Below are 55,788 nucleotides of genomic sequence, written 5' to 3'. Positions count from 1 at the left end.
GGTCCACAGTTGGGCCAGGCGCATGATCGGCTGCGACACGCGACCGGCGAGCATATTGAAGGCGATCAGCTGGCCGACACTGAGGTCGCCGTCGATCACCAGACGCGCACCCAGCCAGAGGGTGGCGACCGTGACCAGCTTGCCGATCAGGCCGACGCTCTCGTTGGCCAGGGTCGAGAGGGTCTGGGTCTTGAAGCTGGCGGCGACGTAGCCGGCCAGCTGGTTGTCCCATTTGCGGGTGACCTGCGGCTCCACCGCCATGGCTTTCAGGGTATCGATGCCGTTGACCGTCTCGACCAGGAAGGCCTGGTTCTCCGCACCGCGGCTGAAGCTCTCATTCAGGCGCGCGCGCAGCACCGGGGTGACCAGGAAGGAGATCAGGAAATACAACGGCAGCGACAGCAGGACCACCAGGGTCAGCCAGCCGCTGTAGACGAACATCACGGCGATGAACACCACCGAGAACAGCACATCCAGCACCAGGGTGATGGCGTTGCCGGTGAGGAAGCTGCGGATGTTTTCCAGCTCGCGCACCCGCGCCACCGAGTCGCCGACCCGTCGCGCCTGGAAGTAGGCCAGCGGCAGGGTCACCAGGTGGCGAAACAAGCGTGAGCCCAGCTCCACATCGATGCGGCTGGCGGTATGGGCGAACACATAGCTGCGCAGGCCGCTCAAGGCGCTCTCGAACAACATAATGCCGAGCAGGCCGATGGCGATCACATCCAGGGTGGACAGGCCGCGATGGACCAGCACCTTGTCCATCACCACCTGGAAGAACAGCGGCGTGAGCAGGGCGAAAATCTGCAGGACAAACGACACCAGCAGCACTTCGCCCAGCAGCTTGCGGTATTTGACTATGGCCGGGATAAACCAGGTGAAATCGAACTTCGACAGCTCGCCGGCCAGCGACGCCTCGGAGCGGATCAGGATCAGCTCGCCGGTCCAGCGCGCTTCCAGCTCCGAGAAGCTGAGCACTTCCGGGCGCTGTACCTGCGGGTCGTGGATCAGTGCCTTGCCGTCATCCAGGCGGGCGATGATGAAGAAACGCCCGTCTTGGCTGACGGCAATTGCTGGAAGTGGGGTGTGGGCCAGACGCTCGACTTTGCTGCGCACGAACTTGGCTTTTAAGCCGAGCTGTTTCGATGCCAGCAACAACTCGGGTTTGGCAAACGGCCGACCGTCTTCGACATAGTCGTGCGCGAGTTGCTCGGGGGAAGCGGCCACATTGTGAAAGCGCGCGAGCATGACCAAACAGGCCAAGCCGGTATCAACAGCAGGTGAAACACCCACTCCTTGGTGTTCGTCGTGCATCAGAGTCCCTTCTTACCAGCATCCATAGCCGCTAACCGATGATCGCTGAATAGAATTAACCAGCGAGCATGACGGCAGAATTAAGCAAAGGGTGCATCAGTGTGCAGGCCATCCCTTGCCTAATCACGAATTTCGATCAATTACGTGGCCGCGCAAACTAAACGCCTTTCTTCCTCGCGGTCAAGGTGCCAGCTCTAAAAGGTGACGCAGCTCATAGTCTTGCGAAATATGGGTAATTCCCCTAAAAACCGTGCTCATCGGAAGTAGGGGGCAGGCAGCGGGGGACAACTGGATTGTTTGTGCGAGCGGTCTCGAATGTCTGCTATGGGTCGCTTCCAGCCATTGAGCAAGGTATCGAAGACGCTTCTGTCGGAAGGGAACCCTTGCCGGCAGGGCCGGCAAGGGGAGGGGGGCTTAGCCGCCGAGGTAGGCGTCGCGCACCTTCGGGTCGCTGAGTAGGGCCTCACCGCTGCCCTGCATGACGATCCGACCGTTCTCCAGCACATAGGCGCGGTCGGCGAGTTTCAGCGCCTGGTTGGCGTTCTGCTCGACCAGGAACACCGTCACGCCATCGTTGCGCAGCTGTTCGATGATCTCGAAAATCTGCTGGATGATGAGCGGTGCCAGGCCCAGGGAGGGCTCGTCGAGCAGCAACAGCTGCGGTTTGCTCATCAACGCACGAGCGATGGCGAGCATCTGCTGTTCGCCGCCGGACATGGTGCCGCCGCGCTGGTTGAAGCGTTCTTTCAGGCGCGGGAACAGCTGCAGTACCTTGTCCAACTGCTGCTGATAGTCGGCCTTGTCGGTGAAGAAGCCGCCCATCACCAGGTTCTCTTCCACCGTCAGGCGCGCGAAGATGCGCCGGCCCTCCGGCACCACGGCGATGCTTTTACGCATGATGTCGCAGGAATCCAGGCCGATCAGCTCCTCACCCTGGTAGCGAATGCTGCCGCTGGCCGCCCGCGGCGAGCCGCAGAGGGTCATCAGCAGGGTCGACTTGCCGGCACCGTTGGCGCCGATCAGGGTGACGATTTCGCCTTTCTGTACTTCCACGCTGACGCCATGCAGCGCCTGGATCTTGCCGTAGAAGGTGGAAACGTTATCGAAATACAACATAGGTTACGCCTCCCCCAGATAGGCTTTGATCACGTCCGGATTGCCGCGAATCTGCTCCGGTGTGCCGTCGGCCAGGGGCGTGCCCTGGTTGATCACCACGATGTGGTCGGAAATGCTCATGACCAACTTCATGTCGTGCTCGATCAGCAGCACGGTGACGTTGTGCTGATCGCGCAACATCGCGATCAACGCCTTGAGGTTTTCCGTCTCGTGGGGGTTGAGGCCGGCAGCCGGTTCGTCGAGCATCAGCAGGCGCGGGCGGGTCATCATGCAGCGGGCGATTTCCAGGCGGCGCTGCTGACCATAAGCCAGGGTGCCGGCCGGGCGGTTGGCGACCTCGGTCAGGTTGACCTGCTCCAGCCAATGGGCGGCGAACTCCATCGCCGCGTGCTCGCTCTTGCGGAACCCCGGGGTCTTGAATAGGCCGGCGAGGAAGTTGGTGTTGAGGTGCCGATGCTGGGCGATCAGCAGGTTCTCCACCGCGGTCATTTCCTTGAACAAACGTACGTTCTGGAAGGTCCGCACCACGCCCTTGCGGGCGATCTGGTGGCCCGGCAGGCCCTGGATCGCCTCGCCATCGAGCAGGATGCTGCCGGCGGTGGGCGGGTAGAAACCGGTCAGGCAGTTGAACACGGTGGTCTTGCCGGCGCCGTTCGGGCCGATCATCGAGACCACCTGCTTTTCTTTTACCGTCAGGCCCACCCCGTTGACGGCCAGCAGGCCGCCGAAGCGCATGGTGAGGCCGCTTACCTCGAGAATCGGGCGGCTCATTGGCGCAGCTCCAGGTGGGGGCGTTGCATGGGCAGCAGGCCCTGCGGACGCCAGATCATCATCAGTACCATCAAGACGCCGAACATCAACATGCGGTACTCGCTGAACTCGCGCATCAGTTCGGGCAACAGGATCATCACGATCGCCGCCAGAATCACCCCCAGCTGCGAGCCGAGCCCACCCAAAACGACTATGGCGAGGATGGTCGCCGATTCGAGGAAGGTGAAGGATTCCGGAGTCACCAGGCCCTGGCGCGCGGCGAAGAAGCTGCCGGCGAAACCGGCGAAGCAGGCACCCAGGGTGAAGGCCGAAAGCTTGATCACGGTGGGGTTCATGCCCAGCGCGCGGCAGGCGATCTCGTCTTCGCGCAGGGCTTCCCAGGCGCGGCCGATCGGCATGCGCAGCAGGCGGTTGATCACGAACAGGGCGAACAGCGACAGCAGCAGGGCCACCAGGTAGAGGAAGATCACCTTGTTGATCGAGTTGTAGGCAATGCCGAAATACTCGTGGAAGGTTTGCAGGCCTTCGGCGGCTTTACGCTCAAAGCTCAGGCCGAACAGGGTCGGCTTGTCGATGTTGCTGATGCCGTTGGGGCCACCGGTCAGTTCGGTCATGTTGCGCAAGAGGATGCGGATGATCTCGCCGAAGCCGAGGGTGACGATGGCCAGATAGTCCCCGCGCAGGCGCAGTACTGGGAAGCCGAGCAGGAAGCCGAACAGCGCTGACATCATCCCGGCGATCGGCAGGCAGATCCAGAAGCCCAGGCCGTAGTAGTGCGAGAGCAACGCGTAGCTGTAGGCGCCGACGGCGTAGAAGCCGACGTAACCCAGGTCCAGCAGCCCGGCCAGACCGACGACGATGTTCAGGCCGAGGCCGAGCAGCACGTAGATCAGGATCAGCGTGGCGATATCCACCGCGCCGCGTGAGCCAAAGAATGGCCAGATCAGCGCGACCACGATCAAGCCCAGAACGCCCCAGCGCTGGGTCGAGGGCAGGGTCAAGAAGTTACTGGCCGTGGACGGCACGCTTGGCAGTTTGGGTATGCTGCCCCAGGCCGCGTCAACCTGCGCACGGAACAGCTGCCAGCAGAACATCGCCACCGCGCAGGCGGCAATGGCCCACAGGATCGGGGTACTGGCGCCATGCACCTCCAGGCCGATGCCGACTATGGTCAGCTTCAGGCCGAGTATCGGGTAGGCGACGGCGAGCACCAGCAGGGCGCTGAAAAACGCGGTTTTGAGCCGTTTGTTAATAGGAGCGCTAGTCATACCTTCTCAACCTCCGGACGGCCAAGAATGCCCGTCGGCCGGAACAACAGGACCAACACCAATAGGCCGAAGGCCACCACGTCTTTGTACTGGTCGCCGAACAGGTCGGCGCCAAAGGCTTCGGCCACACCCAGCACCAGCCCGCCGAGCATCGCGCCGGGGATGCTGCCAATGCCGCCGAGCACCGCGGCGGTGAAGGCCTTGATCCCGGCGAGGAAGCCCAGGTTCGGGTTGATCACACCGTATTGCATGCCCAGCAGCACCGCCGCGACGGCGGCCAGGGTGGCACCAATGACGAAGGTCAGGGCGATGATGTTGTTGGTGTTGATGCCGAGCAGGTTGGCCATCTTGATGTCTTCCGCGCAGGCGCGGCAGGCGCGACCCAGACGGGAGCGGGAGATGAACAGGGTCAGGCCGAGCATCACCAGGAAGGTCACGATGAAGATCAGCACCTGCATGTAGGAGATCACCACACCGTTCATGGTGCTCTCGCCAAAGACAAAGTTGCCGGGGATCAGGTTGGGAATCGCTTTGTCTTTGGAGTTCTGCGCGAGCAGGACTTCGTTCTGCAGAAAGATCGACATGCCGATGGCCGAGATCAACGGGATCAGCCGGTTGCTGCCGCGCAGCGGCCGGTAGGCGACCCGTTCGATGCTGTAGCCGTAGGCGCTGCAGACTATGATGGTGGCGGCAAAGGCGGCGATCAGGATCAGCGGCAGGCTGTCCAGACCGAGCATGGTCAGTCCGGCTATGGCGATGAAGGCTATGTACGAGCCCAGCATATAAACCTCGCCGTGGGCGAAGTTAATCATGCCGATGATGCCGTAGACCATGGTGTAGCCAATGGCGATCAGGGCATAGGTGCTGCCAATGGTTAGACCATTAACCAGCTGTTGCAAATAATGGTAGATATCAGGCATCACAACTCTCCTGAAAAACCTACAAAACCTGTTGCGCGACTCGGTAGCGGCGTCAGGTCCTCGTTCCAACCGCGCGGTACATTCTGTACTGCGACCCACGGGATGGTGGGAAATGTCGTTTGCGTGGTAACGCAGGCGAGCTTCGGTTGTTACTCGGCTCCTTCACGAAGCACATCCTATGCTTCGCCCCTCCCGGGGCCGGCTTGCGCCGTTCAAATTCGCTTGGGCAAATCTGCCTTGCTATCTAGCTTACGTGTGGGGTTTTGAGGGCTTTCGCGTGGGCTTTGGCTCATTGCTTGTGGCTGAGCTTGCGCCCGGTTACCTCTTAAAACAAAGCCCACCGCAGGTGCAGTGGGCTTTGGGTTCAGGCGGGACGCCCTCTTGTTACTTAAGAGGGGCTTCGGTCTTGGTGCCGTCGGCGTGCCAGTCATAGACCACGAAGCTGAAGTCCTTCAGGTCACCCTTGGCGTCGAAGCTGAGGTCGCCGGTTGGGGTGGCGAAGGTGTTGGCGCGCAATGCGGCGGCTACCTTGGCGGTGTCGGTGTCGCCGGCTTTCTTGATGCCATCGGCGATCACTTGTACCGCGGCGTAAGCTGGGAACACGAACGGGCCGGTGGGGTCTTCGTTCTTCGCTTTGAAGGCGGCGACCAGCGCCTGGTTTTTCGGGTCCTGGTCGAAGGACTTCGGCAAGGTCACCAGCAGCCCTTCGGAAGCCGGGCCGGCAATCGCGGAAAGCTCTTTGTTACCCACGCCTTCTGGGCCCATGAAGCGGACTTTCAGGCCTTTCTCAGTCGACTGACGCAGCAGCAGGCCGAGTTCCGGGTGATAGCCGCCGTAGTAGACGAAGTCCACGCCAGCTTGTTTCAGCTTGGCGACCATCGCGGAGAAGTCCTTGTCGCCGGCGTTGATGCCTTCGAACAGAGCCACCTTGACGCCTTTGCTTTCCAGCGTCTGTTTCACCGAAGTGGCAATACCCTCGCCGTACTGCTGCTTGTCGTGGATAACTGCGACTTTCTTCGGCTTGACGTGATCGGCGATGAAGTTGCCGGCGGTTGGGCCTTGCAGGCTGTCCAGACCAATGGTGCGGAACACCAGTTGGTAGCCACGGGCGGTGATGTCCGGGCTGGTGGACGCCGCGGTAATCATCAGAATGCCTTCGTCTTCGTAAATGTCGGACGCCGGCTGAGTGGAGCTGGAGCAGAGGTGGCCCACCACGAATTTGACTTCGTCGTTGACAATTTTGTTGGCTACGGCAACGGCTTGTTTCGGATCGCAAGCGTCGTCGTAAACCACGCCTTCGAGCTGCTGGCCGTTAACCCCGCCGGCCTTGTTGATTTGCTCGATGGCCATTTTGGCGCCGACGAATTGCATCTCGCCGTATTGGGCAACAGCACCGGTAACCGGGCCTGCCAAACCAATCTTGATGGTGTCAGCTGCTAGTGAATAGCTGGCGACGCCGGCCATAGCCATGGCAGCAAACAGTTTGGAAATCTGCTTAGTAGCCTTGTTCATAGTGCTCCACTCTTATGTTTGTCGTTGTTGTTAGTCCTGGCGGCCTAAGCTGCAGAACCGGGTAGAAAGCCCGGTCATACCCCCGGCAACTGTACCGGCGCAGTGTAGAGCGCCGATTTGTGCCTTGAAAAGCCGCTACTGGAGGGATGCAAGGGCTGATGTCGCTTAAATGCAATAAACGTATAGAAAAACGGCGTGCCTTGCGGCTGACTATCGGCGTCAGGCCGGCTTGCTTGCAATATGACCGAGGCTATCATTGCGCCCGTTTGCAATTCAGCCATTTACAACCTCAGCCATTCACAACAGAGCACGCCATGACAGAACCCGCCATACCAGAACAAGCTAGCACCCTCTACGCCAAGCTGCTTGGAGAAACGGCGCCGATCAGTTGGCAAGAACTGCAACCGTTCTTCGCCCGCGGTGCCTTGCTGTGGGTCAGTGCGACTATGGATCTGGTCGAAGTCGCACTGGCGGTGGCGCAGAACGAGCAGGGGAAAGTCGCGACTTGGCTGGCGGCAGAGCAGGTCAGTAAGGTCGAAGAGCGGCGTGCCGAAGACTTGTTGGCACGCGACCCCAAGCTGTGGGCGGTGGTGGTGGCGCCCTGGGTGTTGATCCAGGAGCGAGCCGAAGGGCCGTCGCCGCGCTGACCCAGTGCAACCCCAGTTGCACAGGGGCAGGCTAGACTGAGCGGGCCTACCGATACCTTCAAGCTGCCAGCGGCGCATCCCGGTGCCGCGAACAGCTCGGATCTGCCCAGAGCCGAGAGTCCTCCATTCTTAGGAGCACCGTCATGTTTGAACCTGGTCATCTGCACCGCGCTGGTTTGCCTGGCTTGACCGGGCAGCCGGAGTTTTCCATCGACCTCTACTACGAGGTGCGTAACGATCCGAAAGAGGGGGCGCTGCTGCACTTCCGGATGCTTGGTGAAGTCGCGGGGAAGACCTTCGAGGAAGAGTTCGAGTTGCGCCGTGACATGGCCTTCAACTTCGCCAGCGTCGCGACGCGCATCGCGGCCAAGCACGGCCTTCACCCGAGTTTTGGGCCGATCCTGCGCAACCATAAAGAGTTCGATGAGATGTTCGAGGATATCCGCGTGAAGCTGCATGCCCACTCCGGCGAACCGGTGGACCTTGATCGTCTGCTGAAGGGCGACGTCTAAGTTCTAAGGTTTGTGTTGAGTTGGACTACTGCTCTTCGTAGGAGCGGGCCATGCCCGCGAAGGCTCCTCAAGCAAAAGCATCGCGGGCATGGCCCGCTCCTACTGGAAAGTTAAGATGACAGCTTTGCCACCGCTATTGGAGCCTTGCATGAGCGCCGTTTTACCCTCTCTCGCCTTCGCTGGCATTGGTCTGATGGGCCTGCCGATGTGCCAACGCCTGCTCGCCGCCGGTTATCCGCTGGCAGTCTGGAACCGTTCGCCAGACAAATGCGCGGCGCTGGTGGCCGCCGGTGCGCGGCAAGTGTTCAGCCCGGCTGAGCTGTGTCAGGCGGCTGATGTGGTGATGCTCTGCCTGGCCGACACGCGCGTGGTAAGGAAGGTCGTGTTCGGTGCCGGCGGGGTGGTCGAGGGGGCCAAGCCAGGGCAACTGCTGGTGGATTTTTCCAGTCTGGAGCCGGCGGCCACGCGGGAGATGGCGGCCGAGCTGGAGAGCCGCACCGGCATGCACTGGCTGGACGCGCCGGTGTCGGGCGGCACCCCGGGCGCCGAGGCCGGTACGCTGACGATCATGGCCGGCGGCCGCGTGCAGGACGTGGAGCGGGTACGGCCGATGCTGTTGAACCTGGGCCAGCGCCTGACGCGCATGGGGGCGGTCGGTGCGGGCCAGGTCACCAAGGTCTGCAATCAGATGATAGTCGCCTGCAATGCGCTGGTCATCGCCGAAGTGCTGGCCCTGGCGGAGAAGTCAGGGGTCGACGCCAGCTTGCTTGCGCCTGCCTTGGCCGGCGGTTTTGCCGACTCCAAGCCGCTGCAAATTCTCGCCCCGCAGATGGCGGAAAGTCGCTTCGAACCGATCAAGTGGCATGTTCGCACGCTGCTCAAGGATCTCGATACCGCGGTAAAGCTTGCCCGCGAGCATGATTCGGCCACACCGCTGAGCGCCCTGGCGGCGCAGTTGATGCGCCTGCACGGCAGCAGCCAAGGCAACCTCGAGCGCGATCCGGCGACGCTGGTGGAGCTGTATCGGGAGAAAAAGGTGTGAAGATTGCCGCCAATCTGTCCCTGCTGTTTACCGAGCTGCCGTTGCTGCAGCGGGTCGCCGCAGCGGCCGAGGCGGGCTTCGATGGGGTGGAAATCCAGTTTCCCTACGAGGTGCAGGCTGCCGAGCTGAACGCGGTCTTGGCGGCAACGGGCATGCCGCTGGTGCTGATCAACCTGCCGGCGGGGGACTTGCTCGGCGGCGGCGCTGGGTTGGCCGCCGTGCCTGCGCGTCAGGCCGAGTTCAAGGCCGCGCTGGAACAGGCGTTGGCCTATGCCACAGTGGTGCGTCCGGCATGCGTCAACGTACTGCCCGGGCGACTGGCTGAGGGCTGCGGGCGCGAACAGGCGCTAGCTACCCTGGTCGGCAATCTACGCTGCGCCGCCGAGGCGTTTCAGCCGTTGGGTATCCGTGTGCTCTGTGAGGCGATCAATCCGCTGGATCTGCCGGGGTTTTTGATCAATACGCCGGAACAGCTGGATGAGTTATTGCGTGCGGTCGATCACCCCAATTGTGCGGCGCAGTTCGATCTCTACCATATGGCCCGGCAAGGGCTGAATCTGGTGGCGGGTATTCAGCTGTTGGCGGGGCGGATAGGCCATGTGCAGTTCGCCGATTGCCCGGGTCGTGCCGAGCCGGGTACTGGACAGCTTGATTTCAGGGCTGTGCGCAAGGTGCTGGCGGCGATAGGTTATAGCGGTTGGTTGGCGGCGGAGTATCGGCCGAGCAGTGCCAGTCAGGACTCGCTTGGCTGGCTGGCGGTCTGGCGGGAGAAGCGGCAAGGTCAGTTGCTCACGGGGGCAGGCTCGGCGCTCAGGGGCGCCGTGCTGAAGCTATGCAGCAGGTCTCGCAGCACCGGCAGCGGCAGCGGCCGGCTAAGCAGATAGCCCTGGATGAAGTCGCAGTCGTACTCACGTAAAAACTCCAGCTGTTGTGGTGTTTCCACGCCTTCGGCGACCACCTTGAGTTTCAGGGTGTGGGCCATGCCGATAATGGCCTGAACGATGTCCATGCCCTGCTGGGATTCCGGGATGTCTTGGACGAAGGAGCGATCGATTTTCAGGGTGTCCAGCGGCAGACGCCGCAAGTAGGCCAGCGATGAGTAGCCGGTGCCGAAGTCGTCGATCGAGAGGGCTACGCCAAGCTTGCGGATCTGCTGCAGCAGCTCTGCGGCGCGGTTGATATTGCCCATCAGGGCGTTCTCGGTGACCTCCAGTTCCAGTCGCTGGGGCTGCACCCCGGTGCTCAGCAGGGCGTCCCGCACCTCCTGCACGAGTTCATTGCGGCCGAGGTTGAGCGCCGAGCAGTTCACCGCGATTTTCAGCTCGACAAAGCCTGCGTCACCCAGCAGCTTAAGGTCGTGGCAGGCGCGGCGTAGTACCCAGGCATCCAGCTCGGCGATAAAACCGTTGGCTTCGGCGATGCCAATAAAGCGATCCGGCGTCAGCAGGCCATGCTGCGGATGCTGCCAGCGCACCAGGGCTTCCAGCTTGCTGAGCTGGCCGCTGTGCAGGTCGAGAATCGGCTGGTAGTAAAGTTGCAGGCCATTGTCTGTCTGCAGTGCGTCATGCAACTCCTCTTCCAGTTGCAGCTCGAGGGAAACCTTGGCTTTCAGGTGCGAGCTGAAGAAGTGCAGGCTGTTGCGCCCGCTGCCTTTGGACTGATAGAGCGCCAGATCCGCGTGTTTGAGCAGCTCCTCGCAGGTTTGGCCATCCGCCGGGAACAGGCTGATGCCGATGCTGGTGGTCATCACCAGGCTGCGTCCAGACAGGGCAATCGGGTCTTTCATCTTCGCCATCACCCGCTGCGCCAGTTGCCGTGCCTCATCGCCACTGCGCAGGCTGACCAGGATGCAGAATTCATCGCCACCGAGACGGGCGATCACATCGTGCCCGCGCACGGTACTGCGCAGGCGTTCGGCGACCACCTGGAGCATCTCGTCGCCGGCATCGTGACCGAGGCTGTCGTTGATCCGTTTGAAGTGATCGATATCGAGAAACATCACCGCCAAGGCCTGGTTACGCTGGATATGCTCTTGCAGCTTTTCCGCGAAAAGCTGGTTGAGACCGTGACGGTTGAGGAGGTTGGTCAGCACATCATAGTGGGCGGCTTGCTGCAGCGAGGCGCGGGCGTGCTCGAGCTGGCTGAGCAGGGCGCTAACCCGCAGCAAGTCGCGCTCCTTGCTCTCCAGTTTCCTGTCCGCCCAGGCGGCGCTGAGGCCGCTACCGATGATCAGCAGCGCTATCAGGCCGATGGTCAGCGCCAGTTGTAGGCTGTTGTCGGCGGTTTGCAGTTGTAAGGGGGTGCCAAGTGGAACCACCAGGTTCATTGACCACATGCCGGTGAAGTGCATGGAGACGATGGCTGCGCCCATCACTAGGCTGGCCAGGTACTTCAAGATCTGGTGGGAAAAACCATCGCCATTGCGGAAATACCGGGCCAGTAGCAGGGCGATAAGGCTGGTGGTGATGGCAATCAGGATCGACAAGGCGAACAGCCAGGGCTGGTAATACTGGGTGGCGGGGGAGCGTACTGCGGCCATGCCGCTGTAGTGCATGGCGGCAATGCCGAGGCCAATGCAGAGGGCCGCGAGCCAGTACTGAGGCGGGCGCAAGTGCTCGTGGCCCAGTGTGTGCATGGCCAGCAACGCGGCAATGAAGACGATCAACAGCGAGGCTACGGTAGTCGGGATGTCGTAGTGGATCGAGACCGGAGCCTGGAAGGCCAGCATGCCGATAAAGTGCATGGACCAGATGCCGCCGGCCAGGCAGAAGGCGCCGACCCAGCGCCACATCAGCCGTGCACCGTGGCGTTCGGCATGGCCCACGCGTTCCGCTAAGTTAAGGGCAGAAAAGCTGGCGGCCGAGGCGACCACATAAGCCAGAAACACCAGTAAGGGACTGTAGCTACAGTGGAGAATGAGCTGCCCGCCTGCTGGCAGTTCAGAGATAAAATGCAAGCCCAGCCAGTCCATAGCGCACATGCTCCTGAGGTTTTGCAGCCAGCACCATCTGGCGGCAGGGCTCGTGGCAACTTGGCATCAGTATAGAAGGTGCGCGGGTTCTGCAAGGTTTGACGGGTTGGCTATGCCAAACATCTGGCAATCATGGTTATATCCAGTCGATCTAAAGCATTCGCAGCAGGCATGTGGCATCGGTAAGGCGCTGGCGCATTAGGTTGGCTGTCGAGCGCTGGCGGGGCTTGCCTGCGCTGTTGCATGCTCTTGCATCTATGTCGCGAATGATCGCAGACAGGCTGCGGCGCAGGCTCTAGATTGCAGGCTCAATGGTTCGCTCAGAGGGTGTATTTAGTTCTGCGCTGTAGCGAGCCAGTTAAGAACAACAAGAGAGCCCGATCCATGCCGCAAGCTCCGCAAGCCAGCAATGCCTGGCGCATTCTGTTCCTGCTGTTTCTCGCCAATCTGTTCAACTTCTTCGATCGCACCATTCCGGCCATCATCATCGAACCGATCCGTCTGGAGTGGAGCCTCAGCGATTTCCAGATCGGCCTGATCGGTACCGCCTTCACCCTGGTGTATGCCATGGCCGGCGTGCCGCTGGGGCGGCTGTCCGATACCGGCGCGCGGCGCAAGATCATGGGCTGGGGGTTGCTGGCATGGAGCGGGCTGACCGCGCTGAACGGTCTGGCCTGGAACTTCTGGAGTTTCCTGCTGGTGCGCATGGGCGTGGGCATTGGTGAAGCCAGCTACGCGCCGGCGGCCAACTCGTTGATTGGCGATCTGTTCCCGGCGCACAAGCGGGCGCGGGCGATGGGCATGTTCATGCTGGGTTTACCGCTCGGGCTGCTGCTGGCCTTCTTCAGCATTGGCGCGATGGTTGAAGCCTTTGGTAGCTGGCGGGCGCCGTTCTTTATCGCCGCGCTGCCCGGCGTGACCCTCGCGCTGTTTATGTTCTTGATCCGCGAGCCGCAACGGGGTGCGGCGGAGACGGTAAAGGTGGCGGTCGCAGCGGTCGATCGGCCACTGCGGCGGGTGCTGACAATCCGCACCTTCTGGTGGTTGGTGGTTGCCGGGTTGACCTTTAACTTTGCCACCTACGCCTGTAATTCGTTCATGGTGCCGATGCTGCAGCGCTACTTCCTGCTGCCGTTGGGGCAGGCGGCGGTGGCGACCGGGGTGATTGTCGGCCTGACCGGCCTGGTTGGCCTGACCTTGGGTGGCTGGATCGCCGATCGTTTGCACCTGAGGTCCGAGCGTGGCCGGCTGTTGTTCGGCGCCGGGTCGATGCTAGTCGCGGCGTTGGCCACGGCTTACGCCTTGCTGCTGGGGCAGACCAGCATCGGTGTGTTCGTGGCCCTGTTCAGCAGCGGCTGGTTGTTCGCCTACAACTTCTACACCTGCGTCTATACCGCGATCCAGGATGTGGTCGAGCCGCGTTTGCGCGCGACTGCCATGGCGCTGTTCTTTGCCGGTTTGTACCTGCTCGGTGGTGGTCTGGGGCCGGTGGTGGTGGGGCTGCTCTCCGACCATTTTGCCCATTCGGCGATGGTTGCCGCCGGCGCCACCGAGATGAGCGAAGCGTTCAAGGCGGTGGGTTTGCACGGTGCCCTGTACCTGATCCCGATCGCGTTGTTTCTCACCATGCTCGCGCTGTTCCAGGCCTCCCGCTGTTTCGGTCGCGATGCGGCGAGCATGCGCCAGGCGCTGGCCGACGCCGCAGCGGCCTGAGCCAGAAACGACCAGGCCCGCAGATGCGGGCCTGGTCGTTTTAGGTCGGGCGAATAGCGCGGGGGTATCCGCAGCAGCAGGTTACCCCGCGACCAGCACGCGAATGGCCTCCAGGCGCAGCGCGGCCTTGTCGAGCATGGCCAGGCCTTGCTCGCGCTGCTGGCGCAGGGTCTCCAGCTCGCTGTCACGCACGCTTGGGTTGACGGCTTGCAGCGCGGTCAAGCGTGCCAGCTCTTCTTCGGTATCCGCAGCCAGCCGGCGCTTGGCTTCGGCGACCCGTTCGGCATGCCGTGGGGCGATCTTCGCTTCGGCGGCATTGATCTGCGGGTTAAGCGCGTCACGCTGGGCCTGCACGAACTTGTTGGCGCTGGCGCGGGGCACGGTCTCCAGTTGGTCGTTGAGCTTTTCAAACGAGACCTTGCTCGCCAGGTCGTTGCCGCTGCTGTCCAGCAGGCAGCGCAGCGCCGCCGGCGGCAGGTAGCGGCCCAGTTGCAGGGCGCGTGGGGCGACCACTTCGCTGACGTAGAGCAGTTCGAGCAGCACGGTGCCGGGTTTCAGCGCCTTGTTCTTGATCAGCGCCACCGCGGTGTTGCCCATCGAACCGGAGCGCACCAGATCCATGCCGCCTTGCACCATCGGGTGTTCCCAGGTGAGGAACTGCATGTCCTCGCGCGATAGCGCCTGATTGCGGTCGTAGGTGATGGTCACGCCTTCGTCGTCGCCGAGCGGGAAGCTGGCGTCGAGCATTTTCTCGCTGGGGCGCAGTATCAGGGCGTTTTCCGAGTGGTCTTCGCTGTCGATGCCGAAGGCCTCGAACAACTCTTCCATATAGATCGGCAGGGCAAATTCGTCGTCTTGCTCGTGAATCGCTTCGGCCAGCGCCTCGCCTTCACCGGCGCCGCCGGAGTTGAGCTCCAGCAGACGGTCACGCCCAGCGTGCAGCTCGCCTTCGAGGCGTTCGCGCTCGGCTTTGGCCTCCTCGACCAGGGCTTGCCACTCGTCGTCATCGCCACTTTCCAGCAGCGGCAGCAGGCGCGGGCCGAACTGGTGCTGCAGGGCGTTGCCGGTCGGGCAGGTCGCCTGGAAGGCGTTCAGTGCCTGGTGATACCACTGGAACAGACGCTCTTGCGGGCTGCTTTCCAGATAGGGCACGTGCAACTGAATGCGGTGTTTCTGGCCGATCCGGTCGAGACGGCCGATGCGCTGTTCGAGCAGGTCCGGGTGCGAGGGCAGATCGAACAGCACCAGATGGTGGGAGAACTGGAAGTTGCGGCCTTCACTGCCGATCTCGGAGCAGATCAGCACCTGGGCGCCGAACTCCTCGTCGGCGAAGTAGGCGGCGGCGCGGTCGCGTTCGAGGATGTTCATGCCTTCATGGAACACCGTGGCGGGGATGCCGGAGCGCACGCGCAGGGCGTCTTCCAGATCCATGGCGGTCTCCGCGTGGGCGCAGATCACCAGCACCTTGACCCGTTTGAGCATCTTCAGGGTGTCGATCAGCCAGTCGACGCGCGGGTCGAAGCGCCACCAGCGCTCTTCCTCGCCGGTCTCCGGCTGCGCCTGGTAGCTGACTTCCGGATAGAGGTCGGCGTGCTCGCCGAGCGGCAGTTCCAGGTACTGATCCGGGTTTTCCAGCGGATAGGGGTGCAGCTCGCGCTCGGGGAAACCCTGCACCGCGGCACGGGTGTTGCGGAACAGCAGGCGGCCGGTGCCGTGGCGGTCGAGCAGTTCGCGGATCAGACGGGGCGAAGCCTCGCTGTCGCCGGCGTTGACGGCGGCGAGCAAGGTCTCGCCTTCGGCGCCGAGGAAGTCATGGATGGTCTGGTGCGCCACGGGGGAGAGGCGGCCCTGATCGAGCAATTCCTGCACCGCCTCGGCGACTGGCCGGTAGTTGGCGCTTTCGGCACGGAAGGCCTCGAGGTCATGGAAGCGGTTCGGGTCGAGCAGCCGCAGGCGCGCGAAGTGGCTGTCCTGGCCGAGTTGTTCGGGGGTGGCGGTGAGCAGCAGGACGCCGGGGATGACTTCCGCCAGTTGCTCGACCAGTGCGTATTGCGGGCTGGCCTGCTCCGGGTGCCAGACCAGGTGGTGCGCTTCGTCGACCACCAGCAGGTCCCAGCCGGCGGCGAACAGTGCATCTTGGGCGCGCTCGTCTTCGCACAGCCATTCCAGGGCCACCAGGGCCAACTGGCAATCCTCGAAGGGGTTGTCGGCATCGCTTTCGATGAAGCGTTCGGTGTCGAACAGCGCGACGTCCAGGTTGAAACGCCGGCGCATCTCCACCAGCCACTGGTGCTGGAGGTTTTCCGGCACCAGGATCAACACCCGGCTGGCGCGCCCGGAGAGCAGTTGGCGGTGGATGACCAAACCGGCTTCGATGGTTTTGCCCAGGCCGACTTCGTCCGCCAGCAAGACCCGCGGGGCGATGCGGTCGGCCACTTCGCGAGCGATATGCAGCTGATGCGGGATCGGTTGGGCACGCACGCCACCCAGGCCCCAGAGCGAGGACTGCAGCAGGCGGCTGGTGTGTTCGAGGGTGTGGTAGCGCAGGGCGAACCAGGGCAGCGGGTCGATCTGCCCGGCGAACAGGCGGTCGCTGGCCAGACGGAATTGGATGAAGTTGGACAGCTGGGTTTCCGGTAGGCTGACGCTTGTGTGCTGTCCGTTGAGGCCGTGGTAGACCAACAGGCCGTCGACGTCGTCGACTTCCTGAACGGTCAGCTTCCAGCCTTCGAAGTGAGTGATCTCATCGCCGGGGGAGAAGCGTACCCGCGTCAGCGGAGCATTGCGCGTCGCATACTGGCGGGTCTCGCCAGTGGCCGGGTAGAGCACGGTGAGCATGCGGCCGTCCTGTACCAGGATGGTTCCCAAGCCCAACTCCGCTTCGCTGTCACTGATCCAGCGTTGCCCCGGTTCATACTGCTGCGCCATGCCTGTCTCCCGCGATGAAAAAGCCGACTATGGTAACGGAACGCTGCGCCCAGGCCAAAGGCGCTAGTGCACTTGCCGGCGAGACTTAAGTCAAAAGTGTAGCGAGCGCAGTCTCGAGTCGGCGTCCGAACGGCCGACAGTCTGACCAAAGGCGGGCTGCGAAGAGGTGCTGAATATGTTGCCTGGCGAATGGCCGTTCAGGGGTCGTAAATACAGGTTGAAGCAGAGAAGTGATTTTTTGCGACAGAATCGGCTGCGCGTGCCTCTCCAGCAGCAAAAATCTGCAGTCAGACAGAGGTTTTACGACACCAAAGCGCATTCAACTGGGTGCATTCTGGATTGCGCCTGAACTCGAGTTGGATTGCCTTTATCTGATTCGATTGAACTGGGGTATCCCGGTGTGATGTTCGGGTGTAACACGAGGCACAACAAAAGCGCCGCTTCGGCGGTTCGTGCTTCAGAGGTTTTTCTGCTCCTGTCGAAAAGTGTGGATCAACGCATCATTGACTCACGATAAATCTAATCAAACCTGGGACCCTACTCATGAAAAAAATAAAATGGTTGGCCTTGTCTGCAATTGCTCTGGTGTTTTCCTCCGGCGCCACTCTTGCTAAAGAGTGGAAGGAAATACGCTTTGGCGTAAATCCGGCCTATCCACCGTTCGAATCAACAGCCGCGGATGGTTCGTTGCAAGGGTTCGATATCGATCTGGGCAATGCCATCTGCGCGGAGCTCAAGGTCAAGTGTGTGTGGGTTACGAATGACTTCGACGGTCTGATTCCTGCCTTGAAGGCGCGCAAGATCGATGCGGTGCTGTCTTCGATGACGGTAACTGAAGCACGCAAGAAACAAATCGACTTCTCTGACCGTCTGTTCTCTGGCCCGACTTCGATCGTCACTCGCAAGGGTTCCGGGCTCGAGCCAACCGCTGAGTCACTGCAGGGCAAGGCTATCGGTTTCCAGCAAGGCACCATCCAGGAGGCCTACGCAAAGGCAAAACTGGCCCCGGGTGGTGTTCGACTGAAGGCCTATCAGAATCAAGATCAGGTTTATGCGGACTTGGTTTCCGGCCGCCTGGACGCATCCATTCAAGACATGCTCGAGGCTGAGTTGAGCTTCCTCAAGTCGCCGCAGGGTGCGGACTTCCAAAGCAGCAAGGGTATCAGTGACCCCCTGGTGCCCTCGGACATCGCCATCGGTCTCCGCAAGGGTGACGATGAGCTGAAATCCATGCTCAACACGGCCATTCAGGCCATGCACGAAAACGGCACCTACAAGCAGATCCAGAAGAAAAATTTCGGCGATCTCGATCTCTACAGCAACTGATAGTCGCAAGCCATCTACTTGGGAGTGATCCGGAGTCCTCCCAAGTAGAACGGAGCGTCGTAATGTATCGAGTTAGGTAGCCCCCATGAACAACCTCATCCAATACCTGGGCCTGGACGCACTGGGCTTGCAGGGCTTCGGCCCACTGCTGCTGCACGGCACCTGGGTGACCGTAAAACTATCCGTACTGTCATTGGCGCTGAGCATCCTTATCGGACTGCTCGGCGCCGCAGCCAAACTTTCGCCACTGGCCATCCTGCGCATCCCGGCAACCCTGTATACGACCCTGATCCGTGGAATACCCGACCTGGTGCTGATGCTGTTGATTTTCTACAGCTTGCAGGGCTGGCTGAGCAGCCTCACGGAGGCCATGGGTTGGGCCTATATCGAGATCGATCCCTTCGGTGCCGGCATCGTGACCCTTGGATTCATCTATGGTGCCTACTTCACCGAGACCTTTCGTGGCGCCATTGTTTCCGTGCCGCGGGGTCAGCTGGAGGCGGCCACCGCATTTGGTCTTAGCCGTATCCAGCGGTTCGTCCATGTGCTCTTTCCCCAAATGATGCGCTATGCCTTGCCCAGTCTGGGCAATAACTGGCTGGTGCTGCTCAAGGCCACCGCTCTGGTCTCGATCATCGGGCTTTCCGATGTGGTCAAGGCGGCCCAGGACGCCGGTAAGAGCACCTTCAACATGCTCTATTTCCTGATTCTTGCGGCACTGCTTTACCTGCTTATCACCAGTGCTTCCAACCTTGTGCTGCGTTGGCTCGAGCGGCGCTACAACCTGGGTGTCAGAGGGCATAGTCATGATTGAGTTGCTTCAGGAATACTGGAAACCCTTTCTCTACAGTGACGGTTACGACATCACCGGTCTGGCGATGACGCTGTGGTTGCTGTGTTTCTCGATCGGCGTTGGCTTCCTGCTGTCGTTGCCATTCTCGATCGCGCGCACCTCGGAAAGTCGAGTTCTGCGTTGGCCGGTGCAGTTTTTCACCTATCTGTTCCGGGGCACGCCGCTCTACGTCCAACTGCTCATCATCTACACCGGTATCTACGGAATCGCCGAGGTGCGTTCGCAGCCTCTGCTCGATGCTTTCTTCCGCGATGCGATGAACTGCACGCTGCTCGCCTTCACCTTGAATACCTGCGCTTACACCACGGAAATCTTTGCCGGTGCGATTCGCAGCATTCCCCATGGCGAAGTCGAGGCGGCGCGTGCCTATGGGTTGAGCGGTTGGCGGCTGTACGTCCGCATCATCATGCCTTCGGCTTTGCGTCGCTCCCTGCCGTATTACAGCAATGAGGTGATCCTCATGCTGCATGCGACGTCCGTAGCCTTCACCGCTACCGTGCCGGACATCCTCAAGGTTGCCCGAGATGCTAACGCTGCGACCTTTCTGACCTTTCAGTCGTTCGGCATCGCCGCACTTCTCTACCTGGGGCTTACCTTCGCTCTGGTCGGGTTGTTCCGTGTCGCCGAGACGCGTTGGATGGCCTTCCTCGGACCGGTCCGCTGAGTCGAAATCTCCTCCGGTGGGGCCCAAGCGGCACCCACCCAAACCTACAATTACAGTGCTGTGCCCATAGGGGCACAGCAGCAGGAGTGCGTTATGTACAAGCTGGCCGTTGAGTCTCTGCACAAGCGTTATGGCGACAACGAAGTGCTCAAGGGGGTCTCGCTCAAGGCAAAGTCCGGTGATGTGGTGAGCATGATCGGCGCGAGTGGATCTGGAAAAAGCACCATGCTGCGCTGCATCAATTTTCTCGAACAACCCGATGAAGGCGCCATCACCCTGGACGGTGAAACCATTCGTATGCGTGGGCCAGCGGGAGCCATGCGTCCTGCTTGCGACACTCAGCTGCAGAAACTGCGCACCCGGCTGGCGATGGTCTTCCAGCATTTCAATTTGTGGAGCCACCTGAGCGTGTTGGACAACATCACGTTGGCGCCCTGTCGTGTCCTAGGCTTAAGCAGGGGTGAAGCTGAAGAGCGTGCGCGTGCCTACCTGGATAAAGTGGGCCTGCCGCAACGCGTTGCCGGACAGTACCCGGCGTTCCTCTCGGGTGGCCAGCAACAACGGGTGGCCATCGCGCGCGCGTTGGCAATGGAGCCGGATGTCATGCTGTTCGATGAGCCGACCTCGGCGCTCGATCCTGAACTGGTTGGCGAGGTGCTCAAGGTGATTCAAGCGTTGGCCGAGGAAGGCCGCACCATGCTCATGGTGACCCACGAGATGGAGTTCGCGCGGCGGGTTTCCAGTCAGGTTCTATTCTTGCATCAAGGCCGAGTCGAGGAGGAGGGCGCTGCCGACATGCTCGATAACCCGCAAAGCGAACGGTTGCAGCAGTTCCTCTCCGGCCGTTTGAAGTGAGGTAAGCCGTAATGATGGAACCAGGGGACTCGTCGATCGCTCTTGACCGCATAGATCAGGCGATCATCGAGGTGTTGCGCCACGAGGGGCGAATTACCTACCAGAAACTCTCGGAACGAGTCCACCTGACTCCGCGGCCCTGTCTGGAGCGTGTCCGCAAGTTGGAGCGGCTGGGTGTAATCCGCGGTTACTCCGCCATCATCGATCAGAAAAAACTGACGCCTGGATTGTCCCTGCTCGTGTTGGTGGCGCTGTCGAACCAGAGTGGCAGGGCTGCGCAGAAGGCATTCGAGGCCTGTGTGCGCAGCTGTCCGCAGGTGCTCGAGTGTCGCTTGATTAGCGGGGCGTTCGACTACGGCCTGCGCATGCGCTGCCGTGACATGGAACACTATCGTGTGCTCACCGAGGTCTGGTTCAACGACCCCGAGTTGCATATCGACAAGCTGGTCAGCCACCCGGAACTGGCCGTAGTCAAGACGGCAGTGGAGTAGCCCGGCATTAGTGCGTCGCCCAGGATCGGGCGCAGCGTGTGGCTGCGGCGGTTGCTTAAGCTGAAACTCCGGTGCAAGGGCTAAGAAGGAAGCGCATCGGCGCTTCCTTTTCACTGCAGGAATCCCCGACCGCTATTCGGCCTTGAGCACTTTCGGGTTGGAGTTCCCCCAGATGGTGTAGAGGTCGGCCAGCAGGGCGCCGTTGATCTCTTCCAGTTCCGTCTGGGTTATTTCGTTAGTGCCCTGCTTGCCGTACAGCACCACCTCGTCGCCTGGCTGTACGCCCTTGATGGCGCTGACATCCACCATCAGGGTGTTCATGGTGACCTTGCCGATCACCGGCGCGCGCTGGCCGCGAATCAGCACTGAGGCCTTGTTGGAGAAGGCGCGGCGATAGCCGTCGGAGTAGCCGGCGGGGATATTGGCGATCAACGCGTCCTTGCTCAGGGTGAAGGTGCGGTCATAGCTGATGCTGCTGCCCGCCGGGTAGGCGTTGACGGCGGCGACCTGCGACTTGAACTGCATGACGCGCTGGAACTCATGATGACCGCCGACCGGGTAGCCATAAAGGGCTGCGCCCGGACGCACCATGTCCAACCAGCCTTCGGGGACTTCGAGGGTGGTGAAGGTGTTGGCGCAATGCAGGAGGATCTTGCTGCGATCGAGCTTGGCCTGCTCGATCAGCCAGGCCGACTGCTCCTTGAACCGCGCCAGCCCCTTCAGCACATCCTCGCGTTCCTCCACCGGGAAGTGGGTCATGATCCCAGCTATTTGCAGAGCGTCCATGCGGGCCATTGTCACGGCATCCCGCTGCCCTTGCGCCGTGCTCATCTCCAGGCCGTTGCGGCCCATGCCCGCCGAATTCAGGGCCAGGTGCACGGTGAGCTTGCTGCCACTGCGCTTGGCCAGTGCGTTGAGCTGTCTGGCGACTTCCAGGTTGCCTACCAGTTCTTCGATGCCATAGGGCAAGGCATTCTCCACCTCACCCACACCGGCGCTGCGCAGGCGCATCAGCCGACCCTTGAAGCCCTTCTCGCGTGCGATGCGGGCCTCTTCGTTGCTGGCGATACCGATGCAGTCGATGCCCATCTTGATGGCGGAAGGGATCAGTAGCGCAATGCCAGTGCCGTAGGCATCGGCCTTCATCACGGCGCAGATCTGGCTCTTGCCGGCCAGCCGCTGCTGGATCTTGGCGATGTTGCCTTCGAAGGCGGCCTTGTCGATTTCCAGCCAGGCGTTGCTTTCGGCGATGCGTGAGTGGCCTGGCGGGTTATCGGTGCCTGGGTCGAGCAGCGGAGCGGCATGCAGGGTGTGGGTGGAGCCGGCCAATGCCAGGGCCAGGGCCAGGGCCAGGGTACTCAGGTTGAAAGGTTTCATATCTAGCTTCCATACAGGTTGATGGGCGCTGACCTTGTCCGCAGGTCGAAAGCCGCTGCAGCGGGCTTCAACCGGAGCATGCCGATCAGCCTGGGAAGTCTCATGGATAGGCACCGTGCGTTTGTGTCTAGTCCGGGCGTTTGCGCAGCGGATTGCGCTGATGATGAGGGGGAAACGACAGCAATGCCGTTTGCGCCGCTGATGGGGGCGATCGCGCCGACGCGGTCTGCCCAGGTACGCGGTTGGGTGAGGTGCGGCCTGGCATTGGCGAAGAGCCGAATCGGCTGCGTAGATGCATCCTTCGGCGTTCTTGGTCGCATGCCCAATCAATATCAGCCGGGTCCGCCGCACCAGTGAAGGGAAAATGGACGCCTCACTCTCCACTCACGAAGCGGCTCCCATGCAAACGACCAATACCGTCTTGATGATTCGGCCCACGCGATTCTCCTTCAACCTGGATACCGCCGAAAACAACCGGTTCCAGCAGCGCGCACTAGCGCCAGAAGAGGCGCAGGCCCGTGCGCTCGAGGAGTTCGACGGCTATGTCGCGGCCTTGCGTGAACAGGGCGTCGAGGTACTGGTGGCCCAGGATAGTGTCGCCCCGCATACCCCGGACTCGATCTTTCCCAACAACTGGTGGAGCAGCCATGCCGACGGCACTCTGGTGCTCTATCCGATGCAAGGGCACAACCGCCGCTTGGAGCGCGACAAAGGCGTGCTGGAGACTTTGCTCCGGGATTACGCGATCGAGCGGGTACTCGACTTCACCGCGCTGGAGCAGGAGGAGCTCTTCCTGGAAGGCACCGGCAGCATGGTGCTGGATCGCGAGCAGCGCATCTGCTACGCCGGCTACTCGACCCGGACCCATGACTCGGCCCTGCACCGATTCGTGGAGAGCTTGGGTTACCGCCTGTGCGCCTTTCACGCCGTCGACCGCGGCGGGGTGGCGATCTACCACACCAATGTGATGATGAGTGTCGGCAGCCGCCTGGCGGTGGTCTGCCTGGAGGCGCTCAGCGATGCCCAGGAGCGCGCCGCTCTCGAGGCGCAACTGCGCTCCAGTGGCAAGGAAGTCCTCGCCTTGACCTGGGATCAGCTCGAGTCCTTTGCCGGCAACATGCTGGAAGTGCACAACCACGCAGGTGAGCCGATTCTGGTGATGTCGCGCACCGCATGGAACTCCCTGGATGCCGGCCAGCGCCAGCTCATCGAGCGCCACGCTAAGCCGCTGCCGGTGAACATCGACACCATCGAACGCATCGGTGGCGGCAGCGCCCGCTGCATGCTGGCCGAAGTGCATCTGCCGCGGCGCAAGGACCGGGCACCGGTCGACCGGGACGACTTCGACCGCGTTATGGTGCCCAACTACGCACCGGCGCCCTTTATCCCGGTGCGCGGTGAGGGTTCGCGGGTGTGGGACCAGAGTGGCCGTGAGCTGATCGATTTCGCCGGTGGCATAGCGGTCAACGTAGTCGGCCATGCCCATCCGGCGTTGGTAAGTGCGCTCACCGAGCAGGCGAACAGGCTCTGGCATATCTCCAACGCCTTTACCAACGAGCCGGCATTGCGTCTGGCGCGCAAGATGGTGGAGGCGACATTCGCCGACCGAGCCTTCTTCTGCAACTCCGGGGCGGAGGCCAACGAGGCCGCATTCAAGCTGGCCCGGCGCGTGGCGCATGACCGCTACGGCGCGCAGAAATACGAAATCATCGCAGCCCTGAACAGCTTCCACGGCAGAACCCTGTTCACCGTCAGCGTTGGCGGCCAGCCTAAGTTTTCCGATGGCTTCGGGCCGAGGATCGAAGGCATCAGCCATGTACCCTTCAACGATCTTGACGCGCTGCGGCAGGCGATTTCGGAGCGGACCTGCGCCGTGGTGCTCGAGCCGATACAGGGGGAGGGTGGCGTGCTGCCGGCGGAGCGTTCCTACCTGCACGGTGCTCGGCGCCTCTGCGACCAATTCAACGCACTGCTGATTTTCGATGAGGTGCAGACCGGGGTGGGGCGCTGCGGAGAACTGTTCGCCTATCAGCATTTCGGCGTTGCGCCGGACATCCTGACCAGCGCCAAGAGCCTGGGCGGTGGGTTCCCGATTGGCGCCATGCTGACTCGTGAGGATCTGGCTCAACATCTGGTGGCGGGTTCCCATGGCACCACCTACGGCGGCAACCCGCTGGGCTGTGCGGTAGCCGAGGCGGTGTTCGACCTGGTGAACGACCCGGCACTGCTCGACGGCGTCAAACAGCGCGCGGAGCATTTCAACAGTCGCCTGGCACAGTTGGCTGAGCACTATGGCGTGTTCGGCGAAGTGCGCGGGCTCGGTCTGCTGATCGGCTGCGTGCTCAACGACAGCTGGCGCGGGCGAGCCAAGGACGTACTGAATGCGGCTGCCAAGGAAGGCCTGTTGATGCTGCAGGCCGGCCCGGATGTGCTGCGCTTCGCCCCCAGCTTGATTGTGTCTGCGGCCGACATCGACGAGGGGTTGGCGCGATTCGAGCGTGCGCTTTCCAGCCTAACCAGCACAGCGGGTCGGGAGTGAGCCCATGCACATCATTCGACCGGCACGCATGGCCGACCTGCCGCAAGTAGAGAGTCTGGCAAAACAGAGCCTGCTGGGGGTCGCCTCGCTGCCGAATGACCTGGCCGCCCTCGAGCAAAAACTGCGGCATTCGCAAGCGTCATTTCAAGACCCTCAAAGCGCAGGAGACGAAGCCAGCTATTTCTTCGTGCTGGAGGATCTGGCCAGCGGCGAGTTGCTCGGCTGTTCTGCGTTGACGGCAAGAGTCGGGGTACTCGAGCCGTTCTACAGCTTTCGCAACGAGGTCTTCGTGCATGCCTCTGCGAAGTTGCAGGTCAAGAATAAGGTGGGTGTCCTAGCGCTGTGCCAGGACCTCAGCGGCAGCTCTCTGCTGAGCAGTTTCCACGTGCAGGATGAGCTGGTCGGCGGGCCATTTGCCGAGCTGACTTCTCGTGCGCGACTCATGTTCATCGCCGCACGGCCTCAGCTGTTCAGCCGCAGGATAGTCGCCGAAATGGTGGGGCAGAGTGACTCGAGCGGTAACTCCGCATTCTGGGAAGCGCTGGGGCGGAACTTTTTCGACATGGATTACGCAACGGCGGAACTGCTGTGCGGGCAAGGCAAACGTACCTTCCTGGCCGAATTGCTGCCGCGCTACCCGATCTATGTGCCCTTGCTCAGCGAAAGCGCCCAGGCGGTACTGGGGCGGGTCCATCCGCAGGCGCAAGCGACCTTCGAGTTGTTGCGGCGCGAGGGATTCGAGACCGAGCGCTATGTCGACGTATTCGACGCAGGCCCGACGCTGCAGGCCCAGACCTCGACGCTTCGCAGTATCGCTCGGAGTCGCTTGGCCACCGTTCGCCTGGGCCCCGTGGCTGCCGATGGCAAAGCCTACCTGCTGAGCAACCAGAAGCTCGGGGAATTCCGTGCGACTGTCACGCAATTGCACTGGCAGGAAGGGGGGCCGTTGACCCTGTCGCCGTCCACGGCGGCGGCGCTTTTGCTCGATGAGGGCGACACCCTTCGCTTGATAGCAATGGAGGAAGCAGCATGATCGTTCGTCCCGTGTGCCGTGCGGATCTGCCGGCTTTGCTCGAGTTGGCGCGCAGTGCCGGTACGGGCCTGACCACGCTGCCGGCTGATCCAGCGCGCCTGGAACACCGGGTCAGCTGGGCGGAGAAAACCTTTGCCGGAGAGGCGGAGCGAGCGGATGCCGACTATCTGTTCGTGCTGGAAAGCGATGCCGGCGAAGTCGTCGGCATTTCCGCCCTGGCAGGCGCGGTGGGCCTGCGCGAGCCCTGGTACAACTTTCGCGTGGGCCTCACCGTGGGGGCCTCGCAGAGCCTGAGCATCAATCGACAAATGCCCACCCTGTTCCTGGGCAACGACATGACCGGGAACTCCGAGCTGTGCTCACTGTTCCTGCATGCCGGACACCGCAGCGGACTCAACGGTCGGCTGTTGTCCAAGGCGCGCTTCCTGTTCCTCGCCGAGTTCCCCGAGCTGTTCGGTGACAAGGTCATCGCCGAGATGCGCGGTTACTCCGATGCCCAGGGCGTATCGCCCTTCTGGGAGGGGTTGGGCCGGCATTTCTTCAAGATGGATTTTTCCCGCGCCGACTACCTGACCGGCATCGGCAACAAGGCCTTTATCGCCGAGTTGATGCCCAAGTTCCCGTTCTACACCTGCTTCCTGCCGGAAGCCGCCCGGGCGGTAATTGGCCGTGTGCATCCCAACACCGAACCCGCGCTGGGCATGCTCAAGGCCGAAGGCTTCAGGCATCAGGACTTCATCGACATCTTCGACGGCGGCCCGCTGATCGAATGCGAGACGGCCAATATCCGTGCCGTGCGCGACAGCCAGGCGCTGGTGCTGGCGATTGGCACGCCCGGGGAGGATGCCCCCCCCTATCTGATCCACAATCGTCAGTTGGCCGGTTGCCGGATCACCGCCGCTCCTGCGCGAGTCGCGGCCGGCACGCTGGTGGTCGATCAGCAGACCGCCAAACGCCTGCAACTCACCGCCGGCGATCAAGTGCGCGCGGTGCCGCTGTCCGCCAAGCACAGGCTCACAGAGGAGGCCTTGTGCTGAGCACCCATTAGCCCCCGATCCAATTGCAAGTAGTCGCTGGATTACCTGGCCGCCCCCTGCAAGGTGGGTAAGGCCTATTGCTCACAAAACCTTAAGGGTTTTGTGAGTTGCCGGGGGTAATTCGTAAGAGTTGGAGGCAATTAGGAAAAGCCAGTCGTGAGAGCCTATTTCTCTAGTCGGATTAAGGCTCTATAGCGCCATTGACTTTTTGTCAGAGGACATCGGGATGAGTAATTTTCGAGAGTTCAGATTCATCAATGGTGCCAGTAAAAAGGCATTACTGGTGCTTGAGCCAAAATCCAGCGAATTCTGGATCGAGAGCGGCGCAATGATTCATATAGTCGCCGGTGGCGGTGACCCAGAGGCCGCTATAGACGTGGAGTACCTGCCGAATGGTTTGGTTGTGTACACCGCGCAAGGTAGCCAAGTTCTGGTGTACCAGGACGGTTGTTTACTATCCCAGGAAAAAAAGTCGAAGAGGATGGCCTGGAGGCTCAATCGCCCATGACCCAGATAGGACTTCGGGTATTGGTCTGTCCCGAAATCCGTGGCAGCGCCAGGCTGCGTTCCGCCATCAGACGCGCATCGAGCACTCGCTGGCACTGGGCCATGGATCTCTGCTGGTCATGGCCGGCACGACGCAGCATCATTGGCGACACCCAGTCGCGAAGACGCGCCAAGCCTGTGCGCCGCGCCTGAATCTGACTTTCCGCCTGATCCGGTCGTAGATATGAGCCACGATGACAAGCTGATCGACTTCAGCGCCGAGCGCGACAAGCGCATCCATGATCTCAACGAAAAGCGCCTGAACGAAGTGCGCCAGGCTTTCGAGCAGGCGTTGCCGCTGTCCAAGGCGAAGAAAAAGCCCAAGGGCAAACCGAAAAAGCGTTGACCCTGCGCCGGCTTAGGGTGCTTTACCTGCACGAAAGGCTGATCGGTTGATCCAGATCAGTTTTTCCTCAGTGCCACTGCCCAGCCCCGGGCAGTATTGATCTCGATCAATTTTCCCGCCCGCGTCTCTGCGTACCCTGCAGCTATTCCTTTCAGGCTTAGCGCAGGAGGCCGTCATGTTCGTTGATGTAGTGGTACTCGCAGGGATCGGCACCGTCGGCCTGATTCTCGCCTTCTTCGGCGGTTTTGCTTATTTCATCTGGAAAGACTCGCACAAGCGCAAATCGCGTTAGTGGTTCCAGACCTCGGGCACGCAAGGCATTTGGGCGACTTCGGTCGCCCATTTTTTTCAATGCCCTGCTTCCTCCGGGCGGAGCTGACCCGCCGAGGCGGGCGGGGCAGGCGTGGCTATTGCCGCCTGGCTCTCCAAAGGGCGAGGGCGCTCAAGCTTGAGCAGCGCAACAGTGGCCACTCAGCCGATGCGGATCGGCGGCAGCTCGGTCAGCTCGACGGTTTGCAGGGTGCGCGGGGCGAGGATTTCCGCTTCGCCGTCGACCACCAGCTCGTCGCGCTGGTTGAACACGCGGGTGGCGATGCGCACGCGGAATTTCGGCAGTTTTTCCAGGATTTCCAGGCGCACGGTCAGGGTGTCGCCGAGCTTCACCGGTCTGGTGAAACTCATGGTCTGGCCGAGGTAGATGGTGCCTGGCCCCGGTAGCTCGCAGGCCACCGCGGCGCTGATCAGGGCGCCACTGAACATGCCGTGGGCGATGCGCTCCTTGAACAGGGTGCCGGCGGCATAGTCCGCGTCCAGGTGCACCGGGTTGTGGTCACCGGAGACGGCGGCGAACAGCTGGATATCGCGCTCTTCCACGGTTTTGCTGTAGCTGGCGGTTTGTCCGACTTCGAGGGCTTCGTAGGGGGTGTTGGTGCTCTGGCTCATGCGGTCTCCTTGGTTTGTGGTTGGCTGCGCCGGCTATGGGTCAGGGCTTGGTTCAGCCAGTCGATCAGGTCGCTGGTCACCTCGTCACGGTTGCTCTCGTTGAGCAGTTCGTGGCGGGCGTCCGGATAAATTTTCAGTTGCACATTCTGCTGGCCCGCCTGGCGCAGGGCCGCGGCCAAGTCTTGCAGGCGTTTGCCGGCGCTGACCGGGTCACGCGCGCCGCCGATCACCAGCAGCGGCAGGTCGGCGTCGATCTGCGCCAGACGCTTCAGCGGGGTGATCTGCTGCAGGCCGTCGAGCAGGTCGAGCCACAGCTGATTGGTACAGCGAAAGCCGCACAACGGGTCGTTGACGTACTTGTCGACCTCGGCCGGGTCGCGGCTCAGCCAGTCAAAGGTAGTGCGGTTGGGCTTGAAGGCCTTGTTGAACGAGCCGAAGGAGAGAAACTCGAGCAGCGCGCTGCGCCCCGTCGGACCTTGGCGCCAGCGCTCGAAGCGGGCAATGGCGGCGGCCGTGCGGTACAGGCCAAGCGGTTGGTAGTTCGAACCGGAGAGGATCGCCCCCTGCAGGCTGCAGCTGTGCTGCATCAAGTAAGCCTGGCCGATATAGCTGCCCATGCTGTGGCCGAGTAAGAAGATCGGCACGTGCGGGTGCTGCTGGCGGATATGGTGGTTGAGGCTGGCCAGGTCACTGACCACCCGTTGCCAACCCGCCTGCTCGGCATACATCCCCAGCACGCCACGTTGGGCCGTCTTGCCGTGGCCGCGTTGATCGTGCGCATACAGCTCATAGCCGGCCTGCACCAAGGCTTCGCCCAGGCGTGCGTAGCGACCGCTGTGTTCGGCCATGCCGTGGGCGACCATCACCACCGCCTTCGGCGGTTGCGCGGCGAACCAGCGATTGACGTACAGCGGTGCGGCATCGCTGGCGGTTAGCCAAAAATCATCGTGAAGCATGGCGAATCCTTATGCCCTGAGGGTTTGGCATTGTAGAGCCAGCATGTGGCGTTGTCCCAGTCTGTCCTGAGTTAGTCTGGTTGCGCCGCTTGAACCAAGATTCACGCGGTCAATGACGCATCCCCAAGTATTTGCGCTAGCGCCCAGAGCTGCTAAGTTCCCGTCAGCCCCGTCCGTGCGGGCCAGACATTTTCAGGTAATGAGGATAAGAACAATGCAACCTGATTTCTGGAGCGACAAACGCCCGGCCGGCGTACCCAATGAGATCGACTTGGGCGCCTACAAGTCGGTGATCGAGGTGTTCGAGCGCTCGTGCAAGAAATTCGCCGACCGCCCGGCGTTCAGCAATATGGGCGTGACGCTGACCTACGCCGAGTTGGATCGCCTGTCCGGCGCCTTCGCCGGTTACCTGCAAAAGCACACGGACCTCAAGCCCGGCGACCGCATCGCCGTGCAAATGCCCAACATCCTGCAATACCCGATCGCCGTATTCGGCGCGATGCGTGCCGGCCTGGTGGTGGTCAACACCAACCCGCTGTACACCGCCCGCGAGATGCGTCACCAGTTCAAGGACGCCGGGGTGCGCGCGCTGGTGTACCTGAATATGTTCGGCAAGCTGGTCCAAGAGGTGCTGGCGGACAGCGAAATCGAATTCCTGATCGAGGCCAAGATGGGCGACCCGCAGCCGGCACTGAAGGGCTGGCTGGTCAACACCCTGGTGAAAAAGGTCAAGAAACTGGTGCCGGATTACCAGCTACCGCAGGCGGTGGCGTTCAAGGACGCGCTGCAGCAGGGCCAGGGCCAGCCGCTGAAGCCGGTCAAGGTGACGCTGGACGACATCGCGGTGCTGCAATACACCGGCGGCACCACCGGTGTGGCCAAGGGCGCGATGCTGAGCCACGGCAATCTGGTGGCCAATATGCAGCAGGTCGACGCTTGCCTGTCGCAGCACGACGCGGGCGGTCGGCCGCTGATGAAAGAAGGACAGGAGGTGATGATCGCGCCGCTGCCGCTCTATCACATCTATGCCTTCACCGCGAACTGCATGTGCATGATGGTCAACGGCAATCACAACGTGCTGATCAGCAACCCGCGGGACATTGCCGGCTTTATCAAAGAACTGAAGAAGTGGCGCTTCTCGGCGCTGCTCGGCCTCAATACGCTGTTCGTCGCGTTGATGGAGCATCCAGAGTTCAAGAACCTGGACTTCTCCAACCTCAAGGTCACCAACTCCGGCGGTACGGCGTTGGTCAAAGCGACCGCCGAGCGCTGGCAGGCCATCACCGGTTGTCCGGTGACGGAAGGCTACGGGCTTACCGAGACCTCGCCGACGGCCAGCGTCAATCCCTATGGCTCCAAGGCGCGGCTAGGCACGGTCGGCATGCCGGTGCCGGGCACCGCGTTCAAGGTGATCGACGACGACGGCCACGAGCTGGCCCTCGGTGAGCGCGGCGAGCTGTGCGTCAAGGGCCCGCAGGTGATGAAAGGCTACTGGCAGCGCCCGGACGCCACCGCCGAAGTGCTGGATGCCGAGGGCTGGCTGAAGACCGGCGACATCGCGGTGATCGACCCGGACGGCTTCGTGCGCATCGTCGACCGCAAGAAGGACCTGATCATAGTCTCCGGCTTCAATGTCTACCCGAACGAGATCGAAGACGTGGTCATGGCCCATCCGAAGGTGGCCAGCTGCGCGGCGATCGGGGTGCCGGACGAGAGGTCCGGCGAGGCGGTCAAGTTGTTCGTGGTGGCGCGCGAGGCGGGGCTGACCGCGGAAGAGCTGAAGGCCTACTGCAAGGAAAACTTCACCGGTTACAAGGTGCCCAAGCACATCGTCTTCAAGGACGCGCTGCCGATGACGCCGGTGGGCAAGATCCTGCGTCGCGAGTTGCGCGATATCGCCTAAAAACGGCGAGGCATGGCCGTCCATCGGCTTGTCTGAGGGCTTGTTTAAAAAATGACCGAAAGCCTGGCTTTCGGTCATTTTTTTGACTGGTCAGGCGGTGTTTGGTGCTAGGCGCTCTCTGGCAAAGCTGCTACTCTCGGCCCGCTTTTTGGCCTGCCAGCCGGCAAAAAGCGGATAAAACACAATAAACAACCGCCATTGCGCGGTGAAGATTAGCTGTTGCTTAGGAGTGGGCTTCCATGACCGAAAACTTCTGGAAGGATAAGTACCCTGTTGGGGTTGCTGCCGAAATCAATCCCGATCAGTACCCGAATATTCAGGCGGTACTGAAACAGTCTTGCGAACGCTTCGCCAACAAGCTGGCCTTCAGCAACATGGGCAAGTCGCTCACCTATGGTGAGTTGTATGAACTGTCCGGAGCCTTTGCGGCTTACCTGCAGCAGCACACCGACCTGCAACCGGGCGACCGTATCGCCGTGCAGCTGCCGAACCTGTTGCAATACCCGATTGCCGTATTCGGTGCCCTGCGCGCCGGGCTGATCGTGGTCAACACCAACCCGCTGTACACCGCGCGGGAGATGGAACACCAGTTCAACGATTCCGGCGCCAAGGCGCTGGTGTGCCTGGCGAACATGGCGCACCTGGCCGAAGCCGTGCTGCCGAAAACCGGGATCAGGCGCGTCATCATCACCGAAGTCGGTGACCTGCTGCCGCCGCTCAAGCGCCTGCTGGTCAACAGCGTGGTCAAGTACGTGAAGAAGATGGTGCCGGCTTTCAATCTGCCGAGCGCCGTCAAATTCAATCAGGTCTTGGCCAAGGGCCGCGGCCAGCCGGTCAAGGAAGCCAACCCGAGCAGCGGCGAGATCGCCGTGCTGCAATACACCGGCGGCACCACCGGGGTGGCCAAGGGCGCCATGCTGACCCACCGCAACCTGGTGGCCAACATGCTGCAATCCAAGGCGCTGATGGGCGTCAACCTGAATGACGGTTGCGAGATCCTGGTCACCCCGCTGCCGCTCTACCATATCTATGCCTTCACCTTCCATTGCATGGCGATGATGCTGATCGGCGGCCACAACCTCCTGATCACCAACCCGCGCGACCTGCCGGCCATGATCAAGGAGCTGTCGCGGTGGAAGTTCAGCGGTTTCGTCGGCTTGAATACCCTGTTCGTCGCCCTGTGCAATAACGAGGCGTTCCGCAAGCTGGACTTCTCCGCGCTGAAGGCCACCCTCTCCGGCGGCATGGCGCTGCAACTGGCCACCGCCGAGCGCTGGAAGGAAGTCACCGGCTGCGCCATCTGCGAAGGTTACGGCATGACCGAGACCAGCCCGGTGGTGTCGGTGAACCCGCTGCAGAACATCCAGATCGGCACCATCGGTATTCCGGTGCCGTCGACCCAGTGCAAGGTCATCGACGATGCCGGCAACGATCTGCCCATGGGCGAGCGTGGCGAGCTGTGTGTCAAAGGCCCGCAGGTGATGAAGGGCTACTGGCAGCGCCAGGACGCCACCGACGAGATCCTCGACGCCGCTGGCTGGCTGAAGACCGGCGACATCGCCGTGATTCAGGACGACGGCTACATGCGCATCGTCGACCGCAAGAAGGACATGATTCTGGTGTCCGGCTTCAACGTCTACCCGAACGAGCTGGAAGACGTACTGGTGACCCTGCCGGGCGTGCTGCAGTGCGCGGCCATCGGGATGCCGGACGAGAAATCCGGCGAGGCGATCAAGCTCTTCGTGGTCGCCAAGCCCGGCGCTACGCTGACCAAGGAGCAGGTGATGGAGCACATGCGCGCCAACGTCACCGGCTACAAGGTGCCGCGCACCGTGGAGTTCCGCGAGAGCCTGCCGACCACCAACGTCGGCAAGATCCTGCGACGCGAACTGCGTGACGAAGAGCTGAAGAAGCTCGGCAAGAAATAAGCTCGAATCCGCCTCCGCGCTGACGACGAAAACGCCACCTCCGGGTGGCGTTTTTCATGTGGCGGTTTTCTCCTCCAGACGGGCCTGCAGCCAGTCGCAGAAACTGCGGGTCAGCGGGCTGTTTTCGCTGTCCCGATGAATCAGCCAGGCCCAGTTCGGGCCGCGGATGCTGCGCTCATTCAGCGGCTGCAACAGGCCGCCGGCGCGGGCCTGCTGGCTCAGCAACTGGCTGACCAGGCCGATGCCGAGTCCGGCGCAGACGGCATCCAGCAGTAGGCCGGGGTCGGAGAAGTTCAGCCCGTGGCTGTGCTGGCCGACATCGATGCCGGCTTCCACCGCCCAGTGACTCCAGTCCATTTCCCGCTCGCCGTGCAGGGTGGTGCGCTGCTCGTCGGGTACCGCCAGCAGGCTGGGATGGCAGGCCGGGTAGAGGCGGTCGGCGTGCAGCACCTTGAAGCTGCATTCGGCCTGTGCGCTGAGGTCATCCCGCACGGCCAGGTCGATGGTCTGGCTGGCCATGTCCGGGGCTTCGTCGGTGCTGAACAGCCAGAGATCGACCTCCGGATGCTGGCGGCGGAAATCCCCCAGGCGCGGCAGCAGCCAGTGGCGGGCGAAGGCCGGGGTGGTGTTGAGTACCAGCTGATTGGGCTTGTGGTACTGCTCCAGGCGGCGAATGCCCACCGCCAACTGCTGCAGCAGCGCCTGGGTGGTGCTGAGCAGATCGAAGCCGGCATCGGTCAGGCTGACGCTGCGTCCGCTGCGATAGAACAGCGGTTGTTCGAGGTAGGCCTCGAGGCTGCGGATCTGCTGGCTGATGGCCGACTGGGTGAGGTGCAGCTCAGTTGCGGCCTTGTGAAAACTGCCGAGGCGGGCGGCGGCTTCGAAGCCGCGCAGGGCGTTCAGGGGCGGCCAGTGTTTGAGCATATCGATAAGCTCCGCTAATCATTTGTCGGCAAAATCTATCGTTTGTTGCGCCATTTTTACAGGCTTAGCATGCATGCCATCACCGCATTCGCGGTTTTCAGTGATAACAATGACTTAACTGAAAGGCACTTGTCATGCAGCAGAACGAAGTACAGCAGAGCGGTTGGTTGATGCCAGCCGAATGGGCCAAGCACGCCGCGACCTGGATGGTCTGGCCGCACAATCAGCCGCTCTGGGAGTCCGGTTGGGGGGTGAAGCTGCCGCAGGTCCAGGAGGATTTCGCCCGCGTCGCCAATGCCATCGCCCGCTTCGAACCGGTGAAGATGGTCGTCGATCCTTCCGCCCTGGCCCGTGCCCGGGAGCTCTGCGGGCCGAATATCGAGCTGCTCGAGCTGGCGGTCAACGACAGCTGGTGCCGCGACTCCGGGCCGAGCTTCGTCTGCCACCCGCAGCTGGGGCTGGCCGGGGTCAGCTGGCGCTTCAATGCCTGGGGCGGCAAGTCGGCCCATGAGCTGGACGAGAGCCTGGCCCGGCGGGTGCTCAATGGCCTCGGCCTGGAGTGCTTCGGCACGCCGCTGAGCAACGAAGGCGGCGCTATCCACGTGGATGGCGACGGCACCCTGATCACCACCGAGTCGGTGTTGCTCAACCCCAACCGCAACCCGGGCATGAACAAGGCGGAGATGGAGGAAATCTTCAGCCGTCTGCTGGGCGTCAAGAAGACCATCTGGCTGCCGGGCGACCCGGACCATGTCACTGGCGACATGACCGATGGCCACGTCGATGGCGTCTGCGCCTTCGCCCGCCCCGGCGCGCTGCTGGTGGATGCCACCCATGACCAGGCCTCGGTCTATGCCGAGGTGGTGCGCGAGAACCGTCGCGCCCTGGAGCTGGCCAGCGATGCCCGTGGCCGCCAGTTCGAGCTGCTGGAGCTGTACGAGGCCAGCGATGCGGTGGACACCGAGGCCGAGGTGTTCTGCGCCTCCTACACCAATTTCTACATCGCCAACGGTGCCGTCATCATGCCGGCCTATGGCATCGCCGCCGACCAGGAAGCCGCCGAGGTACTGCGCCTGGCCTTCCCGGGGCGCGAGATAGTGCCGGTGCAGATCAACCACCTGGCCCACGGCGGCGGTGGCGTGCATTGCATCACCCAACAACAGCCGGCCTGGCCGCTGAAGGGGTGAGGTCATGAGCATGCTGACTATCGCCACCACTCAGATGCCCTGCAGCTGGGACCTGAAGAAGAACCTCGACCAGGCCGAGCAGCTGGTGCGCGAGGCCGCAGCCCAGGGCGCCCAGGTGATACTGCTGCAGGAGCTGTTCGCCACCCCGTACTTCTGCATCGAGCAGAACCACAAGCACCTGGCGCTGGCCGAGGAATACGGCCAGAGCGCCGTGCTCAAGCGCTTCGCCGCGCTGGCCAAGGAGTTGAGCGTGGTGCTGCCGCTGAGCTGGTACGAGAAGGCCGGCAACGCCTACTTCAACTCGCTGAGCATGGCCGATGCCGATGGCCGTCTGCTCGGGGTGTACCGCAAGACCCACATCCCCAACGCCATCGGCTACCAGGAGAAGGAATACTTCAGCCCCGGCGATACCGGCTTCCGCGTCTGGGATACCGCCTATGGTCGCCTCGGGGTGGGCATCTGCTGGGACCAGTGGTTCCCGGAAACCGCCCGCTGCCTGGCGCTGATGGGCGCCGAGGTGCTGCTGTTCCCCACCGCCATCGGCTCCGAGCCGGGCGCCGCGGCGCTGGATTCGCGCGAGCACTGGCAGATGACCATGCGCGGCCATGCCGCCGCCAACATCCTGCCGGTGGTCGCCGCCAACCGTGTCGGCCGCGAGGTGGCGAGCACCGACCCGGCCTTGCAGATGAGCTTCTACGGCTCGTCCTTTATCAGCAATCACAAGGGCAAGCTGCTGGCCGAGGCCGACCGCGACAGCGCCGGCGTGCTGGTGCAGAGCCTGGATCTGGCGGCCATGCGCGAGGAACGCCTGACCTGGGGCATCTACCGCGATCGCCGGCCGGAAATGTACGGGCCGCTGCTGGGACTCGATGGCCGCCAACCCAATGCACGTTGGAACACCCAAGGAGCATGACCATGAAAGCTAACCCTAAGCTGTTGCTCTGTTCGCTGGGCCTGGCGCTCGGCTGTGCCCTGCCGTCCGCGCAGGCCGAGGAAAAGACCCTGAAGCTGTTCAACTGGGCGGACTACTTTGCCGAGGACACCCTCACCAAGTTCACCGCCGAAACCGGGATCAAGGTGATCTACGACACCATGGACAGCAGCGAGGTGCTGGAGGCCAAGCTGATGGCCGGTAACAGCGGTTACGACCTGATCTTCCCGGGCGACACCGTGGCCGAGCGCCTGATGCGTGCCGGCAGCCTGCAGAAACTAGACAAGTCCAAGCTCACCGCGCTGGCCGACATCGAGCCGGGCTTGCAGCGGCTGCAAACGCATTATCCCTACTCGCGCCACGCCACAGTGCCCTACACCTGGGGCTCCATCGGCCTGACCCACAACGCCGAGATGATCGCCAAGCGGCTGCCGGATGCCCCGGTGAACAGCCTGGACCTGCTGTTCAAGCCGGAGCTGGCGGCGAAGTTCGCCGACTGCGGCATCTCCATGATCGACTCGCCGGACGAGGTGCTGGCCGTGGCGCTCAACTACCTGGGGCGCGAGCCGCGCAGCGCCAAGGCGGAAGATCTGCAGGCCGCCACCGAGCTGCTGCTGGCGATCAAGCCCTACATCCGCAAGTTCCAGTCGCAGCCGGTGACCGACCTGGTCAATGGCAACCTGTGCCTGTCGCTCGGCTACAGCGGCGATGTCACCCAGGCGCAACGCGCTGCGGATGCGGCCGGCAAGCAGGTCGACTTCCAATACCGCATCCCGCGCGAAGGCACCACGGTGTGGATGGACACCATGGCGATTCCGGTTGATGCCCAGCATCCGGAATACGCCTACGCCTTCATCAATTTCGTCATGCGCCCGGAGAACATGGCGGCCATCAGCAACTTCACCGGCTACCCGACCTCCAGTGCCAAGGCGCGCCCCATGGTCGATGCCGACATGCGCAACAACCCGGACATCTACCTGGATGAGGCCACCTACGAGCGGCTGATCCCGGGCAAGGACATCCCGCAGCGCGACATGCGCGCGCGCATGCGTATCTGGACCAAGTTCAAGACCGCCAGCGCGCAGTGACGCGGGCGGCAACCAGACAAAAACAACAAAGCAGAGCGAGAAGAATCCATGTCTACGCGTCGTGACTTTATCAAGCAGCTTTCCGCCGTGGCCGGTCTCGGCGCGGTGGCCAGTATGGGCCTGGGGTTGAATGCCCCGCGGGCACGGGCAGCCCTCAGTGGCAGCTGGTACATGCCGGATGAGAACGCCCAGCAGGAGCGCATCTTCCTGTCTTTTGGCGCCTCGGCAGCGGTCTGGGAGGATTGGGCCACCCCGGTGAATAACTGCGTTGCCCTGCTGGCCAAGACCATCGCCAAGTACCAGCCGGTCACAGTGCTGTGCCGCGCCAACCAGCTGGCGCTGGCCAAGAGCAAATGTGGCACCACTAACATCAAGTTCCTGACCATGCCGCTGGACGACATCTGGATGCGCGACTATGGCGGCTGCTTCGTGGTCGACGATCAGGGCGGGCGTGGCCTGGTGGACTTCAACTTCAACGGCTGGGGCAACAAGCAGGCGCATGCCAGCGACACCCAGGTCGCCGATGCGCTCAGCTATGAGACCTATGCCACCTATATCGCCAGCCAGCTGACCGGCGAGGGCGGCGGCATCGAGGTGGATGGCCACGGCACCGCGATCATGACCGAGAGCTGCTGGGTCAACGACAACCGCAATCCGGGCATGAGCAAGGCGCAGATCGAGGCGGAACTCAAGGCCAATCTGGGCCTGCGCAAGATCATCTGGCTGCCGGGCATCAAGGGCAAGGACATCACCGATGCCCATGTCGACTTCTATGCGCGCTTCGCCAGCAAGGGCGTGGTGGTGGCCAACCTGGACAACGACCCCAAGTCCTACGACTACGCGGTGACCCGCATCCACCTGGAGATCCTCAAGAACGCTACCGATGCCGACGGCACCAAACTGCAGGTGCACACCCTGCCGCCACCCTTGAAGCTGCGCAGCAACGTCTACACCCAGAACAACCCGGACTTCGCCCCGGGCTATATCAACTACCTGCCGATCAATGGTGCGGTGATAGTGCCGCAGTTCGGCGACACCGCCGCCGACAAGTTCGCCAAAGACTTGCTGATCAAACTGTATCCAGGCCGCGTGGTGGTGCAGGTGAATATCGACCCGATCGCCGCCGGCGGTGGCGGTATCCACTGCGTGACCAAGAACATGCCGCTGGTTTGACTGCCCAGGCGGCCAGCCCGCACAGCTTTCATCATTGTGCGGGCGAACCCATGGCGAGCCGCTGTCGCGGCGATGCAATAGCCCATATCCCGATTGAGCGAGATAAACATCTGTGTTCGCGCCTTCGTCGCCGACAAGCCTTGCCTTGCCTTGCCTGGGCTCCCCGCGCGCCTCGGCGCTGACCAACGGCTGGCGGGTAGACAGTCTTCTAAAAATAAAAAACCAAGGAGTAGTTTCAATGCAAATCAAGATGTGCGGCGCGCTGGCGCTGGCCATTGCGGCAGCAAGCAGCCAACTGGCTTACGCCGCTGATGAAAGCTCGAAAGTTGGTTCCGAAGGCCCAGCGCTCGAGCAGCTGGCGCAAGGCATGCAGGGTTCCACCCAGGGCCAATCCAAAGGTTTTATCGAAGACAGCACGCTCACCTTGCTGAGTCGTAACGTCGCCTTCTACCGTAACTTCAAAAATAACAATAACGCGGCCGCAAATGGTGGCGTCGATACAAGCCAAAACTACGCCAACGAGTGGGGCCAGGCTGAAATGCTCAGCTTCACCTCCGGCTTTACCCAAGGCACCCTTGGCTTTGGCATTGACGCCTTTGCCAATGGCGCCGTGCGCCTCACTGGCGGCGCAGGCACTGGTGGCAGCAACGTGTTGCCGGGCAGTGGCAGCCATTGCGATGCCATCACCGGCAGCTGCCAAGGCCAGGACGCCTACGGTCTGGCTGGCGGCGCAGTCAAAGTACGGGTTTCGGAAACCGAACTGAAAGCCGGCAACCTGCAACCGAACAGCCCGGTATTCGGTTACAGCGACCTGTATCTGATGCCGCAACATTTCACCGGCGCCATGCTCAGCAGTAACGAAATCGTAGGTTTGGCGCTGCAAGGCGGTCACTTCACCTCGGGCAATGCCGAAAACAGCAGCAATCAAGATGGCAATCTGGGCACCACTTACGGCCAGACTAAGTTTAATCGCGCCGACTATATTGGCGGCGACTACAGCTTCAGCGACACCCTGTCGGGCGGCCTGCATGCGTCCAATTATGAGGATGTGTGGCAACAGTACTACGCCGACCTGTATCACAGCTGGGCGCTGGGTGAAGAAACCGCGCTGAATACCAGCATCGCCTACTACAAAACCGACGATGCCGGGGATGCCAAAGCCGGCAAGATCAACACCGATGCCTACAGCATGGCCTTGGCCTTGGTCACCGGCGCGCACAGCTTCACCTTCGCCCACCAGCGCATCAATGGCAGCACGCCCTTCGACTATCTGGGGGTAGAGACCGGTGCGGGTAAGTTCAATCCGGCGGGCTCGATCTGGCTGGCCAACTCCTCACAGTTTGCCGACTTCAACGCTCCAGGCGAGAAGTCCTACAAACTGCAATATGACCTCGACGCCAGCAGCTTTGGTGTTCCTGGCCTGAGCTTTATGACCCGCTACGTCAAAGGCACCGGAGCAGACGGCAGCCATGCCGATGCGGCGGGCGCTTACGGTTTCTATAACGATCTGCAAGACGGCGAAGAATGGGAACGCGATATCCAGGTCGCCTATGTCGTGCAAGACGGCCCGGCCAAGGATCTGTCGGTGACCCTGCGCCAAGCCACCTATCGTGGCAATAGCGCCATGAACAGCACCAACTCCGGCGCTGACAACGACGAGATTCGCATCATCACCTCGTACCCGCTGGATATTCTGTAACCCTGTACTGACCTGCAAGGCAGCGAGTGGCTCACCCCCGGGGCGACGACCTTTGTACGTCGACCCTGGTGTTGGGTGTGAACAAATCTCGGCCTGCTGGGCTGGTCTTGATGTTTTTTATGAGGTGTTTTCATGCGCATTTCTTTGCCGATTAGCGGATTGCTGATGCTCGCCAGTTCCGGCCTGTGGGCTGCAGAACCGGCCGCCCAGCTGTTGCACAACGGCCATATCTACACCGTCAATTCCAAACAGCCCTGGGCCAGCGCGCTGGCCATAGACGCGAACGGCAAGATCCTCGCGGTAGGGGATGAGGATGAGCTGGCGGAGTATGTCGACGAAGAAACCGAGCAGGTCGACCTCGAGGGGCGCCTGGTCCTGCCCGGCTTCCAGGATACCCACGCCCATGTGCTGGACGCCTCCTCGGAAGCCCAGGGCGACTGCAAGCTGGACTCCGCGGAAGGGGTGCAGCAGTGGCTGCAGGAGATAAAAGCCTGCAACAGCAAGGATGACGGCGAGTGGCTGCTGGGCTGGGGCTTCGCCCTGCACAGCCTGCTGGAGGATAAAAAGACCCCGCGAGAACTATTGGACGCCATCATCCCCGAGCGTCCGGTGGCGATGATGGAGGAAACCTCACACTCCTACTGGCTCAACTCCAAGGCACTGGAACTGGCGGGCATCGATGCCGATACTCCCGACCGCGGCTGGCGGCGTGATCCTGCGCAGCGAGGACGGCGAGCCGACCGGCCTGGTGCTGGACAACGCCGGCGACCTGGCGCTGGACAAGGCCTTGCCGCCGTCCAAGGCGCTCGAAGAGGTGTATTACCAGGCGGTGCTGGCCGGCCAGGACGAACTGGCGCAGAACGGCATCACCTCGGTGGCCGATGCCCGGGTGTTCTGGCGTCGCGGCTATCTCGACGCCTGGCAGAAGGCCGCGCGTAACGACGAGCTGAAGGCGCGCACCTCGCTGGGTCTGTGGGCCTACCCGACGCTGGATGACGACGAGCAGCTGGCCGAGCTCAAGGCCATGTATCAGCCTGGTGATGACGACAGCCTGCTGCGCGTCACCCAGATCAAGTTCTATGTCGACGGCATCACTCACAACACCACAGCGCGGCTGCAAAAACCCTATAACCAAAGCTTGCCCGGCGTCGATCCTAAAGGCCTGTACTACTTCACACCGCGGCGCCTCGAACGCTACACCCGCGAGCTAAGCAAGGCCGGTTTTGACATGCATATCCATGCCATCGGCGACCAAGCCGTCAGCGATGCCCTGGATGCCATCGGGGCCACCGGCGGTAAGGGCCGCCATCGCATCACTCATGTCGAGTTGGTCGATAACGACGATATTCCGCGCTTTCGTGAGTTGAACGTCATTGCCGACTTCCAGCCGAGTCCGTATTTCGCCCCGTCCTTCCTCAAGGACAACGTGCCGATGATCGGCCAGCGCGCCTACCAGATGCTGCCGCTGCGTGAGCTGTATGAGTCCGGTGCGCGCGTCACCCTGAGTTCCGACTGGGACGTCAACCCGCTGTCGCCCCTGGGCATCATGCAGAACGCCCTGAGTCTGGGTAAGCGCAGCCTGCCGAACCTGGAAGCGGCGGTGCAGGCCTACACCCTGGACGCCGCCTATACCCTGCGCCAAGAGGATGAAACCGGCTCACTGGAGGTCGGCAAGCAGGCCGATCTGGTGGTGCTGGACCAGAACATCTTCGAGCTGCCGGTCCAGCAGATCGGCCAAGCCAAGGTACTCTGGACCCTGCTCGGCGGCGAGGAGGTCTACCGCGACGCGGCCTTCTGAGGCGCTGTGCGGGCGCACTCCAGCTCTGGTAGCGCGCACTCGCCCGCCGGGCAGGGCGCCAGTGGGTTGGCAGGGGGGCAACGGTTTGGCCGCCTATCGGCGAAATCTGCGACAATCGCGCCCTTCATGAAACCGTCCACGGCTGCCTGATGACCGACCCGATTCCCGCCTTCGACTCCCTGCTGAAAAACCTCGAGCAGACCCTACTGGCCGATCGGCATCGCCTGCGTCGCCAGTTGCACGAACTGCGCAAGCAGCCGGACGAAGCCAGGCAGGCGCAATGGCTGGAGCGCTTCCAGCAGTCCTGCGCCAAGGTCGAGGCGCGCCGGCTGAGCGTGCCGGCGATCCGCTACGACGACGCCTTGCCGATTGCCGCCAAGCGCGACGAGATCAAGGCGGCCATCGAAAAGCATCAAGTGGTGGTGATCGCCGGTGAAACCGGCTCGGGCAAAACCACCCAGTTGCCGAAGATCTGCCTGGAGCTCGGCCGTGGTCGGCACGGCCTGATTGGCCACACCCAGCCGCGCCGCATCGCCGCGCGCAGTGTGGCCACGCGGGTCGCCGAGGAGTTGGCGACGCCGCTGGGCGCCTTGGTCGGTTATCAGGTGCGTTTCGAGGATCAGAGTGACGCCAACACCCTGATCAAGTTGATGACCGACGGCATCCTGCTGGCGGAAACCCAGCACGACCGCTACCTGGAAAAGTACGACACCATCATCGTCGACGAAGCCCACGAACGCAGCCTGAACATCGACTTCCTCCTCGGCTACCTGAAAACCCTGCTGCCGCGTCGCCCCGATCTGAAAGTCATCATCACCTCGGCGACCATCGACCTGGCGCGCTTCTCCCAGCACTTCAACGCTGCGCCTATCGTCGAAGTCTCCGGGCGCACCTTCCCGGTCGACACCTGGTATCGCCCGCTGACGGCCGAGCAGGACGAGGAGGGTAATAGGCTCGAAGATGATTTGTCGGTCGATCAGGCGCTCCTCGCGACCCTGGATGAACTGGCGGCGTTGGAACGCAGTGAAGGCAAGCGCCCCGGCGATGTGCTGGTGTTCCTGCCCGGCGAGCGGGAGATCCGCGACGCGGCGGAGATGCTGCGTAAGGCTCAGCTCAAGCACACCGAAATTCTGCCGCTCTATGCGCGCCTGTCGCCGGCCGAGCAGCAGCGGATTTTCCAATCGCATCCGGGCCGTCGCGTGGTGCTGGCCACCAACGTCGCCGAGACCTCGCTGACCGTGCCGGGCATTCGCTACGTGATCGACAGCGGCACCGCGCGGATCAGCCGCTACAGCTACCGCGCCAAGGTCCAGCGCCTGCCGATCGAGGCGGTGTCCCAGGCCAGCGCCAATCAACGCAAGGGTCGTTGCGGGCGGGTCGAGCCAGGGCTCTGCGTGCGCCTGTACAGCGAAGAGGATTTCAACGGCCGCCCGGCCTTCACCGACCCGGAGATCCTGCGCACCAACCTGGCGGCGGTGATCCTGCAGATGCTCCATCTGCGCCTGGGCGAGATCGATGCCTTTCCCTTTATCGAGCCGCCGGATGGCAAGGCCATCAGCGACGGCTTCAACCTGCTGCAGGAGCTGTCGGCGGTCAATCGCGAAGGCCAGTTGACGCCATTGGGTCGCCAACTGGCGCGCCTGCCGGTGGACCCGCGCCTGGGCCGGATGCTGCTGGAGGCGGCCAAGCAAGGCAGCCTGCAAGAGGTGCTGGTGGTCGCCAGTGCGCTCTCGGTGCAAGACCCGCGCGAGCGGCCACCGGAACGTCAGCAGGCCGCCGATCAGGCCCACGCGCAGTGGAAAGACGCGGACTCCGACTTCGCCGGGCTGGTCAATCTCTGGCGCGGTTTCGAAGAGCAACGCCTGGCGCTGGGCTCCAGCGCGCTGCGCAGCTGGTGCCGGAAGAACTTCCTGAACTATCTGCGGTTGCGCGAGTGGCGCGACTCCCATCGGCAGTTGAGCCTGATCTGCCGCGACTTGCAGCTGAGCCTGAACCAAGAGCCGGCGGACTTCCCCAGGCTGCATAAGGCGGTGCTGTCGGGCTTGCTCAGCCAGATCGGGCAGAAAACCGAAGACGGCGATTACCTCGGCGCGCGCCAGCGGCGGTTCTGGGTTCACCCCTCATCCGGCCTGGGCAAGAAACGCCCGCAATGGCTGATGGCCGGCGAGCTGGTGGAAACCACCAAGCTGTTTGCCCGCCAGGTGGCGAAGATCGAGCCGGACTGGATCGAACCCCTGGCCAGCCACCTGATCAAGAAGAATCACTTCGAACCCCATTGGGAGAAGAAGCGTGGGCAGGTCGTCGCCTACGAGCAGATCACCCTCTACGGCCTGATTGTGGTCGGGCGCCGCCCGGTGCATTACGGGCCGATCGACCCGCTGGTGTCGCGCGAGCTGTTTATTCGCGAAGGCCTGGTGCGCGGCGAGATTCAATCCCGCGCCAAGTGCCTGAGCGCCAATAAAGAGCTGCTGGAGCTGCTCGACGAGCTGGAGGCCAAGGCCCGCCGGCGCGATATCCTGGCCGACGAGGAAACCCTGTTCGCCTTCTATGAGGCGCGCCTGCCGGCCGAGATCCACCAGGCCGCGACCTTCGAGAGCTGGTACAAGATCGAGAGCGCGAAGAACCCGCTACTGTTGATCATGCGCGAGGAAGATGTGCTGGCGCGGGACGCCAGCGAAGTCACCGCCGCGCACTACCCGGACAAGCTGCGCCTGGGCGAGCTGGAACTGCCCTTGACCTACCACTTCGAACCCAATCACCCACGCGATGGCGTGACCCTGCGGGTGCCGGCGCCCTTGTTGCCGCAATTACCAGCAGAGCGTCTGCAGTGGTTGGTGCCGGGCCTGCTGGAAGCCAAGTGCATCGCCCTGGTACGCAACCTGCCAAAAGCCGTGCGCAAGAACTTCGTGCCGGTGCCGGACTTCGTCAAGGCCGCGCTGCAACGCATCGGCTTCGCCGAAGGCTCGTTGCCGGAAGCACTCGGCCGCGAGCTGCTACGGATGACTGGGGTGCGCGTCGGCGAGGAGGCCTGGCGTGATGCCGCTCTGCAGTTGGACAGCCACCTACGGATCAATCTGGAAGTGGTCGATGCCCAGGGCAAGTTCCTCGGTGAAGGCCGCGACCTGGCCGAGCTGACGGCCCGTTTCGCCGAGGCCAGCCAGGCGGCCTTGGCGGTGCAGCGCACCGAGAAAGAACAGCGGCCGGTGGAGGCCAAGCGGTTCGCCGCGGTGGCCGAGAAAACCCAACAGAAGATCGCCGGGCTGTCGATGACGGTGTATCCGGCGCTGGTGGAAGAGGGCGGCACGGTCAAGGAGGGGCGCTTCCCGACCCAGGCCGAGGCCGAGTACCAGCATCGCCGGGCCTTGCAGCGCTTGTTGCTGCAACAGCTGGCCGAACCGGCCAAGTTCCTCCGTGGCAAGTTGCCGGGGCTGACCGACCTGGGCCTGCTGCACCGCGAGTTGGGCCGGGTCGAGGCGCTGGTGGAAGACATCCTGCTGGCGAGCCTGGACAGCTGCGTGCTGGAGGGCGAAAGCAACTTGCCGCGCGATGGCGTCGGGCTGCTGGCCCTGGCCGAGCAGAAGCGCGGCGCCTGGACCGAGCATGCCGAGCGCCTGGCGCGCCTGACCCTAGAGATTCTCAAGCTCTGGCACGCCTTGCAGAAACGCTTCAAAGGCAAGATCGACCTGGCCCAGGCGGTGGCGCTCAACGATATCAAGCAGCAGTTGGCCAACCTGGTCTATCCGGGTTTCGTCCGTGAAACCCCGGCGGAGTGGCTGAAGGAGTTGCCGCGCTACCTGAAAGCCATCGAGCAGCGCTTCGACAAACTTTCCGCGCAGCTGCAGAAAGACCGGGTCTGGAGCGGCGAGCTGAACGCCTGCTGGGCCCAGTACCAGGCGCGCGCGGCCAAGCATGCGCAGGAAGGCAAGCGCGATCCGCAGCTGGTGCTCTATCGCTGGATGCTGGAGGAATATCGCGTGTCGCTGTTTGCCCAGCAACTGGGCACCAAGCTGCCGGTGTCGGATAAGCGTGTGAGCAAACAATGGAGTTTGGTGGAGGCCTGACGTTTAGTGACAAGGCTGCGTAGGGCGCTACTCGCCGAAGGTAGTACGCCAATGATCGCGAACCGCCGCCGTCTGCTTTTGTAGGAGCGGCTTCAGCCGCGAAGCGATAGTGCAGCTAACGCTTGATAGCGCACTCGAACGCCGCATCTGCGTCGCCTCATCGCTATGGTTTCGCCCTTACGGCGGGTTACTTCTGGCAGTCGCGTAGGGTGGGTTAGGCCGCAGGCCGTAACCCACCAGCTGCGTACAAACGCCGCACTTTCGCTGGCCTTACGATCTTGTTCCGCCTTTACGGCGGGTCACTTCTGGCAGTCGCCCCAGAAGTAACCAAGAGGGCTTGCCCCGCCATCCGGCCCTGCGCTGCGCGCCGGGTTCCCTCACTCCATCGCCGCTCCGAGGGCCCGCCGCGAAGGGCCATCCCTGGCCCATCGCAGCTTGCGCGGCATCCATGCCGCTCAACCCTCTACACAACGATTACGTTTGGCCTGCTGAAAGGGGCGCTGCCCCGGCCCAAGCTGAACCACTGTTCTGCAGGGCGTTTTTCGGCCAAATGTTCAGCTTTATTGCCCCGCTCAGGCCTTCGGGCGCGTTTGTGGGCGAATTCGCGGCATTAACAGACGTGCGGTGCCCATCGGGCGGTCAGATGTCTGGCTTCTGCGGGGGCTTTTCTCTATTGTGGCGGCCCGCTAAAAAGCCTGGGTAATCAATATGTTGGAAAAGTCGTTAAGTCAGTTGGAGCAGCTGGTCGGTGAGCTGGTGCTGGCCAATCAGGCGCTGTTGAGTGCCAACGTGCAGTTGAGTGCCGAGCTGGCTCAGGTCAAGGATGAGAATGAAAGCCTGCAGTTGAGCGCGCTGGAGCAGGATGACCTGCAAAGCGCGACGCTGGTGCGCATTCAGGCGCTGGTTGAGCTGGCCACGGCTGGCGGCAGCAAGGTTGAGCCGAGCCCGGCCAACGCATGAGTGGCGAGGGCGAAACGCTGACGGTCGTTTCGATTCTGGGCCGTGACTACAGCATCAAGGCGCCTGCCGGGCAGGCGCCGGCCTTGCTGGCCTCGGCGCAGTTGCTCAAGGGCCTGTTGGCCGAGACCAAGGCCAAGTCCCCGGCGCTGCTGGGCGACAAGTTGTTGGTGATGACGGCGCTGCAGCTGTGCGCCCAGCACCTCGAGCTGCAACAGCAGCATCAGCGCGACATCCAGGGGCTCGAGGCGCACGTCGGCGCGCGCCTGGCGGATATTGTCAGCTTGATCCGCCAGACCTGACAGGCGCCAGCCCGGTCCGCGGTTTACAGCGTCTTAGTTCAGGGGCCGGCGCAGGCCGCCTCAAGGGCGAGGCCGGCGCCGGTCGTAGCCAGGGCTGGCTTAGCGGCTGTGCTGCTCGGCGCGGTTACGGCAGGCCTCGCCGAAGGCCTGGAACAGGCGCACGGAGTGGGGGTTTTGCGCGGCCAGCCACTCCGGGTGCCACTGCACGCCGAGGGTGAATTGCGGCAGTTCCGGTAGGTGGATGGCTTCTACCAGCCCGTCCTCGGCGTGTGCCAGCGCCTGCAGGCCCTTGCCCAGGGTCTTGATGCCCTGGCCGTGCAGCGAGTTGACTGGAATTTCATCCTGCTGCATCAGTTCGGCGAACCAGGTGTTGGGTACCAGGCGCACCGGGTGTATGTCGGCGTACTGCTCGGCCACCGGGGTCGTGGTGTCTTCGCGGTGGTCGTTGAGGCCGGGGGTCTCGTACAGCTTCTGATGCATGTCACCACCGAGCGCGACGTTCAGTTCCTGCATGCCGCGGCAGATGCCGAAGAGGGGCAGGCCCATGTCCAGTGCGGCGCGGATCAGCGGCAGGTCGAACAGGTCGCGGTCCTGGTCCTGGGCCTTATCGGGCGTCAGGTTCTCCTGGCCGTAGAGAGCCGGGTCGATGTTGCTGCCGGCACCGGTGAGGTAGATGCCATCGACCATGGACAGGTATTGCTGGAGGTCTTCGGTACCGAAGCAGGTGGGTGCCAGCAGGGGCACGCAGCCAGAGATCTCGACCAGGGGGCTCATGTATTTCTTGGTCATCACCTGATAGTCATGACCTTTGCGCTCCTGGGCGCCCATGGTCATAAGGACGACGGGTTTACGTTTTGCGTTCTGGGTGTTGCCAGTGTTGTTGTTGGACATATGTCACCTTGGGGCAGGCCGGCGCCTGCCATTACTGTGCAGGAAGGGCCGGTGTCGCCTCGGCGCCTCCTGTTTGTTGCGGGTTCTGCCTGCCGCCGCGGTGCGACGGATGGAACCGCTGGCGTGTGGGCGTTTCCGCTGCCACGCGCAGGGCGTGGACAGGCGCTTGAACCTGCTCACGAGGGCTCCCAGGCAGTTGTAACCCTGGAGGCAGTCTGCCAAAGCCGTAAAATATGTCAAACAAATCAGGTGGTTTTGTTAAGAATATTCGACCAAAAGCTGTCCGAGACGGATTTACTTATTCGATCAACATTATGATTTATAAGACATTTATGAGTATTTTATCGATCAATAAGTCAAATATTTTTTACGCGCTGAGTGGCCGTGAATAGTTGGGGCGCGTAGGGGCTTTGGTTTGCCTGGGTGCATAGACCGAACACAGAGGCGACAGGTGTGCGCAGACAGGGTTGTCACTTTCAGCCTTCAGGCTACCTTGCAGTACTGCTCATTTCGTTATGCGGTACGACTGTTCAGCCAAAGCGGCTGGCGATAATGCCCTGACGAACGTCGGGCTGGAAGTCTGGGGGTTTTTCCCTGTTTTCGGGCACAATAGCCGCCATTCCGATCAATAAGCTTGCAAGAGGAACGACCGTGTATAACGTCGTCATCAGCGGTACCGGCCTGTATACCCCGGCAAACAGCATCTCTAACGATGAGCTGGTGGAATCCTTCAATACCTATGTGCGGCAATTCAACGCCGACAACGCGGCGGCCATCGAACGTGGCGAAGTTCAGGCGCTGACCGAGTCCAGCGCTGCCTTTATCGAAAAGGCCTCGGGCATCAAGAGCCGCTTCGTGATGGACAAGGCCGGCATCCTCGATCCGCAGCGCATGGCGCCACGGATTCCAGAACGTTCCAACGACGAGTGGGGCGTCCTCTGCCAGATGGCGGTCGGCGCGGCGGAAGAGGCGCTGGCGCGTGCCGGCAAAACCGCGGCGGATGTCGATGGGGTGATAGTCGCCTGCTCGAACCTGCAACGCGCTTACCCGGCGGTGGCCATCGAAGTCCAGGCCGCGTTGGGTATTCAGGGTTTTGCTTACGACATGAACGTGGCCTGTTCATCCGCCACTTTCGGTATCCAGGCGGCGAGCAACAGCGTGCAGCTCGGCCAGGCCCGCGCGGTGCTGGTGGTCAGCCCGGAGATCTGCACCGGCCACCTGAACTTCCGTGACCGCGACAGCCATTTCATCTTCGGCGATGCGGCCACCGCCGTGCTGCTCGAGCGCGCCGAGCTGGCCAGCTCCAAGCACCAGTTCGATGTGGTCAGTACCAAGCTGTTGACCCAGTTCTCCAACAACATCCGCAACAACTTCGGCTTCCTCAACCGCGCCGGGGAAGAGGGCATAGGGGCGCCGGACAAACTCTTCGTGCAGGAAGGTCGCAAGGTGTTCCGCGACGTCTGCCCTATGGTCGCCGAGCTGGTGGGTACGCACCTGCGCGAGAACCACATCAATGTCTCCGACATCAAACGCTTCTGGCTGCACCAGGCCAACCTCAGCATGAACCTGCTGATCACCAAGAAGCTGCTTGGCCGTGACGCGCAGGCGCATGAGGCGCCGGTGATTCTCGATAGCTACGCCAACACCAGTTCGGCCGGCTCGGTCATCGCTTTGCACAAGCACCAGGATGACTTGCCGAGCGGTGCGTTGGGGGTGCTCAGCTCCTTCGGCGCCGGTTATTCCATTGGCAGCGTGATCCTGCGTAAACACTGATGAGCCCGCCGCTCGACAGCGATCTGCTGCCGCGCCTGTTGGCCGGCGAGCAGCAGGCGTTCCGTGAGCTGGTCGCGGCCTACCAGGGCGCCATGCGGGCGGTGGCCTATGCCATAGTCGGCAGCCGCAACGCCGATGAGGTGGTGCAGGACGCCTGGCTCGCCGTAGTCCGTAGCCTGGACGGCTTTCAGGGCCGCTCCAGCCTGAAGACCTGGCTGCTGACCATCACCGCCAATACCGCCAAGAGCCGGCTCAAGCAGAATCGCCGTGAGCTGTTGCTGGATGATCTGCCGGCACCGCACGGCACCATCGATGACTCGCGGTTTGCCGAGGATGGCCATTGGCTGGCGGCGCCTTTTGCCTGGCACCACGACTCGCCGGAAGCCTTGCTGACCGAAGACGAGCTGCGCGAATGCCTGGAAAAAACCTTGAGCAGCCTCTCCGAGTTGCAAGGCAGCGTCTTGCTGCTGCGCGAGCGCCAGGGCCTTGAGTTGGAAGAGATCTGTAATCTTCTGGAGATTTCGCTCTCCAATGTCCGGGTACTGCTGCACCGCGCACGGCTGAAGGTGTTCGCCACCCTGGAACATTTCGAGGAGACAGGCCAGTGTTGAGTTGTAAGGAATTGGTGGCAAACTCCAGCGATTATCTCGACGCTCAGTTGAGCCTTCGCGAGCGGATAGCGGTGCGCACCCATCTGACGATCTGCTGGAAATGCCGGCGCTTTATCCGCCAGATGCGCCTGACCCAAGCGGTGCTGCGCAAGCTGCCGGATACCGCGATTCCCGAACTGGAAGCGTTGGCGACGCGTTTAGCCGAGCAGCGCAAGGCGTTCTGAGCCCGCAATGGTTTTCGGGTCGTCTTGCTACTCGAGATAAGCCCGTCATCGAGTAGCTTCGCGGCCATGGGCCGCTCCTACAAAAGCGGGGCTTGGCCTACTCCAGCCTGGCCAGGCGCTCTTCCAAGGCGGCCACGCGGGCTTCCAGTTCTTCCAGGCGGGAGTCGGATGGCTCGGATGGCGTGGCGCTTTCGGCTTTGTCGACGTGGACGTGTCTTGTCGCCAGGGCGATCGCGAGATCCGCCGGGTCGCCCAGCAGGTGCATGTAGCGATCCTCGCGCTGGCCCGACTGGCGTGGCAGTTGGCCGGCCAGGCCGCGCGTCTGCAAACGCTCAAGCTGGTGTTGCACCTGTTCGGCGTCCTCGAAATCGTGCATGCGATTACTGCGGCTGAGCAACTCGTTGAGGGTTTGCGGGCCACGCAAGAGCAGCAAGCCAATCAGTATCACTTGGGCAGGGACCAACTCCAGGGCTTTATCGGCCCGCTGTTCCCAGCGATCGGCGCGGCTGCCCATGACCAGCCGTGCCAGGCCGCGGGCTTCCAGGCTGCGCAGGCTCTGCCCGACTTGCCCGGGGCTGAGGTTCATCACCGGTTCGCGGCTGGTTTTCTGGTTACAGGCGAGGACCAGCGCGTTGAGGGTCAGCGGATAGGTTTCCGGCGTGGTGGCCTGTTTCTCGATCAAGCAGCCGAGGATACGGGCTTCGACAGCGTTTAGCGGCTCTGCGCTGGGCGGTGTATCTGACGGTTCGTGGGTCATGGCGGCACCGGTAGGTTGAGAAAGATCACTAGCCTAGCTTGAGTGCCGCCGCGTTGACATGGCCTGTGCATCTGCTGCCCGCCGCTTAGGCCACATCCACCAGGATGATTTCGCTGTCTTCGATGGCGCTGAAGTACAACACCTCCTCATGGCTGACGGCGACGCCATCACGGGCCTTGGCCTCTACCCCGTTGACGCTGATCACCCCGCTGGCGGCCACCAGGTAAGCCTTGCGCTGGTCGCCCAGGCGATACTCGGCGTGCTGGCCGGCCTTCAGCGTTGCCGCGCTCAAGCGTGCATCGGCGCGGATATGCAAGGCTTCGCTAGCGGCTTTGTCACCACTGGCCAGCGTGACGAAGGCGCCAGCGCGCTCGCCTTTCGGGAAGGGTTTGGCGCCCCAGGACGGCGCTGCATTGAACTCGGTCGGCTGAATCCAGATCTGGAAGATCTTGGTGGTTTCCGACTCCAGGTTGTATTCGCTATGGGCGATCCCGCTGCCGGCACTCATCACCTGCACATCGCCGGCTTCGGTACGCCCCTGGTTGCCGAGATTGTCCTGATGGGTAATGGCGCCCTCGCGGACATAGGTGATGATCTCCATATCCCGGTGCGGATGACGGGGAAAGCCCGAATTGGGGGCGATTTCATCGTCGTTCCAGACCCGCAGTTGGCCCCAGTTCATTCGCTTGGGGTCGTGATACTCGGCGAACGAGAAGTGGTGACGGGCGTTGAGCCAGCCGTGATTAGCGCCACCCAACTGCTCAAAGGGTCGTAATTCGATCATGCTCGGTGTCCTCCGTTGGTATCCAGGTGGCGCTCGTTTGGCCTGCTCGAAACACCGGCTTTCGAGTCTCAGGCGGTGGGAAGCCGCTGGTGATGGCCAGATAATCGATCAATTAATCTATTTAAAAAAGCGGAAAAATTGCGCTATTTTGATCGAATAAATAGATTTAAAAGGGGCAATGATGGAGGCCTTCGCACTGCCAGCGGCGGGCTGACCCGCAGCGGCAAGCTTGTGGTGCGGAATAACGGTATGGGGTTCGCGGTGATCTGTCTGCTGATGTTGCTGGCGCTGTTTTCAGTGGTGCTGGGCACAGTTGGAGACAAAGCTCGGGTGCTTCCGCTGGCCTTTCAGGCGAAGGCAAGGTCGGCGAAAAACGTCTGGGGTGCGCGCTCTAGAGCGGTTTCTCTCTTATTCCTATTCGAAGTAAAAAAGTTCCTTTGTCATAAAACATTTATATAAAAGCAACTGAGCTGAAATAACCCGCCGCCAAGATTCCCCTCCAGCACAAACGAGCCTGCTGCTCGGGTGTTTTTCAAAGACCAATAGGGGAATTTTCGATGATCCGTAAGCACTCATTCTTTGGGATGGGGGCCGGTGTTGCCGCCAGCGCCCTGGCCCTGGCCATTTCCGCCCAGGCTTTCGCCGGTACCGTAACCACTGACGGCGCTGACATCGTTGTCAAAACCAAGGGTGGCCTGGAAGTCGCCACTACTGACAAATCCTTCGGCTTCAAGCTGGGTGGTCGCCTGCAGGCTGACTACGGTCGCTTCGACGGTTTCTATACCCGTAACGGCGACACCGGCGATGCCGCTTATTTCCGCCGCGCCTACCTCGAGCTGTCCGGGATCGCCTACACCAATTGGCTTTACTCCGTGGCCTATGACTTCTCGGAAAACTCTGGCAACGGCAGCGGTGCCCCGGCCAGCGGTAACTTCGACGAGGCCTCCTTCAGCTACATCGGCTTCGCCCCCATTACCCTGCGCGCCGGTCGTTTCGACCCCGATTTCGGCCTGGAAAAGGCCACCAGCTCCAAGTGGGTGACCGCCCTCGAGCGCAGTGCCCCTAACGAGCTGATCGACTGGGCCAACACCCACCAGGACGGCCTGGGTCTGCAAGTGCAGGCGCTGATCAGCAACTACGCCTACGTCTCCACCAGCGTATCGAGCAAGGACGCCAACGACGACGAAGGCGACAGCGTCAAGCAGTTCAACGCCCGCGGCGTATTCGCGCCGATGGCTGAAGCGGGCAAGGTGCTGCACTTCGGGGTCAACTTCGCGCAACGTAACCTGGATGATGTAACAGCTGCCGACGTGCGTTACCGTTCGCGTCTGGGCATGCGTGGTGTCGACACCAACGGCGGCAACGCCAAAGATAACCTAGGTAACCGCGCCGTTTTCGGCGGCACCAACTCCGCTACCCAGTTCTGGGACGACGATACCGCCTGGGGTCTGGAAGCTGCATGGGCCATGGGCCCGCTCTCCCTCCAGGGTGAGTGGATGAAGCGTGAAACCAGCTCGGCTGGTACTCAGTCGGACCTGGAAGGTGATGGCTTCTACGCCCAGGTCGCTTACACCCTCACCGGTGAGGCGCGTGGCTACAAGATGGGCAAGTTCGACGCCATCAAGCCGGCCAACAAGGAAATCGGCGCGTGGGAAGTCTACTACCGCTATGACAGCCTCTCGGTAGACAACGATGTTGCCGTGACCAGCGCCACCAGTACTTTCCTGCGTGAAGCCGAGGACACCGAAGCCAAGGTGCATAACCTGGGTGTCAACTGGTACGCCAACGAAGCAGTCAAAATCAGCGGCATGTACACCAAGGCCAAAACCGACAAGATCACCAACCGTGCTGGCGATGACGACGGTGATGGTTTTGTAGTCCGCGCTCAGTACGTGTTCTAAGTTCAAGTAACCAACGGCTCCGCTCCTTATTTAAGCCCCGCCTTGTGCGGGGCTTTTTTTCGGCTGCGCGACAGGCCAGACTTCGCCCATGTCGAATTTGATCCTGCAGCGCCTTGCCGACCTGGATGCCGCCGCCTGGGACGCCCTGGTACCGAGCGCGCAACCTTTCCTGAGTCACGCTTTTCTCTCTGCGCTGGAAGACAGCGGCAGTGTCGGTGGGCGTACCGGCTGGACCCCATCCCATCGGGTATGGGTCGACGCCCAAGGCCAGTTGCTGGCCGCGCTGCCGGCCTATGTCAAGGCGCACTCCTACGGGGAGTATGTGTTCGACCATGGCTGGGCGGATGCCTGCCAGCGCGCCGGCATCGCCTATTACCCGAAGCTGCTCTGTGGCGTGCCGTTTTCGCCGGTCAGTGGCCCGCGCCTGCTCGGCTATCCCGACGCGGCGGGTCAGTTGCTCGACCAGCTCAGCTCGGGTTTGGCGGTGCAGGGCCTGTCCGGGCTGCATATCAATTTCACCGATGACCTGGCGGATGCGCTGCTGTGCGGCCGTGAGGGTTGGTTGGAGCGGCTCGGCTGTCAGTACCACTGGCGCAACCATGGCTACCGGGATTTTCAGGATTTCCTCGCGGCGTTGGCCTCGCGCAAGCGCAAGCAAATCCGTAAAGAGCGCGAACAGGTGGCGGGGCAGGGCATCGACTTCGACTGGCGGCAGGGTCAGCAACTGAGCGAGGCCGAGTGGGATTTCGTCTACGCCTGTTATGCCAATACCTATGCCATACGCGGGCAGCTGCCTTACCTGACGCGCAGCTTCTTTAGCCTGCTGGCCGAGCGGATGCCGGCGGCGATCCGCGTGGTATTGGCGCGTCAGGGCGCACGCCCGGTGGCGATGGCCTTCAGCTTGCTCGCGGGCGACAGCCTCTACGGGCGCTATTGGGGCTGCCTGGCGGAGTTCGATCGGCTGCATTTCGAGACCTGTTTTTACCAGGGCATGGACTACGCAATCGGCCAGGGCTTGCAACGTTTCGACGCCGGTGCGCAGGGCGAACACAAGCTGATTCGCGGATTCGAACCGGTGCTCACGCGCTCCTGGCATTACCTCACGCACCCTGGGCTGCGCGCGGCGGTGGCGGATTTTCTCGAGCAGGAACGAGCCGGGGTGCGGGCCTACGCCGAGGAGGCGGGCGGCCTGCTCCCCTATCGCCAGGGCTGATCAGGCA

Annotated in this window: 50 protein-coding genes and 3 pseudogenes (1 of these 53 only partly in view); 36 read left to right on the top strand and 17 right to left on the bottom strand. The window is 62.2% G+C overall.

Annotation, left to right across the window (positions count from 1 at the left end; translation table 11 throughout):
- The 7 genes from FFS13_RS09070 to FFS13_RS09040 form a co-directional block, all read right to left on the bottom strand.
- Positions 1-1,311: the 5' portion of a type I secretion system permease/ATPase gene (locus FFS13_RS09070; protein WP_137818779.1), read on the bottom strand. Its footprint begins 840 nt before the window's first position; the window shows 1,311 of its 2,151 coding nt (coding positions 1-1,311); it begins with the start codon at positions 1,309-1,311; the stop codon falls past the left edge of the window.
- Positions 1,312-1,725: 414 nt separating this feature from the next.
- Positions 1,726-2,427: an ABC transporter ATP-binding protein gene (locus FFS13_RS09065; RefSeq protein ID WP_137818778.1), complete on the bottom strand. Its 702-nt coding sequence runs from the start codon at positions 2,425-2,427 to the stop codon at positions 1,726-1,728.
- A gap of 3 nt (positions 2,428-2,430) precedes the next feature.
- On the bottom strand, positions 2,431-3,198 hold the full coding sequence (gene livG / locus FFS13_RS09060) for a high-affinity branched-chain amino acid ABC transporter ATP-binding protein LivG (RefSeq protein ID WP_137818777.1): 768 nt from the start codon (positions 3,196-3,198) through the stop codon (positions 2,431-2,433).
- On the bottom strand, positions 3,195-4,466 hold the full coding sequence (locus FFS13_RS09055) for a high-affinity branched-chain amino acid ABC transporter permease LivM (protein ID WP_371922945.1): 1,272 nt from the start codon (positions 4,464-4,466) through the stop codon (positions 3,195-3,197). The genes livG and FFS13_RS09055 overlap by 4 nt, the downstream gene beginning before the upstream one ends.
- The gene (gene livH / locus FFS13_RS09050; protein ID WP_137818776.1) at positions 4,463-5,386 is read right to left on the bottom strand and encodes a high-affinity branched-chain amino acid ABC transporter permease LivH; all 924 of its coding nucleotides are present in this window, start codon (positions 5,384-5,386) and stop codon (positions 4,463-4,465) included. Before livH ends, FFS13_RS09055 begins: the two co-directional genes overlap by 4 nt.
- 384 nt (positions 5,387-5,770) lie before the next feature.
- Positions 5,771-6,898: a branched-chain amino acid ABC transporter substrate-binding protein gene (locus FFS13_RS09045; protein WP_137818775.1), complete on the bottom strand. Its 1,128-nt coding sequence runs from the start codon at positions 6,896-6,898 to the stop codon at positions 5,771-5,773.
- Positions 6,899-6,972: 74 nt separating this feature from the next.
- Entirely contained in the window at positions 6,973-7,179 is a 207-nt protein-coding gene (locus FFS13_RS09040; RefSeq protein ID WP_137818774.1) for a hypothetical protein, read from the bottom strand.
- Positions 7,180-7,227: 48 nt separating this feature from the next.
- On the opposite strand from FFS13_RS09040, the gene FFS13_RS09035 reads away from it, so the two are divergent.
- From FFS13_RS09035 to FFS13_RS09020, 4 genes are all read left to right on the top strand, one after another.
- On the top strand, positions 7,228-7,545 hold the full coding sequence (locus FFS13_RS09035; protein WP_137818901.1) for a DUF2288 domain-containing protein: 318 nt from the start codon (positions 7,228-7,230) through the stop codon (positions 7,543-7,545).
- A 143-nt stretch (positions 7,546-7,688) separates the two neighbouring features.
- The gene (locus FFS13_RS09030) at positions 7,689-8,057 is read left to right on the top strand and encodes a DUF5064 family protein (RefSeq protein ID WP_137818773.1); all 369 of its coding nucleotides are present in this window, start codon (positions 7,689-7,691) and stop codon (positions 8,055-8,057) included.
- 148 nt (positions 8,058-8,205) lie between these two features.
- Positions 8,206-9,099 (top strand): NAD(P)-dependent oxidoreductase, encoded by an 894-nt coding sequence (locus tag FFS13_RS09025; protein ID WP_137818772.1) that lies wholly within the window; start codon positions 8,206-8,208, stop codon positions 9,097-9,099.
- Complete coding sequence (locus FFS13_RS09020) at positions 9,096-9,983, top strand: hydroxypyruvate isomerase family protein (RefSeq protein WP_137818771.1); 888 nt, start codon at positions 9,096-9,098, stop codon at positions 9,981-9,983. The genes FFS13_RS09025 and FFS13_RS09020 overlap by 4 nt, the downstream gene beginning before the upstream one ends.
- Here FFS13_RS09020 and FFS13_RS09015 read toward each other — a convergent pair.
- Positions 9,881-12,070, bottom strand: coding sequence for a bifunctional diguanylate cyclase/phosphodiesterase (locus FFS13_RS09015; protein ID WP_137818770.1), 2,190 nt, complete (start codon positions 12,068-12,070; stop codon positions 9,881-9,883). The two genes, FFS13_RS09020 and FFS13_RS09015, sit on opposite strands and share 103 nt — an antisense overlap.
- Positions 12,071-12,454: 384 nt before the next feature.
- Between FFS13_RS09015 and FFS13_RS09010 the strand changes: the two genes are divergently transcribed.
- Positions 12,455-13,783, top strand: coding sequence for an MFS transporter (locus FFS13_RS09010; RefSeq protein WP_137818769.1), 1,329 nt, complete (start codon positions 12,455-12,457; stop codon positions 13,781-13,783).
- A gap of 81 nt (positions 13,784-13,864) precedes the next feature.
- On the opposite strand, the gene rapA is transcribed toward FFS13_RS09010, so the two are convergent.
- The gene (gene rapA, locus FFS13_RS09005; RefSeq protein ID WP_137818768.1) at positions 13,865-16,711 is read right to left on the bottom strand and encodes an RNA polymerase-associated protein RapA; all 2,847 of its coding nucleotides are present in this window, start codon (positions 16,709-16,711) and stop codon (positions 13,865-13,867) included.
- 543 nt (positions 16,712-17,254) lie between these two features.
- Here rapA and FFS13_RS09000 point away from each other — a divergent pair.
- The 5 genes from FFS13_RS09000 (at position 17,255) to FFS13_RS08980 (ending at position 20,900) form a co-directional block, all read left to right on the top strand.
- Positions 17,255-18,037 carry an ABC transporter substrate-binding protein gene (locus FFS13_RS09000; protein WP_137818767.1) on the top strand — a complete coding sequence of 261 codons (783 nt, stop codon included), beginning with the start codon at positions 17,255-17,257 and terminating at the stop codon, positions 18,035-18,037.
- A gap of 85 nt (positions 18,038-18,122) precedes the next feature.
- Complete coding sequence (locus FFS13_RS08995; protein ID WP_137818766.1) at positions 18,123-18,851, top strand: ABC transporter permease; 729 nt, start codon at positions 18,123-18,125, stop codon at positions 18,849-18,851.
- Positions 18,844-19,554, top strand: coding sequence for an ABC transporter permease (locus tag FFS13_RS08990; protein WP_137818765.1), 711 nt, complete (start codon positions 18,844-18,846; stop codon positions 19,552-19,554). Before FFS13_RS08995 ends, FFS13_RS08990 begins: the two co-directional genes overlap by 8 nt.
- Positions 19,555-19,647: 93 nt before the next feature.
- The gene (locus FFS13_RS08985; protein ID WP_137818764.1) at positions 19,648-20,409 is read left to right on the top strand and encodes an ABC transporter ATP-binding protein; all 762 of its coding nucleotides are present in this window, start codon (positions 19,648-19,650) and stop codon (positions 20,407-20,409) included.
- Positions 20,410-20,420: 11 nt separating this feature from the next.
- Positions 20,421-20,900, top strand: a complete 480-nt coding sequence (locus FFS13_RS08980; RefSeq protein ID WP_137818763.1) for an Lrp/AsnC family transcriptional regulator — start codon at positions 20,421-20,423, stop codon at positions 20,898-20,900.
- Positions 20,901-21,032: 132 nt separating this feature from the next.
- Here FFS13_RS08980 and alr read toward each other — a convergent pair whose 3' ends face one another.
- On the bottom strand, positions 21,033-22,277 hold the full coding sequence (gene alr / locus FFS13_RS08975; RefSeq protein ID WP_137818762.1) for an alanine racemase: 1,245 nt from the start codon (positions 22,275-22,277) through the stop codon (positions 21,033-21,035).
- 292 nt (positions 22,278-22,569) lie between these two features.
- On the opposite strand from alr, the pseudogene ctlX reads away from it, so the two are divergent.
- The 5 genes and pseudogenes from ctlX to FFS13_RS19750 all read left to right on the top strand — a co-directional run.
- Positions 22,570-23,565, top strand: a pseudogene (ctlX, locus tag FFS13_RS20065) (citrulline utilization hydrolase CtlX); the annotation flags it as partial.
- Positions 23,560-24,816 carry an aspartate aminotransferase family protein gene (locus tag FFS13_RS19890; RefSeq protein WP_137818900.1) on the top strand — a complete coding sequence of 419 codons (1,257 nt, stop codon included), beginning with the start codon at positions 23,560-23,562 and terminating at the stop codon, positions 24,814-24,816. The pseudogene ctlX and the gene FFS13_RS19890, both read left to right, overlap by 6 nt.
- Positions 24,817-24,820: 4 nt before the next feature.
- Positions 24,821-25,849 (top strand): arginine N-succinyltransferase, encoded by a 1,029-nt coding sequence (locus FFS13_RS08965; protein WP_137818761.1) that lies wholly within the window; start codon positions 24,821-24,823, stop codon positions 25,847-25,849.
- Positions 25,846-26,886, top strand: coding sequence for an arginine N-succinyltransferase (astA, locus tag FFS13_RS08960; protein WP_137818760.1), 1,041 nt, complete (start codon positions 25,846-25,848; stop codon positions 26,884-26,886). Before FFS13_RS08965 ends, astA begins: the two co-directional genes overlap by 4 nt.
- Positions 26,887-27,112: 226 nt before the next feature.
- Positions 27,113-27,394 (top strand): hypothetical protein, encoded by a 282-nt coding sequence (locus tag FFS13_RS19750; protein WP_171006455.1) that lies wholly within the window; start codon positions 27,113-27,115, stop codon positions 27,392-27,394.
- Here FFS13_RS19750 and FFS13_RS19745 read toward each other — a convergent pair.
- Positions 27,381-27,536, bottom strand: a complete 156-nt coding sequence (locus FFS13_RS19745) for a hypothetical protein (protein ID WP_171006454.1) — start codon at positions 27,534-27,536, stop codon at positions 27,381-27,383. The two genes, FFS13_RS19750 and FFS13_RS19745, sit on opposite strands and share 14 nt — an antisense overlap.
- Between FFS13_RS19745 and FFS13_RS08955 the strand changes: the two are divergent.
- The 3 genes and pseudogenes from FFS13_RS08955 to ccoM form a co-directional block, all read left to right on the top strand.
- A pseudogene (locus FFS13_RS08955) lies at positions 27,459-27,614 on the top strand (alpha-ketoglutarate-dependent dioxygenase AlkB); the annotation flags it as partial. The gene FFS13_RS19745 and the pseudogene FFS13_RS08955 overlap by 78 nt on opposite strands.
- 2 nt (positions 27,615-27,616) lie before the next feature.
- Entirely contained in the window at positions 27,617-27,778 is a 162-nt protein-coding gene (locus FFS13_RS19740) for a hypothetical protein (protein ID WP_171006456.1), read from the top strand.
- Between the two features lie 175 nt (positions 27,779-27,953).
- Entirely contained in the window at positions 27,954-28,070 is a 117-nt protein-coding gene (gene ccoM / locus FFS13_RS20255) for a cytochrome c oxidase subunit CcoM (RefSeq protein WP_305955919.1), read from the top strand.
- Between the two features lie 179 nt (positions 28,071-28,249).
- On the opposite strand, the gene FFS13_RS08950 is transcribed toward ccoM, so the two are convergent.
- Both FFS13_RS08950 and FFS13_RS08945 read right to left on the bottom strand, forming a co-directional pair.
- On the bottom strand, positions 28,250-28,720 hold the full coding sequence (locus FFS13_RS08950; RefSeq protein WP_137818759.1) for a MaoC family dehydratase: 471 nt from the start codon (positions 28,718-28,720) through the stop codon (positions 28,250-28,252).
- Positions 28,717-29,676 (bottom strand): alpha/beta hydrolase, encoded by a 960-nt coding sequence (locus FFS13_RS08945; RefSeq protein WP_137818758.1) that lies wholly within the window; start codon positions 29,674-29,676, stop codon positions 28,717-28,719. Before FFS13_RS08945 ends, FFS13_RS08950 begins: the two co-directional genes overlap by 4 nt.
- Before the next feature lie 214 nt (positions 29,677-29,890).
- Between FFS13_RS08945 and fadD2 the strand changes: the two genes are divergently transcribed.
- Both fadD2 and fadD1 read left to right on the top strand, forming a co-directional pair.
- On the top strand, positions 29,891-31,579 hold the full coding sequence (fadD2, locus tag FFS13_RS08940; RefSeq protein ID WP_137818757.1) for a long-chain-fatty-acid--CoA ligase FadD2: 1,689 nt from the start codon (positions 29,891-29,893) through the stop codon (positions 31,577-31,579).
- Between the two features lie 239 nt (positions 31,580-31,818).
- The gene (gene fadD1, locus FFS13_RS08935; RefSeq protein ID WP_137818756.1) at positions 31,819-33,507 is read left to right on the top strand and encodes a long-chain-fatty-acid--CoA ligase FadD1; all 1,689 of its coding nucleotides are present in this window, start codon (positions 31,819-31,821) and stop codon (positions 33,505-33,507) included.
- Between the two features lie 54 nt (positions 33,508-33,561).
- Here fadD1 and FFS13_RS08930 read toward each other — a convergent pair whose 3' ends face one another.
- Positions 33,562-34,431, bottom strand: a complete 870-nt coding sequence (locus FFS13_RS08930; protein ID WP_137818755.1) for a LysR substrate-binding domain-containing protein — start codon at positions 34,429-34,431, stop codon at positions 33,562-33,564.
- Between the two features lie 134 nt (positions 34,432-34,565).
- Here FFS13_RS08930 and FFS13_RS08925 point away from each other — a divergent pair, with 134 nt between their 5' ends.
- From FFS13_RS08925 to FFS13_RS08875, 10 genes and pseudogenes are all read left to right on the top strand, one after another.
- The gene (locus FFS13_RS08925) at positions 34,566-35,618 is read left to right on the top strand and encodes an agmatine/peptidylarginine deiminase (RefSeq protein WP_137818754.1); all 1,053 of its coding nucleotides are present in this window, start codon (positions 34,566-34,568) and stop codon (positions 35,616-35,618) included.
- Between the two features lie 4 nt (positions 35,619-35,622).
- Positions 35,623-36,531, top strand: a complete 909-nt coding sequence (aguB, locus tag FFS13_RS08920; RefSeq protein ID WP_137818753.1) for an N-carbamoylputrescine amidase — start codon at positions 35,623-35,625, stop codon at positions 36,529-36,531.
- 2 nt (positions 36,532-36,533) lie between these two features.
- On the top strand, positions 36,534-37,637 hold the full coding sequence (locus tag FFS13_RS08915) for an extracellular solute-binding protein (RefSeq protein WP_137818752.1): 1,104 nt from the start codon (positions 36,534-36,536) through the stop codon (positions 37,635-37,637).
- A gap of 48 nt (positions 37,638-37,685) precedes the next feature.
- A complete protein-coding gene (locus FFS13_RS08910) occupies positions 37,686-38,810 on the top strand; it encodes an agmatine/peptidylarginine deiminase (RefSeq protein ID WP_137818751.1) in 1,125 nt (374 codons plus the stop codon).
- Between the two features lie 238 nt (positions 38,811-39,048).
- A complete protein-coding gene (locus tag FFS13_RS08905; protein ID WP_137818750.1) occupies positions 39,049-40,509 on the top strand; it encodes an OprD family porin in 1,461 nt (486 codons plus the stop codon).
- A gap of 132 nt (positions 40,510-40,641) precedes the next feature.
- A pseudogene (locus FFS13_RS20060) lies at positions 40,642-41,148 on the top strand (amidohydrolase family protein); the annotation flags it as partial.
- A 40-nt stretch (positions 41,149-41,188) separates the two neighbouring features.
- Positions 41,189-42,307: an amidohydrolase gene (locus tag FFS13_RS08895; RefSeq protein ID WP_137818748.1), complete on the top strand. Its 1,119-nt coding sequence runs from the start codon at positions 41,189-41,191 to the stop codon at positions 42,305-42,307.
- Between the two features lie 149 nt (positions 42,308-42,456).
- Complete coding sequence (gene hrpA / locus FFS13_RS08890) at positions 42,457-46,368, top strand: ATP-dependent RNA helicase HrpA (RefSeq protein ID WP_137818747.1); 3,912 nt, start codon at positions 42,457-42,459, stop codon at positions 46,366-46,368.
- A gap of 708 nt (positions 46,369-47,076) precedes the next feature.
- On the top strand, positions 47,077-47,328 hold the full coding sequence (locus FFS13_RS08880; protein WP_137818745.1) for a hypothetical protein: 252 nt from the start codon (positions 47,077-47,079) through the stop codon (positions 47,326-47,328).
- Positions 47,325-47,627, top strand: a complete 303-nt coding sequence (locus FFS13_RS08875) for a cell division protein ZapA (RefSeq protein ID WP_137818744.1) — start codon at positions 47,325-47,327, stop codon at positions 47,625-47,627. Before FFS13_RS08880 ends, FFS13_RS08875 begins: the two co-directional genes overlap by 4 nt.
- A gap of 99 nt (positions 47,628-47,726) precedes the next feature.
- On the opposite strand, the gene FFS13_RS08870 is transcribed toward FFS13_RS08875, so the two are convergent.
- Entirely contained in the window at positions 47,727-48,518 is a 792-nt protein-coding gene (locus FFS13_RS08870) for a gamma-glutamyl-gamma-aminobutyrate hydrolase family protein (RefSeq protein ID WP_137818743.1), read from the bottom strand.
- A gap of 651 nt (positions 48,519-49,169) precedes the next feature.
- Here FFS13_RS08870 and FFS13_RS08865 point away from each other — a divergent pair.
- Genes FFS13_RS08865 through FFS13_RS08855 form a run of 3 tightly spaced genes read left to right on the top strand, consistent with a single transcriptional unit; the run spans position 49,170 to position 51,126 of the window.
- The gene (locus tag FFS13_RS08865) at positions 49,170-50,291 is read left to right on the top strand and encodes a beta-ketoacyl-ACP synthase III (protein WP_137818742.1); all 1,122 of its coding nucleotides are present in this window, start codon (positions 49,170-49,172) and stop codon (positions 50,289-50,291) included.
- The gene (locus FFS13_RS08860; RefSeq protein ID WP_137818741.1) at positions 50,291-50,902 is read left to right on the top strand and encodes an RNA polymerase sigma factor; all 612 of its coding nucleotides are present in this window, start codon (positions 50,291-50,293) and stop codon (positions 50,900-50,902) included. The genes FFS13_RS08865 and FFS13_RS08860 overlap by 1 nt, the downstream gene beginning before the upstream one ends.
- The gene (locus FFS13_RS08855) at positions 50,896-51,126 is read left to right on the top strand and encodes an anti-sigma factor (protein WP_137818740.1); all 231 of its coding nucleotides are present in this window, start codon (positions 50,896-50,898) and stop codon (positions 51,124-51,126) included. Before FFS13_RS08860 ends, FFS13_RS08855 begins: the two co-directional genes overlap by 7 nt.
- Before the next feature lie 97 nt (positions 51,127-51,223).
- Here the strand turns inward: FFS13_RS08855 and FFS13_RS08850 are convergent, their stop codons facing one another.
- Both FFS13_RS08850 and FFS13_RS08845 read right to left on the bottom strand, forming a co-directional pair.
- Complete coding sequence (locus tag FFS13_RS08850; protein ID WP_137818739.1) at positions 51,224-51,883, bottom strand: YceH family protein; 660 nt, start codon at positions 51,881-51,883, stop codon at positions 51,224-51,226.
- Between the two features lie 85 nt (positions 51,884-51,968).
- Complete coding sequence (locus FFS13_RS08845; protein WP_137818738.1) at positions 51,969-52,667, bottom strand: pirin family protein; 699 nt, start codon at positions 52,665-52,667, stop codon at positions 51,969-51,971.
- Positions 52,668-52,805: 138 nt separating this feature from the next.
- Between FFS13_RS08845 and FFS13_RS08840 the strand changes: the two genes are divergently transcribed.
- The 3 genes from FFS13_RS08840 (at position 52,806) to FFS13_RS08830 (ending at position 55,781) form a co-directional block, all read left to right on the top strand.
- Positions 52,806-53,126, top strand: coding sequence for a hypothetical protein (locus FFS13_RS08840; protein ID WP_137818737.1), 321 nt, complete (start codon positions 52,806-52,808; stop codon positions 53,124-53,126).
- 98 nt (positions 53,127-53,224) lie between these two features.
- Positions 53,225-54,568, top strand: coding sequence for an OprO/OprP family phosphate-selective porin (locus FFS13_RS08835; RefSeq protein ID WP_137818736.1), 1,344 nt, complete (start codon positions 53,225-53,227; stop codon positions 54,566-54,568).
- A gap of 88 nt (positions 54,569-54,656) precedes the next feature.
- Positions 54,657-55,781 carry a GNAT family N-acetyltransferase gene (locus tag FFS13_RS08830; RefSeq protein WP_137818735.1) on the top strand — a complete coding sequence of 375 codons (1,125 nt, stop codon included), beginning with the start codon at positions 54,657-54,659 and terminating at the stop codon, positions 55,779-55,781.
- The last annotated feature ends 7 nt before the right edge of the window (positions 55,782-55,788 follow it).

This window comes from Pseudomonas sp. 2FG (assembly GCF_005502935.1).
GTDB lineage: Bacteria > Pseudomonadota > Gammaproteobacteria > Pseudomonadales > Pseudomonadaceae > Aquipseudomonas.
Note: the sequence above shows the minus strand (reverse complement) of the source record. Positions and strands in the feature narration are given on the sequence as shown.

What these genes read in the sequence shown, in the direction of transcription:
- FFS13_RS09065 (WP_137818778.1), bottom strand. Translation starts at nt 2,427, where the DNA reads ATGTTGTATTTCGATAACGTTTCCACCTTCTACGGCAAGATCCAGGCG.
- livG (WP_137818777.1), bottom strand. Translation starts at nt 3,198, where the DNA reads ATGAGCCGCCCGATTCTCGAGGTAAGCGGCCTCACCATGCGCTTCGGC.
- FFS13_RS09055 (WP_371922945.1), bottom strand. Translation starts at nt 4,466, where the DNA reads ATGACTAGCGCTCCTATTAACAAACGGCTCAAAACCGCGTTTTTCAGC.
- livH (WP_137818776.1), bottom strand. Translation starts at nt 5,386, where the DNA reads ATGCCTGATATCTACCATTATTTGCAACAGCTGGTTAATGGTCTAACC.
- FFS13_RS09045 (WP_137818775.1), bottom strand. Translation starts at nt 6,898, where the DNA reads ATGAACAAGGCTACTAAGCAGATTTCCAAACTGTTTGCTGCCATGGCT.
- FFS13_RS09040 (WP_137818774.1), bottom strand. Translation starts at nt 7,179, where the DNA reads ATGGCTGAATTGCAAACGGGCGCAATGATAGCCTCGGTCATATTGCAA.
- FFS13_RS09030 (WP_137818773.1), top strand. Translation starts at nt 7,689, where the DNA reads ATGTTTGAACCTGGTCATCTGCACCGCGCTGGTTTGCCTGGCTTGACC.
- FFS13_RS09025 (WP_137818772.1), top strand. Translation starts at nt 8,206, where the DNA reads ATGAGCGCCGTTTTACCCTCTCTCGCCTTCGCTGGCATTGGTCTGATG.
- FFS13_RS09015 (WP_137818770.1), bottom strand. Translation starts at nt 12,070, where the DNA reads ATGGACTGGCTGGGCTTGCATTTTATCTCTGAACTGCCAGCAGGCGGG.
- FFS13_RS09010 (WP_137818769.1), top strand. Translation starts at nt 12,455, where the DNA reads ATGCCGCAAGCTCCGCAAGCCAGCAATGCCTGGCGCATTCTGTTCCTG.
- rapA (WP_137818768.1), bottom strand. Translation starts at nt 16,711, where the DNA reads ATGGCGCAGCAGTATGAACCGGGGCAACGCTGGATCAGTGACAGCGAA.
- FFS13_RS09000 (WP_137818767.1), top strand. Translation starts at nt 17,255, where the DNA reads ATGAAAAAAATAAAATGGTTGGCCTTGTCTGCAATTGCTCTGGTGTTT.
- FFS13_RS08995 (WP_137818766.1), top strand. Translation starts at nt 18,123, where the DNA reads ATGAACAACCTCATCCAATACCTGGGCCTGGACGCACTGGGCTTGCAG.
- FFS13_RS08990 (WP_137818765.1), top strand. Translation starts at nt 18,844, where the DNA reads ATGATTGAGTTGCTTCAGGAATACTGGAAACCCTTTCTCTACAGTGAC.
- FFS13_RS08985 (WP_137818764.1), top strand. Translation starts at nt 19,648, where the DNA reads ATGTACAAGCTGGCCGTTGAGTCTCTGCACAAGCGTTATGGCGACAAC.
- FFS13_RS08980 (WP_137818763.1), top strand. Translation starts at nt 20,421, where the DNA reads ATGATGGAACCAGGGGACTCGTCGATCGCTCTTGACCGCATAGATCAG.
- alr (WP_137818762.1), bottom strand. Translation starts at nt 22,277, where the DNA reads ATGAAACCTTTCAACCTGAGTACCCTGGCCCTGGCCCTGGCCCTGGCA.
- FFS13_RS19890 (WP_137818900.1), top strand. Translation starts at nt 23,560, where the DNA reads ATGCTGGCCGAAGTGCATCTGCCGCGGCGCAAGGACCGGGCACCGGTC.
- FFS13_RS08965 (WP_137818761.1), top strand. Translation starts at nt 24,821, where the DNA reads ATGCACATCATTCGACCGGCACGCATGGCCGACCTGCCGCAAGTAGAG.
- astA (WP_137818760.1), top strand. Translation starts at nt 25,846, where the DNA reads ATGATCGTTCGTCCCGTGTGCCGTGCGGATCTGCCGGCTTTGCTCGAG.
- FFS13_RS19750 (WP_171006455.1), top strand. Translation starts at nt 27,113, where the DNA reads ATGAGTAATTTTCGAGAGTTCAGATTCATCAATGGTGCCAGTAAAAAG.
- FFS13_RS19745 (WP_171006454.1), bottom strand. Translation starts at nt 27,536, where the DNA reads ATGATGCTGCGTCGTGCCGGCCATGACCAGCAGAGATCCATGGCCCAG.
- FFS13_RS19740 (WP_171006456.1), top strand. Translation starts at nt 27,617, where the DNA reads ATGAGCCACGATGACAAGCTGATCGACTTCAGCGCCGAGCGCGACAAG.
- ccoM (WP_305955919.1), top strand. Translation starts at nt 27,954, where the DNA reads ATGTTCGTTGATGTAGTGGTACTCGCAGGGATCGGCACCGTCGGCCTG.
- FFS13_RS08950 (WP_137818759.1), bottom strand. Translation starts at nt 28,720, where the DNA reads ATGAGCCAGAGCACCAACACCCCCTACGAAGCCCTCGAAGTCGGACAA.
- FFS13_RS08945 (WP_137818758.1), bottom strand. Translation starts at nt 29,676, where the DNA reads ATGCTTCACGATGATTTTTGGCTAACCGCCAGCGATGCCGCACCGCTG.
- fadD2 (WP_137818757.1), top strand. Translation starts at nt 29,891, where the DNA reads ATGCAACCTGATTTCTGGAGCGACAAACGCCCGGCCGGCGTACCCAAT.
- fadD1 (WP_137818756.1), top strand. Translation starts at nt 31,819, where the DNA reads ATGACCGAAAACTTCTGGAAGGATAAGTACCCTGTTGGGGTTGCTGCC.
- FFS13_RS08930 (WP_137818755.1), bottom strand. Translation starts at nt 34,431, where the DNA reads ATGCTCAAACACTGGCCGCCCCTGAACGCCCTGCGCGGCTTCGAAGCC.
- FFS13_RS08925 (WP_137818754.1), top strand. Translation starts at nt 34,566, where the DNA reads ATGCAGCAGAACGAAGTACAGCAGAGCGGTTGGTTGATGCCAGCCGAA.
- aguB (WP_137818753.1), top strand. Translation starts at nt 35,623, where the DNA reads ATGAGCATGCTGACTATCGCCACCACTCAGATGCCCTGCAGCTGGGAC.
- FFS13_RS08915 (WP_137818752.1), top strand. Translation starts at nt 36,534, where the DNA reads ATGAAAGCTAACCCTAAGCTGTTGCTCTGTTCGCTGGGCCTGGCGCTC.
- FFS13_RS08910 (WP_137818751.1), top strand. Translation starts at nt 37,686, where the DNA reads ATGTCTACGCGTCGTGACTTTATCAAGCAGCTTTCCGCCGTGGCCGGT.
- FFS13_RS08905 (WP_137818750.1), top strand. Translation starts at nt 39,049, where the DNA reads ATGCAAATCAAGATGTGCGGCGCGCTGGCGCTGGCCATTGCGGCAGCA.
- FFS13_RS08895 (WP_137818748.1), top strand. Translation starts at nt 41,189, where the DNA reads ATGCCGATACTCCCGACCGCGGCTGGCGGCGTGATCCTGCGCAGCGAG.
- hrpA (WP_137818747.1), top strand. Translation starts at nt 42,457, where the DNA reads ATGACCGACCCGATTCCCGCCTTCGACTCCCTGCTGAAAAACCTCGAG.
- FFS13_RS08880 (WP_137818745.1), top strand. Translation starts at nt 47,077, where the DNA reads ATGTTGGAAAAGTCGTTAAGTCAGTTGGAGCAGCTGGTCGGTGAGCTG.
- FFS13_RS08875 (WP_137818744.1), top strand. Translation starts at nt 47,325, where the DNA reads ATGAGTGGCGAGGGCGAAACGCTGACGGTCGTTTCGATTCTGGGCCGT.
- FFS13_RS08870 (WP_137818743.1), bottom strand. Translation starts at nt 48,518, where the DNA reads ATGTCCAACAACAACACTGGCAACACCCAGAACGCAAAACGTAAACCC.
- FFS13_RS08860 (WP_137818741.1), top strand. Translation starts at nt 50,291, where the DNA reads ATGAGCCCGCCGCTCGACAGCGATCTGCTGCCGCGCCTGTTGGCCGGC.
- FFS13_RS08850 (WP_137818739.1), bottom strand. Translation starts at nt 51,883, where the DNA reads ATGACCCACGAACCGTCAGATACACCGCCCAGCGCAGAGCCGCTAAAC.
- FFS13_RS08845 (WP_137818738.1), bottom strand. Translation starts at nt 52,667, where the DNA reads ATGATCGAATTACGACCCTTTGAGCAGTTGGGTGGCGCTAATCACGGC.
- FFS13_RS08835 (WP_137818736.1), top strand. Translation starts at nt 53,225, where the DNA reads ATGATCCGTAAGCACTCATTCTTTGGGATGGGGGCCGGTGTTGCCGCC.
- FFS13_RS08830 (WP_137818735.1), top strand. Translation starts at nt 54,657, where the DNA reads ATGTCGAATTTGATCCTGCAGCGCCTTGCCGACCTGGATGCCGCCGCC.